This window comes from Eubacteriaceae bacterium ES3 (assembly GCA_030586155.1).
Classification (GTDB): domain Bacteria; phylum Bacillota; class Clostridia; order Eubacteriales; family Eubacteriaceae; genus Acetobacterium.
This window is the reverse complement of sequence record CP130741.1, coordinates 1,209,197-1,266,867: the sequence shown is the minus strand read 5'-3', so window position 1 is coordinate 1,266,867 and position 57,671 is coordinate 1,209,197. Positions and strand designations below refer to the sequence as shown.

Sequence of the window (57,671 nt, the reverse complement as noted above, 5' to 3'; positions counted from 1 at the left end):
GTAAAATCTGATCAATCAACCGCACCTTCGGCTTTTAGTTTCTGGCCAGTCTTTGATGGATGTGTTCTTCCTGAAAACCCTGTTGAGACTTTGCGTCAAGGAAATGTCAACAAAGTAAAACTACTGATTGGTTATAATACCGATGAATCCTCACTGTTTATAAAATCGCACACTAATGCCGGCATTTATAAGATGTTATGCTACCAGATCTTTGGACCGGAAAAAGCCAAAGCTGTTCTTGATTATTTTTCAATCGATGATAATAACACCCCGTTAGATCGCACAAAAGAAATTTATACCTATTCTGCTTTTTTGATCGGTATGACCATGCTTTCGAAAAAATATTCTGAACTTGGTCAATCTGTCTACTTTTATAACTTTGATTATGATCCCACTATACTTAAATTTTTAGGCCTCAACTCGGCTCACGGAATGGAACTGCCCTTTGTTTTCGGTAATGGTATCAGCCAACGCCGGACATCCAGAATCAGCAATCTTTCTTGGATTATGCAGAATTCATGGGTAAACTTCATCAAAAACGGCAACCCTAATTTTTCAAATGATTACAAAGGAAAAGTCACCTGGCCGGCATTTAATTTTAAGAACCCCGAAATTATGATTTTTGACAAAAAAACTAAAATAGCTGAACTTCCAAATCAAAAAGATCTTGAATTCCTTGAAAATATTATGTTTTAGTTGATTAAAATTTATTCCCATTGACCATTGCAATTCAATTCTGATGATGTTATATTTAATCTCGATACATTTTTTTACTTTAAGTATACAGAATACTGAAAACATTTCATATAAAGAACAGGAGATTGTAATGATTATCTATAAGAATAGAGACTTTATTCCCCATATGCAGGATGTCATGGATTGCGACAAGGGCATTTCTGAACTAAATGATCAATGGGATAATATTAAACTGCTTTGTGAAATCAACTGTCCGATCCAATCCAAAAACGTGCTCCCCAATATGGCTAATATTCAAAGTAGCTTTTATAGCCTGCAACAGGAACTAATTGATGCGCTGGTTTCTGAAAAACTAAAAAAAATGGAACAAAAAATTGTTTTTAAAGCCCAGGTGGCCATCGATATCCTAATTAGAAATCTTTATGAGCGAACCGCTGATATCGGATTTTTAGCAACTGATGATGATATAAGAAATTTTGTTAAAAATGACAATCGCGATGAGTACAGCCTGAATCATATCCGTAATCGTTTAAGGGAATATGTGAAAAATTATTCGGTATATGAAGAGATCATCATCCTCGATCAAAACAATCAAGTCATCGCCAACTTAGATGATTCAAACCCTATTCTTAATCAGACCATCAGTGACCCAATTATCGAAGAAACACTTTCTACCTCTGAACTTTATGTAGAATCCTTCGCAAAATCAGCCTTGCAACCTCTTCGAAATAAATCTCATGTTTTTAGCAGCCGAATTTATGATACTAACTCACAGCATACTATCGGTGTGATTTGTCTTTGCTTCCGTTTCGAAGATGAAATGAATACAATTTTTGAAAAGCTGACCGCTGATTCGGATGGATCTGCACTGTTAATAATCGATGATCATAATCGAGTTATTGCCAGCAGCGATCAATCTCATGTCCCAATTGGCTTTAAAGTTGAAGCTGTTGACCCTGGTATTCAGGGGATTCAGATTCACCATGGTATTTCTTATATCACAAAGACCGTTAAATCTAACGGTTATCAGGACTATTTCGGTTTAGGATGGCGAGGACATGTTATGCTCCCCCTCAATGTTGCCTGCCGTGAAAAAACTGATCTAGGCCAAATTGATGACAATACGGCCCAAAACCTTATTTCTATGGCTGAATCATTCTCAGAACAGCTTAATGAAATTATTGAAAAAACAGTCACAATTAACAGCTCCCTACGGCGAATTGTCTACAACGGTCAAATCATTGCCCGAGATGAAAGTCTGCATGAAGAATATACCAGACTCAAACCCCTTTTGAGAGCAATCGGTAGAATAGGCACCAAAACCAGCAATCTGTTTCAAACTTCTGTCACAGATCTTTTTTCAACAGTCGTCTCCAGCAGTCTGAGTGAATCGGGTTTTCTCGCTTCGCTTTGTATCGACATTATGGACCGAAATCTTTACGAACGGGCAAATGATTGTCGCTGGTGGGCGCTCGATTCCACTTTTCGACGAATTATGTCAAAAGAATCAGTTTCAGAATCCGATAAAAATACCTTGACCGATATCCTGTCCTACATCAACAGCCTTTATACCGTTTATACTAATCTGTTTTTATTCGATAAGTCAGGCACAATAATCGCCGTTTCTAACCCTAAGCGAGTCGGTGACATTGGTAAAACTCTGAATGATTCCTATATAAAGAACATCCTGTCGAACAATCATTCTGAACGATATTTTGTTTCCCCATTTGAGCGAACCGACCTTTATGATAATCTGCCTACTTATATTTACGGGGCCTCGATTACCGATATTGACCATCCTTCCCAGACTGTTGGTGGAATTGGCATCGTTTTTGACAGCGAATTTCAATTTAAACAAATCTTACTGGAATCTGTTGATAGTGAAAAAACTTTTGCTGTTTTCACTGATCGTCACAAAACAATCATCGCTTCGACCCACCCAAACTATCAGACTGGCACCACCTTGCAATTAAAAGAGAATTTTTTCAATGTCGATAACGGGGAAACCGTTTCTGAACTAGTTTCTCTCGACAGCTGTTACGCTGCTATAGGATGTGCCTGTTCTTCAGGTTACAGGGAATATAAAACAAGCGATGGCTATCAAAATGATGTACTGGCGATTGTTATTGATCGACTTGCTGATTGTCATTCTGGTATTCAATCAAATCATAAGGAAATTGAAATCGAGCAGGCCGATATTAATTATGTTATGAACAATGAAACCATTAAACTGGCAACATTCGTTATTAACGATCAAATGTTTGGTCTGGATCAGTCTGTAGTCCTTGAAGCCCTTGATACTAATCGTATCGTTTCAATGCCAGGGGTATCAGGACCGATAAAGGGCGCTGTCGAGTATGAAGGTAATTTTATTGCCGTAGTTAATTTGGATATTCTATTTAATAACTCAGAGCGTAACCTCGATACCTCCAGTCTGTTAGTCCTGCAGTTATCAGAAACCGAAACTGTCGCCCTGCAAGTAGATAAACTTAATAATGTTCTGGAAATCAACCTGGATCAGATTAAACCGGTTGGAGTCTCTTCTTCAATTACAGGTGTTTTCCCACTTGGAGACGGTTCTTTCAAAACCATCCTTGTCATGGACCACCAGGTTTTACTTGAAAAACTGACCGGTCATGAATTGGCTGAAGATTTTTTAACTAATCTTCCCCTCCTTCAAAAAACTGATGCCTAAAAAAACGGATTTGTTATTTTTCATAACAAATCCGTTTTTTAATTTATAGTATATTAAATAAGTTACTGTTTTGCTTTAATATTAACTTAATATACCATTAAAAAAATTACTGATATTTGAAAAGAATCCCTGGACTTTATCAAAAAAGCCTTCTGTCTGCTGACCTGCTTCTACCAGTTTTAAAAAGGTGTCCGGATCCATATTCAGCGCATTAAACTTGTTGACTAAATCAAGAATATCTTCGACCTGTTGATCAGTCAATTCTGTATCATACTTATCAGCTGTTTCAACAATCAATTGACGAATTTCATCATCATTCATGTTTTTTGTCTGTGCAATCTCTGATTTTAATGAATTAATAATATTTACAGCGTCATCACCAATCATATCCTGTAGTTCACCTGTAACAATTACCTCTTCAACTGCTGTCGATTTTGCATCTTCATCAAGCTCAATACCTGTTGCCACTTCATAAGCTTTATATATCCCTGTCAAGGCACCTGTTCCCGAAACAGGTGTATAAGCAGCCACCACTACATCTGCATTAGTGATTCCCGCTGTTGTCAAAGCTGCTTCATACATTTCATCTGTTACCCAATCAATATTATGAGATTCAATTTCAATCCCACCAGATTGAGTTTCCTGAACATAAACACTTGATAAGGCTAAAGTACCAATTTTATCCAATGAAACCAGTCCTTCAAGAACTTCTCGTTCATCTGCGTTTGTAACAACTGTCTCCTCAACATCACCCTGGTCAATACCAAAATAATCATAGACTGTTTCCAGTTGTGATTCTGTATTATCTGCACCAATTGCGACACACGCACTTTTCGCATCAGCAAAAATCGGCATTGCAAACATTGCGCTTAATACTAAAGCTAATCCTGACATTAAAATGTTTCTTTTCATTCTTCACCTCTTTTATTAATTATATTTGAGCATGGCGAATTATATCAGGATACTCTAATGAAAGTCTTAAATTCTAGGTATGTCTGGAAACACTCATGTGCTCTTTCACATTATCAGCCTTTAAATAATTGAGCAAATCATCTAACTGCAGCTCCAGAGAACGTATTAATTGCTCCTTATCAATTCCCGCAATAACATCAACTACCATCTTGATGTCGGTTTGACCATACGCATTATTAAGATTTTTATTGAGATAGGTGTTCATTAAGGTGTCCATAATAGTTTTAATAGTTTCTACATTTGTATTTATTTTACTGAGAAGCCCACAAATTTTTCCTTGTTTAAAGAAAAATGAGATCTGTGTAAAGACTATTAAATAGTTTGAACTGTACAAAGAATGCCATTCTCTAACCTGCAAATTAAATTCATACTTTTCTGCCATCTCAATTAGATTTTGTTCTGAAAGTACATCTGAATTAAAATGATCAAGAAGAAGCAACTTAAATGTCAGAGTTAGTTTCCTGGCGCTATTCCAAAACTCAGAAATCAATCGCCTTCTTTCAGTCGCGTAACTGACAATTGCAATAATCAAACTGACCAAGGCAGCCGTAAACATACCAACTAAAAAGGCGTTGTAATTATCCAGATTTTCGAGGATATGATTTTTTAAAACACTGCTTCCATCCAGATCTAACACATCATCAATTACAAAAATTGCTATTGCTGATAATACTGCTAACCAAAATGTAACAACAGAACTGTATTTAAATGCTTTCACAAAAACCTCCTAGAGCTTCGTATAAGAGTTACTTCATTATATCGTTTCGGCTATTTTTTTCTATAAACATAAGCAAAGGGCAATCATTAATAATTGAACATCCAGATCATTGTTTGTGATCTTTTACGAATGGAAAACAATTTTGTTAAATTAATTAATACTATTTTCTAAAAATAATTCAATCATGTTCTTATTATATATTTCCTCAATTTTTTCAGGTTCAAGTGGGCGACTGAAAAGATAACCCTGTATATAGTCGCAATTGCTTGCTCTTAACTTAGCATACTTATCCCAGGTTTCAATTCCTTCTGCAGTAATCTCAAGCTTTAGACTGTGTACTAAGTTGATCAGACTTTCAATCACGGCACTGTTTTCATGTTTTAAGAATTTATCATTAATTGATTTATCCAATTTCACCTTATCAACTGGGATATAAGTCAGATAATTAAATGAAGCGTAACCAGTCCCAAAATCATCTAATGCAATCCGAAAGCCGGAATTTTTTAATTCATTTAGAAAGTCAAAAGTATCACTATTATTTTCAAGCAGTATGTTTTCAGTTATTTCTATTTCTATCAGTGAAGGATCAAGGCTCCTCTCAGACAGCATTTGATTAAGATAATCAATATAACCGCTATCCCTTAATTGTTTGATCGAGAAATTAATGGCTACTGCCTTACTTGAAAATCCCTTTTCTTGCCATATTTTCATCTGATTGACAGTTTCCTTTGCAACCCACCTACCAATTTCAACAATTAAACCCGTTTCTTCTGCCACGCCAATAAAAATATCTGGTCTAATTTGATAGTTTTTTAAACGAATCAACGCTTCAAAACTGATAATCTCTCCGCTTTCAGAAGATATCTGAGGTTGATAAAGAAGTTTAAATCCATCATTTTTAATCGCTTCCCGCAAAATAATTTCAGTATCATGCTTATCTTTCATTTCCTGATTCATATTTTCATGGAAAAAAATCAAATCATTTTTACCATTTCTCTTTATTTTATACATAGCAGTATCGGCATTCATAATTAGCTGATTAATATTTCTGCTGTCCCTGGGAAAACAGGTGATTCCCATACTAATACTAAAATAGCTCTCTACGCCATCAATTACTACACCTTCCTTAAAAACACTACGTATTGTCTCTGCAAATTTACTGATTTCAGAGCAGTTTTCAGAACCCAAATACAGGACCAAAAACTCATCACCACCAAAACGTGCAACCATAACGCTTTCATTTTGGAAATAACGTAAGCGTTCAGCTATCGACTTTAAAAGAAGATCGCCATATACATGACCTAAGGAGTCATTAATGCTCTTAAAATTATCCACATCAAAAAGAATAACTGCACCTGAAACGTTATCTTTAAGCGCCTGATTGAGACGGTTAAGAAACTGATGACGATTTGGCAAATTTGTCAGATAATCATGGGCTGCAAGGTATTCAATATAAGCTTCTTGCTCTTTTATCTTTGTACTGTCGATCAACAGACCATGGATATCTGTATAATGATCATCTTGATCATAAACACCTTTTCCTTTGACCAACATCCAGTTTTTATTATTCATACACACTTGAAGATTGATTTCCTTAGATCCACCACTTAAATAACGGCAAATTTCTTCATCAAGCTTAATCTTATCCGATTTACAAAGCACCTGCCCAAAAAACTGATCATAGCCGCAATGTGTTTTAACCCTTTGATCAAATATCAAACCGAAACTTTCTGAAATCATCACCTGTTTTGATTCAATATTCATTTCCCAGACTGCACTATTTGTACTTTCAGTCGCAATTTTAAATTTCTGATTAAGAATATACATTTTGTTTGCATGTTCTTGAACAATTTCATACTGAAATCTAAGTTCCTCTTCAGTCTTTGACAGATTTTTATAAAACTTTTTTAGTTCCAGATTTTTTTCTTTTAAGTCTCTTTCCGCTTTTCTCCTTTTCAAGTTATCAATAATTAAAATCACAGAAACTAAACTTAAAAAAACCAGGATAATTCCAATTGTTATAAACAAATCTCGGTATTTTTCTATCAAACGCTCTTCTTTATTAACCAGTACAGCATCAGCTGGTATAAGCTCTTCGTTAATTCCATATTTTTTTACCAATTCATAGTCAAAAGTATAATAATATGGGGTTTCTCTAATTAAATCAATGGAATCAATGGACTTCCCATTTAAAACCTCAATCACTAGTTTTGCTCCTAGTTCACCGAATCCATAGTAATCTATGAGTTTTCCGCCAAATAAACCTTGACCAACTCCCCCTAGTGATGCCCGATACACAGGAATATTAGTATGTTCTTTTAAAAATTCTATTTGGTCATCAAGGGCTATATAAACGCCATCTTTCGTCTGATTCATACTCAAAAAAAGTAGGATCGTATCATCTTCAAGTTTATCAAGCATCTCAGCTACTTCATTAATATCATAATTGGATACATTCAATAACTCCGCTTGTAAATCAGGAAATTCAAGCATTGCCTCTTCAAACTGTTTTTGATCTCCTTGACCAGTTAAAGTAGAATCTACAATAGCCATTACTTTTGTCGCATCGGGATTAAATTTTCTTGCCAAGTCAATATTTTCGGTTAATGAGGTTTCTTCCCAAACGCCTGCAATATTTTCTCTGGCAGCAGCCTCCTCTGCTCGTTGTTTATCATTAATTGCAATAAATATAATTGGAATATTGATAAAAAGTTCATCCTGATAATCCATAACAAACTGAAGAGCGTAATCATCAGAAACAATAACAGCATCATATGTTGGTACATTGGATAATTTATATTTAAGTAATTGATAAAAAAGTTCTCTATTTTCCAGGGTTTCAAAACGCTTGGAGTCCATAAACTCAAAATCCATATCATATTTATCCTGAAAAATAAAACGAGCCCCTTCTACTTTGGGTGGATCACTTTCAAATGATTCTGAGTACGATGATAAGAATAGAATTCTCGGATTATCCTCCTCGGCATAAACACATTTAGTGAAATTGAGAAAACAGATCGCAAGTATTATTTGTATAGAAAATAATTTCAATACTGTCTGAAGATTAAAATTTTTCAACACATTTCTCATAAACATCTCCCTAAGACCAGCAACTTTCTTACTAAATATACATTTTTATTATAATGTTAGTACCCTAAAAAAATAGCCCAAATCAAAAATGAAGAAAGTCAACATTTTAAAATTTGAGCTATAAAATACGTATTCAAATATCTTAATTTTTTTTAAATTCAAATCAGTTTACTGATTATTATCTGATGTCTCATCTTCCTCAGGTTTTAAAGATTCTTCTATTTCAAACTCCTTATTTGATTCCTCTTTTTCAATTGCCATTGTCGTTGACGCTTCATTGACCTCTTCTACGAACAGGTTTTTTTCTTCTTTTAACTGACGATGTCCAAAAAGAATATTATATCCCAGGAAGCCTGTTCCGAAGAGGGTAAGGAAAAATCCGGTCAATCCTCCAATAAATGGAATATATCCAATCACGATTACTCCAGCAGCAATTATTAACACCGATACAAAAGATGCCAAAAGTGGTTTCATCTGATTATCAAAAAATTTAATCAAAAGCTTTGAAAATACTACAGCAGCAATTGGCATAGCTAAAATAAAACTTGCTATTATCAAAAACAACACCGCTAATCCAAATGGAACATAAATAATGAAAGAAATAAGTAACATAATCGGCGACAAAAACATATAACCAGCACCAATTCCAAGAGATGGCCACAAATGTTTTTTTACAATCAAACTTGTATTATCACTGAATTCTTTAGACATAAATGTAATTAGAAGCCATATTACCAGAATAAAAGCAAGTTTTGTAATAATTTGAAGAATAACCGACCCCACGGAATTACCGCTGTTGGTTTCTGTTCGATTTTCTTCTTCAGTGACCTTTTCCCAGTTTACTTCTGGCACATTGGCCCCAGCTGCCACAATGGCTTCATTTTCACTTCTATTATCAATTGTTCCTAAAACTTCAGCCGTTTCATTAATCGTCAACTGCCCTACTGACGCATCTACAAATCCCTCTATTTTACTATTTAGCTTTAAATTACCAGCCTCTGATCTCAGGTTACGACCTACTATACCGTCAAAACGACCATTAGCACCACTGAACCAGACATCTCGGTTAAGAGACGCATTAGTTCCCAAAGTAAACTCTGAACAAGCTACAAATACGTCATCTGTTACCTCTCCGTTAATTGTAATCACATTACCTGCTGTATAAAGACTACCATTAATTTTCCCGTTGATAGTAATTGTATTTCCAAAAACAAATACATCACCATTATACTCCCCATCAAGGCTAACAATATTGCCCATAAAAACAGTCGTTGTATCAAACACAGCATCAGTGGTGATATTTGAACCGGCAAAAACAAAGTCTCTGTTTGAAACTGTTTCTCCCTGAATCGTAATATTTCCCGAGCTATCATAGTAGTCTCCATATTCTGCAACCTGGGCGCATACCGCTGACATACTAATAAATATAACCATAATAAATAACAGGACCGTCTTTTTCGATTTTTTAAACATTTTTCCTCTCCTTAATAAGCATTTTCATTTTTATATTGAAATATTCCAACCAGTACCCAGAAAATAATACAAATTGAAATACCAAATGATAAAATTCTACCTATCGACTGAATGATATCTGCATAACCGATCATTCCAATGATCAAAGACCTTAAGATTCCTTTAACGGAGTCGCTCATAAATAAAAATCGACTTACACAAGCTCCAAAAGCAATCAGAATAATATAGCCCAGAACCAGCCACTGTTCAAATGGATTTACTGTCGGTTTTTGCAGTTTCTTCATGATCCCTTTTACATTCGATTTATATGGAATCCCGTCGACAAAATCACTGATTCGCGTTTCATTAAATCCCATACATTCCATTAAATTATCGAGTTCATCCATTTTGTTCCTCCATATAAGATTTTAATTTTTTACAGGCCCGATTTAATCTTGACGATAGAGTACCTATGGGAATATCTAAAAATTTACATATTTTCTGATAATCCCAATCATAGTAATAGCGCAATAAAATGACTGCCCTTAAATCAGGTGAAAGTTTGAAAAGTATCTTTTTCATTTCATTAAAATCCAAACTATCAATATTGTTGTAAGAAAGCGACTCATCACTTTTTATTGCCTCCCCCAATTCTTCATCATCCAGGTAAATATAATTTTTTTGCTTCCGCATTAAGTCATAACAGGTATTATGAACAATTTTTAAAAACCAGTTTTTAAAACTGCTGCCAAAGCGATATTGATGAATTTTTGTAAAGGCTTTTAAAAAGCTTTCCGCAACTGCATCCTGGGCATCAAATTCATTTTCCAGTAGAGAATAGGCATATACAGTTGCAAATTTTTCGTAGCGCCTAACTAATGGTTCAAATTTAGCAGAATTTCCGCTTTTCAAAAATTCCTGTATTAAAGCATCATCGCTGATTTCTTGTACTTGCGACACCCCTGTTCACCCCTTCTACTATCCTATACCTATATAACGGTCATCAGATAGTTTTTCTTCCCTAAAAAATAAATTTTTTAAAATATTTTATTTTTTAGAAATCAAGCAATTAAGAAAATTAATTCACAAAAAAAGACAGAAATAAAAATCTCTGCCCTAAGCTCTTAAATCATCACTCATTGTAAAAATTCACACTAAGTACAAGTCCCTTTTCACCAAGAAATGTAACATACAAGCCACTATTGTCATCATTAAACCAAATCATCATATGAATTGGTTTATCAATATCCGAAGGATTAACCATCTGAATTATTTCCACCCCTTCGGTTCCCAATAGCTCAACTACTTTATCATAACTCATACCTTCTGTAATACTGCTACCCTGATCTTCGGTGACACTGGCATCACTTAATTCCATAATTTTCGTTTCGTCAGCATTGTAAAGAGTTTTCATTTCAACAGTATCACCGCTATCATAGACGACCATTACCCCAAAACCAGTCTCTTCGTCAACATATTGATATGTACCGTCACTTAATACACCCGTCACACCCAACGATGATTCAACCTGTTCTTTTGATTCCCCCAACTCAACCATATTATAGAAATTAAACGGGTCACTTAAAATACTTCCTCCTGTTGATTGATTACAACCACTCAATAACAGCAATGACAGCATCAGCAATAAAAATATAGTCCCGTCTAAAAAACTTTTGTTTTTCATCTAATCCCTCCTTTTATAAAATTATTCCACACTGCTTAGAAATTCAGCACTATTGACAATTCCTTTATAACCTTCAAAATAAACGAGAGCCAGGCTTCCATCCTGATTCATCCAGGCCATCGCATAAAATGGATTATCCGGATCTGCCGGATTGTGTGAGCAGACAATTTCAACTGCTCCACTACCTAAAATGCCGACTGCCTCTTCAAAAGAAATTCCCCCGGTAACTTGAGATACCATTTCCTGATTAACACTGGCATTACTCAAATTTACAAGTGCTTTTCCTCCTTCAGGAATATAAAGACCCTTTAAGACCACAGCATCTCCACTATCAAAACTGACAAAAACACCATATCCGGTTTCATTATCAATATAGTTATACATTCCTGCTTCATCAATCTGCGGAACAACTCCCAGACGCTCATCAAGTTCAACCTTCATCTGGTTAAGTTCAGTAAGATTATAAAACTGATATATCGGATCATCATTCAAATATTGATTTACTGAATCGCTTTCAGCAGTCTGATTTACTGTCGACTGAGCATTTTGGTCACCATCTGTACAACCTGTTAAAAAAATTGCCATCACAAAAAAGATCATAAATGGAAGGATGTTTTTACATTTCATAATACCTATACTCCTCATTAAGATTCAGGCGATTTCATTTCCATCGCTGAAAACGATAATTCTTATTTAATACTTACCCAAAATATCATCATGCCATCATTAAACAACTATATCTCATCTATTTTTTATGACCTCAATTACAGAACTTTTCTAAACATCATGACTTTGGATGACCATTGATAAATTCTCCTTTAAATATTAGTTTTCCTTGAGAGTTATAATATTTTCCATTTCCATGCCAAACTCCATTTGTGAATTCTCCATCATATTTCATTTTTCCATTACTATAAAATTCGCGACAGTGACCATAAGGTAAAGAAGGATCTTTTGAGAACTGATCAAACCCGGAAACCCTTTTAAAGTGACCTTCAATTTTTAAATGACCTTTATCATCAAAAACTTTTCCAAATCCGTTTGCATATCCATTTTTAAAATTGCCAATATATTTTAAACGACCATCTTCTTCATAGAGCTTTCCCTCACCAGAAGGTTCTCCATTTTCAAAGTGTCCATCATAACGAACTTTTCCATTTTTATAATAAGATTTTCCCTGACCCGTTAGATTGCCCTTTAAAAAAATACCCTCTGCAGTTAATTGATCTGCTACATATTTTTTTCCTTTAATCAGATCCTGTTCCAATTGATGACCTTTTATATACCCATCGTATGTCTTGAAAATAATTTGTTCTGTGTTTTTTTTTCGGGGTGAAGAGAATATCAATAAAAACACCGCGATTAGAGCTATTATGATCATCAGGCTAATAAATGACCCCATTACAAAGCACCATCTAAAAACTTTTTCCATTTGAACAAATCTCTTTTTCCTTGTTCATATCCAGCCTGATATGATCGTTCTAACTTTAAAAAGTTAGTCTCACGATTTGAAACAGCCATTTTATCCGGATAAACCAGAAAAGCCCTTCCCTCTTTTTCCAGCTTTTCCAATTTATCAAGCGTACGATTGTACATGGAAAAACGTGCAATCATCGCTTCAGCAATATGTGGATATTTTCTATAATATAGACGAATACTGTGTTTGAACTTTGCTGGCTTTTTTCGATAGCCTTTTTCCTGAGTTAAAATCACAAAATACTTTTTATATCCATCCTTTTTTGCAATTTCTAAAGGGATTCCACCGCCCAATCCGCCATCAACAAAAAGTTGATTCTGATAAACTGTTGGTGGCATGAATAATGGCATCGATGATGAAGATCTGACAATCTTCACAATATCCTCAAGGGATTTCATATGTTCTTTACGAAAATATATCATCTGACCTGATACTCCAGAAAATGCACCAATTCTAATCTGAGCTGGGTTTGACATAAAGGTCTCAATATCAAACTCAAGTGGACCGCCCACATGAGAAGTCTCCTCATACAAATATTTTGCATTAAAAAAACCGTCTCCCTTTAAGAACGAAGACCATCCTCCAAATTTGGGATCATTTACCAGCTCAACAAATGATTTTCTGGCGCGTTCAGGATCTCTTGACAAATAATTTATTGTATGACTTGAACCAGCAGATATTCCAGCTACATAGTTAAAATACAACTCATTCTCTAATAAAATATTGAGAATTCCTGCTGTATAACTTGCACGCATACCGCCACCTTCAAAAATTAATGCCGTATCATTTATATTATTTAATATTTCCATTTTTTCCTCCATTTTCTTCTCTAGTATTTTATCACGGCTTAATTTTAACGTCTATATCACAATTTAATCCTTACATAAGAACAGACAATCATCAATACTTCAAAAGTTGATGATTGTCTGTTTCAGTTAAGTTATTTAAACCTGTAAATAGCTTATAGAATATTTACCTAAACTCAAATTTTCTTCTTTATAAAAGCTAAGTTCCTAAAAAAATATTTCTATAAACCTATTATAGTCTATATTTATTTTCGAAACTTCCTAATTCCTTTTCAATCACTTTTTTCAACTGATCCGGTTCCAGATTAAAAACAATGGCAACTGCATCAATTACACACTTATTAGTTAGACCGCGTTTTTTATTAACTTCTTCGTCAGTAATGGATAACATACAATTGTCGCCATTATACTGAATAAAACCCTTGATGTGACCAATAATGCCGTTCATTTGATTTACAGAATCAGCAATGTTTTTTAAACAAGTTTCCATTTTCTCTTCTGCAATAGCAATCGACTCACTCAATTCAATTTGAAATGAACCAATTATACTGGTATCATGAGTATGAATCTTAACCAGACTGTTTTGATCTTCAGTATGATGATGTTCGTGTTCGTTATGATTGTGTTCGTTATGATCATGGTGCTGATGGCATTTACATGATGATTCACTATGCTCTTTCAACATAATTCAACCTTTCTACCTGGCTATATTTTCAATAATTTCAGGATGTATGGTCTCCAAAGCATTTATCTTGTAGAGCACTGCAGCATTGTTAAAGGTTCTGATTGACTCCACAACTTGCAACACCTTGGCCTGATCCACCAGGTTGACTTTATTCAGTAAAATCGCGTCAGCTGCCTTAAGTTGATCATTTAGCAGCATTTCCATTGGCTTTAAAAGTCTCATCCACCGCTTAGCATCAGTCACACAAATGACTCGACAATCAATGTCTGGCATTGATTTAAGGATTGTCTCTCTGATATTATCAGGAAATGCAACGCCGGTTGCCTCTAAAATTATCGTATCAGGATTAAAATCATTTTTAATTTTATGAATACCCAAGACAAGCTCTCCCGATAGGGTGCAGCAAACACATCCTGAAAACAGATTCTCAACTTCATAACCACTGCTTTTTAATAATTTATCGTCAATCCCTACATCACCAATTTCGTTTTCCAGGATTACTACCTTTGTAAGGTTTTCAGGATTATCACCTATTAAGTGTTTCGCCAGCTGAACAACTACACTGGTCTTACCTGACCCTAAAAACCCACCAAAAATTATTATTTTCATTAGTTTTTCCTTAATCCAACCTATTGATAGACACTTTTACTTAATTTTTGAGCTTCATCAAATATCCAGCCATTGACTTCCATAACCTTCGGATCGCCAAAATCCAATGAGGTAACCATTCCGCTAAAGATAAAGCCGCCACCTGGTGCCATTTTATCATAAGTATCTCTAACTGTTTGTCGTACCTCTTCTTCATCCACATTCGGCCAGGTAGTTGGCATCCTATATTCATAGGCACCGTTAATTGCTAATTTGGGACCATAATTATTTTTAATCGCTACGAGGTCATTTTCAATCTGAGCTGGATCCCAAACATTCACACCTATATCTACCATATCTGGAATTAGATCCTCACAACGCCCACAATTATGATAAAATATCGGAATGCCTTCTTCTCTAACTAAATCCAGGCACTGTTTATATCGTGGTACCAAAAGTTCTTTAAACATTTTAGGAGAGATAAATGGTTGTAATTTAGAGGCTGTATCATCAAGTAAGTAATATCCATCTGGTTTATAATAGTGCAGCATATTTTTTGTAATATACAAAGAGTGCTCCAACATATAATCAAATAATTCTTCGACCTCTTCAGTCTCCTCGTAAATAGCACACAATCCTTCTGTGAATCCCATAAAACCAACAAACTGCTGAAATAGATCAGCGTAGCCACTGAGCACAAAGGCTGTCTGTTCAGGATCCTTTACGAATTTCTTTCGATCTGCTCTAGCAGCGGCTTCCCAGTCGAAACCAGAATAATCTGGTGCTTTAATTACATCACGCCATTTAGAGACATCTGTTAAAATGAAGTCATTCGGTTTAGGAAGGGCAGCAAAGTCGATTTCATCGCTTGTCACAAATGTTACACCCCAAGGATCTACTCCACCACCAGGACCTCTAAAGTCTCCTAGTATGCTAGGATCTGCCATAGTCATCAAAGGTTCAACACCCGGCATTCCAAATGTAGAAATAGGTACATATTCTGGCATTTCTCCACGTGCCACTCTTAAAAAATTCTCTTTCTGTGTAAGATGTGCAGTCATAAACTACCTCCTGAATATTAGTTATGCATAATTTTATCTTTGCTTAAACAATTTGTCAAGATATTTCGTAAATATTTTCTATTTACCATTGTATTCGTTTAATACGCAGTATATATACCTATTTTTCAGTGTTATTTCAATATTTATTTTTAATGAATTTTATGTTGCATTAATATCGATTTGTATTTTAATTGCAAATAATACTATTATGGCTTTAAATAATAAATAAAAAGACTTCACCCTTTAAACAAGGCGAAGTCTTTTTATTTATTTTTTAGTTATTATAATCTGTAAAAATTAATAATTTGTGAACTAAAGTATCTTTAGATTATGCACCAATCAGTTCTTTAGCTTTAGCAGCAGAGCTACCAGCATCTGGAGCGTATCCATCTGCACCAATTTCAGCAGCATACTCAGGTGTTACAGGAGCACCACCAACGATTACTTTCATATCAGGATATGCAGCTTTTACAGTCTGTACTGCTTCTTTTAAAGCTGGCATTGTAGTTGTTAACAGGCCTGAGCATGCAACTAAAACTACGTTGTCGTTTTCTTTAACCGCTTCAACGAATTTTTCAGCTGGAACATCAACACCCAAATCTACCATATCAAATCCAGAACTTTCAAGCATCATAACAACCAGGTTTTTACCGATATCATGAAGGTCTCCGGCAACAGTTCCCATAATACAGGTTCCTAAAGAAGTTGAGTTTTCACCAGCCATAACCGGTTTTAAAATATCAACACCTTTTGACATTGCTTTAGCAGCAATCAGCATTTCAGGAACAAAAATTTCTCCAGCTGAGAATTTTTCTCCAACAACGCCCATTGACCCGATCATGCCGTCTAAAATTTCCTGAGCAGCGATCCCAGCATCTAAAGCAGCCTGAACAGCAGCTCCTACTTTTTTTGATTTCCCAGTTTCTACCAGTGTTTTTACTTCTGCAATTGTTGACATATTCTTTCTCCTTAAAATTTATTATTTTTCTCTTTGTGTGTGCAAAGATTATTATTTAACAAAAATACCTTCTCTGAAAGCCCCAATATATTCCATACAGTATTCATCTTCACCCATCATTGCTTCAGTGGCAAAAAGCATTCCCATCATGTCCTTGTTTAAAGGATCCAGGATGAAGGAGTCCATTCCGGCATTCATTGCCAGAACCGCAAACGCCTGATTGGCAATTCGTCGGGCAGGAAGATTGAATGAAATATTGCTAACCGCTCCGGTGACATGAATAGTTGGATATTCTTTTTTGATTTCGCGGATAACTTCAGTAACCATATTAATGCCATCTTCAGAAGTGCAAAGCATTTCAATCAATGGGTCAATATGCATCCGTGAAGGATCAATGTTGTATTCCTTGCATTTGGCCATGATGTCATGAAAAACATCCAAACGGTCTTTAGCTGTTTTAGGAATACCCTTGTCACTATTCAATAAAGCGACACATTCCCATTTGGTATCAGCCAGTGCTTTAAAAGCCGCATCAATTTTATCGCCTTCCATGGAAACAGAATTGAATAATCCCGGTTTTTTGCAAAGCTTCATGGATTCAATACAGGTTACAACATTGGGACTGTCTACGGCAATTGGCACATCTGTTGCATCCTGAACAATGTCAATGAGCCATTTCATCGTTTCCATTTCAATATCATCATCCACCGATGCACATACATCGATAAAATCCGCTCCTGCTTCCGTCTGCTTAATGGCAAGGTTTTTGATAAATTCCGCATCTTTTTCAGCAATGGCTTTTCCTGTCGATGGAATGGCACCATTGATTTTTTCGCCAATAATGATCATGTTAGCCTCCAGATAATCAATTTTACAAATTTGTTTCATGCATACTAAAATTTTTACTGTTGTGCACAGGTTTAGTTTAGCATCAATGTAAAGGAACGTCAATAATTATTTTAAATATATTTAATATTTTACTAATCTCTAAATGTCCTAACTATTTTCAAATTCTATCAATTTAGTTATTCATATTTAATATTATCTATAACTGGTATTTTAAAGGGAATTCAGCTGATTACAACACTTTTTTAAAATGACATTTTTAAAATAATAAACTGGTAAAAACCAATTTCCATCACTAATGTTTGTAATATCAGCATATTTATTATTTATATTAAGTCTCTAAACCCATTATTTATTTCGCCATTTTACAAATCTCGCTCCCACAAAAATTCCAAACAAAGCTAATAATCCGTAAATAACGGCTAAAATTACAGAAGGTATTCCAATAACTAAATACAAAATCGGCAGAAACACTAAAAATACCGTTGTTGGATAAAGCCAGTGAAATCCGTTTTTTAGACCATATATCAAAGATCCGCAAATACAATATAGTGGAATATAAATTGTAATCAGCTTCCCAAATGCTTCAGTTCCTGGTTCCCATGACTGAAGCAGAAAAAAAACCAGTGCTGTTAGTACTATATTGGGCAGCATTGGTAATAACTGTCTGAATCCTCTCATCTTCTTACTCATTTCCTAAAATTATTTTGTACACCCTTAAACTTCAAATATTTCATCCAATATTCGGCCATCAGTATTTTTTAGTTCCAGTCCTAAAATTCTTGCCATCGTCGGCGCCAGATCCACCATCATTGTTTCTTCAATATTTAGATTTTTCTTAATTCCGTTACCAGACACAATAAAATTGCAACGATAGTCTGGTTTTTCTGGCGAATAGCCATGTGTTGCATAACTTATGCCGGACTCCTCAAGATCGGTTATAATATCTCCCTCCAGACTGTCATCGAATGAATATCCTATTTTTGCTTCAATTATAAATTCGGCTGGCGACAGAATGTTTAATCTTCTCATTTCCTGACGGTCGAAATATTTTTCTATACCATATTCCCCTTTATAGATCGCCTGATCTAAAATTTTTCTTACCTGATTTATGATAAGCTGGTTATTATCTTTCAAATAAAGATAGGCTGACCCTCCTGCACTTTGAAAGTAGGCTTTCCATTCCATTTTTTCATTTTCTTTATAAATCAAGCCCTGTTCTTCAAGTATTGCATTTAATTTAATTTTGTACTTAACATCCTTTTGTCCATGATCACCAACAATTATAAACACCGTCTGTTCTTTAATTCCTGCCAATTCAACCGCTTTCATCAGGCCGCCGATGCGTTGGTCCATACGTTCAATTGCCCTTTCAACTTCAGAACTGTTAACACCATACTGATGTTTGGCATCATCCAAATCGATTAAATGTGTCAACAAAAGATTAGGCCGTTTTTTAATAATTGTGTCTATAGCACATTTTGTTGTATAATCATCCAGAAAAGGTTCCTCTATTCCTTTTCTAATATGCCCGAATTTTTTCTCCATACTTATACAGTAAAGAGGACTGCCATTTCTCAAAATTTTAAGCACCTGATTTTCCCTATTAATCGCTCTGATTTCAGGAATATTATAATCAATTGCGGCTTTTCCGGTTACCGGCCATAAGAGTCCTCCTGATTTAAGTCCCGAACTTCTAACCAGATCATAAATTGTTTCAGACTTTATCTGATTTCGATACCAGAACCACTCCTGGTTTTTTTCTTTTATAAAAGGTTGAACCGGGTTATTATGATATATGCCATGTTTTTCAGGATAAACACCCGTTACCATCGTCGTGTGCACAACATAGGTCAGAGTTGGATAGACACTTTTCAGTTGCCTGGTCCAGCTTCCATTTTCAATCAGTTTTTTGAGATTTGGCAGTTTAGTGGCCGACTCCCAATTATCTTCTGAAAAAGCATCATATGACACTACAATTAAATGCTTTACTAATTCTCTATTCATTTTCCCCTCTTCACTTCGTTAATTGTAAACTATCTCTTTCTTTAGAAAAAGAAATATAAAAATCAGCAAGCCAACAATAAATAATGGAATAATTCCAAGAATACTTAAACGTGCATTTCCAGTTAAAGTCGTCGTCATTGCCATAACAGCTGGACCAATAATTGCTGAGAATTTTCCAAAAATATTATAAAAGCCAAAAAATTCATTCGATTTTTCTTTGGGGATAATTTTCGCATAATAAGAACGACTTAAGGATTGAATCCCCCCTTGAGCTGAACCGATCATTGCACCAAGAATAAAAACCTGCCAAACTGATGTTATAAAAATTGCCGCAATACATGTAATTATATAGGTTATGATCCCAATAATTATCATTATTCCAGTTGAGTAGCGACTGGCCAGTCGACCATAAAGAATTGCACAAGGAAAAGCGATAATTTGAATTACCAGCAATATCCCAAGCAAGGTAAATGTATTAAGTGAATCTCCACCTAAAATTTCCGTTGCATAGGGAACAACCATTTTAATAATTGTTGAAACCCCATCAATGTAGAAAAAATAAGACATCAGAAAAATAAACACTATTTTGTGATTTCGAATATTTTTAAATGTTTCTGACAATCGTCTAAAACTATTAATCACTGGTCGGGGTTCCGGCTCAATAAAATGGCGTTGTTTAACATGACGGATCATCGGGAGGGTAAAAAGACCCCACCAAAGAGCGGTAATCAGAAAACCAATTTGATATCCAATCACCTGATCCATTCCTAACAGAAAAATTAGCAATAGACTAATTCCAAAGGGAATAACACTGGCAATATAGCCATATGCAAAACCCATTGACGAAACCCTATCCATCCGGTCATTTTCCGATACATCAACCAAAAAAGCATCATAAAAAATATTGGAGCCGGCAAAACCAATCGCCGATAAAACAAAAAAAAGAATCAGTAGTTGCCATTGTCCACTCATGGGCGAAACAAAAGCAAGTGAAGCTGTTGTCAATACCCCAAGAATAGTAAAAAACAAGAAAAAGCGCATCTTTCGATCTTTATAATCTGCTATCGTTCCAAGTACCGGACTAAGAACCGCCACAATAATACTGGCGATAGAATTGAAATAACCCAAATCCATTGAACTGCTTACATTTTCAAACATTCCAAAAACAATCGGTAAAAGTGCAGTCGTAACTGCCATGGAATAAGCCGAATTCCCACAATCTACCATAATCCATGACTTTTCTTCTTTACTCAGTTTAACCACTGAACCGCCTCCACTACTTAATAAATTTGCAGATTAATAAGAGCACCTTCTGTAATCAGAAACTTTTTCACGCATAATCCGCCCTTTTTATTATAAATAGGCACTTTATAAGCAACAAGCAGACAGATGTTAAAATCATTTAAAAACATTTTAATTTTATAACAGCTTCCAATTAACTTGTCACAAACGCTACTTTCTTGTTATACTATCCTAACAGATGTACTTATTCCCCATACTTACCGTCAATATGAAATCGAAAGGATACACAATGAAAAAAAATGAACTATTCGAATTCCTGCAAAGAGATTTTCAGTCCATTATAAGGACCTATCATTTCAGTGATGAAACGATTGCGATTACAACAAAATCGTTAACTCCGGAAGAAGCCATAGGCATCACAAAACGAAAAGATTTCCCCATTTTAAACGGATCCGAGGTAATGATTCAGGCAAAATTCAGAAATTCATATGGTCAGGCTTTTTCCGATGCAACTAGCTGTTATAACGGAAATCTAAAAGAAATTTCAGAATTACCTATTACCGACAACAATGCCTATAATCGCTCAATATTTATTGCTAGCTATAATGCCTTAAAAAATGAACTGAGGCTCTGTAATAATGTGATTCACTGTCGAAATGAAGGACCAGAATTATGTTCTAAACGCATCTTTGATTATCTAAAAGCACACTATGACAAAAATAGAATTCTTCTGGTCGGCTACCAGCCCGCCATGATTGAAAAGCTGAGTACTTATTTTCCCTTGCGCGTTTTAGATCTAAATCCGGTTAATGTAGGAGCTGAGCGCTACGGACTAACGATTGAAGATGGAATATTGCATATGGACGATGCAATAACCTGGGCTGACTTAATTCTATGCACCGGCAGCAGTTTATGTAATGGCTCAATCATCAACTATCTTGATCTTGATAAAGAAGTTTTCTTTTTCGGTACCACTATCTCTGGGGCGGCTGATATCCTGAATGCAAAGCGTTTATGTTTTTCTGATCAAGTGCAGGTAAATCAATCCTTTTAATGAATGGACTCTATCTTAAGAAACTCATCATACAGCTTATAATCTCAGGCAATTAGAAAAAGGTGATTTCACTTATAGCCGTATCATATTCGCCATCGTTTGGCCCCTCAGAAACACTCTCTATCATAAATGTAATAACATCACCACTAGCAACAACAAAGTAAAAATCATAATACTGTGCTGTTGGCGTTGAAGAAAGATAAAGTGTTTGGACATATGTCCCATTAACATACATTCCAAGCTGTGTCACACAACCATTCTCATAAAAAGATTTATCCGACTTTGCATAACCGTTAACGATCTCAACGCCAACAATCTGTGACATTTCTGTACCCATGTAAGTAAATGATACACTTTCTCCAATTCCATTACCGGAAACGCCCTCAACCCAAGCAGTTGACCAATCATAGTCAAGTAAATTCCACGGAGTGTAGTAATAGCCACTCATAGGACTGAGTGAAGAAGTGGCCGTTACATCAAATAGGGTATTCACATCTACACCAAGATTTTCTATCATTACTGTTTGGTCACTTTCAGATGAGGTTTCATTTTGCATTGCATTCATATTTGTACTATTTTCTAAACTACTGGTATTTTGAGTTATGGTAAACTGCTGAGTCGTAATCGCTGACATTTTATTTTCTAAAATTACCCTTGTTTTTAAAGTCGTTGTCTGCTTAATCATAAAAGGCCCCTCGTAAACTTTGGAGTTTGTCAGTGGCTCTACGCCATCCAATGTATAATAAATCGTGCCTTCCTGATTAGGGTTTACAATCGTCACTTCTGAAGATCCATCTTCGTTGGTTACAGTTGTAATCTCCGGTTGCAACAACTGACTATTTCGATTAACTATCATTTTGAATAAATCAGAACATCCTGTCCCTGTTACTACGAGCACAACCAAAAAACTTGCCAGTAAAACCTGCCGAATCATTTTTAACCGATTAAACTTTAATACGCTTATTTTATTCAATCCATTTCTCCCTTATATATATTAGTTCTTTTGAAATCTCACATATTCCAATTCATCTGTTACATCACTTGTAACCGTTAATATAAATGATTATTTAACCTTTTGAAAGGCTACTCTCTCACCAGCTTCTCTAAGATAAACTATACCACATTGTTTAAAACCATTTTTGACCAAAACGTGCTGCATAATTTTATTATCTCTATGCGTATCAATTTTAAGATTAGGACACTGACTAAAACACCATTCAAAAATCTCTTTAGTCATACCTTTACCCGTTTCAGCACTAGCTACTCGATGTATAGCGGCATAAGGCTCAGAATTCAACCATTCACCATGGTTAATTCTCAAATAATCAGGATCACCCTCCCGCAAAAAAACAAATACAGCTTCAACAGAGCCATTCGACTCGCAAACATAATTTGTTTTCTTGTCTATATCTTCTCTTACACGCCATTCCTCAGGGTAACCATTAGTCCATTGATTTGGATTACCGGAAGTTTTCATTAAATCCCTGGCACTCTCATAAATTTCCATAATTCTATTCAAATCATTAAGTGTTCCATTTCTTATCATTTTCTTTTCCTGTCATATATATTTTAATTTCTCTGCAATAAACTTTATTCTTGTTATCTAAAACTTATCAGTTTTAATTATAACAAAATTCTTTGCTGATTTCTTCACCTATGGCAAAATTTATAGCAATGAGGAAATAAAATTTTCTATTAAAGTTCAAACTTAGCGTCAAGTATTTAAAGCAGCTCCCCAGATATTTAAACATTAAATTTTTATATTTATCTACACTTTATTTTTAATTGTACTTGAGCGCTATAACTTTTTTATATAACTAATTTTTCAATAAATAAAATCTCTTGTAGTTCTGAAAAACAGCTTATATATAGCATTTAAAAGAATTATTTAAAATATTTTATATTTTCTTTCTTATAATTTTATATATTTTTTTGCTTGCAAATAACTTTAATCATGTTATACTGATTTCGTAATTTAAATATGTTTAACGAAAGGATTATTGTCATGAATCTATACTCTCATGTTTTTAAACCCATTCGAATTCGCGGTATCGATTTTAAAAATCGTATTGAAATGGCTCCTCCTTCGCCCAATCGTGCTGATCGAGACGGAAGAGTTTCGCAGGAATTTATTGATTGGTTCAAGCCTATTGCTGCTGGCGGTACAGCCATCATACATGTCGGCAACTCAGTCATCGACCGTGTCGAATCCAGTGATGAGGAACGTCAACTGGACTTAGGGACAGACGGCTGTATTCTGCCGCTTTCGCAATTTGTTGAGATGTGTGAAAATTTTGGCTGTCACGCCTCCCTTGAAATCAATCATTGCGGAAAAGATTCAGACCCAAGCAAAATTGGTCGTCCTGCTCTCTCTGCATCATCTTTTATCACACCAGCTGAAATGGGCCGAGCTATGGCCGCTGGTCGAGAGCCTATTGCCACTCAAGAGATGAGTCAGGAAAAAATAAAGGAAACAATCGAAAAATATGCCATGGCAGCCTATCGATGCCAAAAGGCAGGAATGAAAATCTGTATGATCCATGGTGGCCACGGAAATCTGATTTCCCAGTTCGCCAGCAAATTATACAATAAACGCTCAGACGAATATGGCGGTTCTCTGGAAAATCGTGCCCGCTTTTGTATTGAAGTACTAGATGCAGTTCGTGAAAAAGTTGGCGAAAACTTTGTGATTGAATTTAGGATATCAGCTGACGAAATTCATCCCGATGGAATGCATTTTGAAGAGACAATCGAATTTATTGAATTGATTAAAGATAAAATTGATATTCTCCACGTTTCAGCCGGTCTTCACGGTGAGTTTGAATACATGAGAAATTGGTGGCAAAATTCGATGATGGATCGGATGTATAATGTCCATTATGCCGAAGACATCAAAAAAAGATTTCCTGATCTGTTGGTCGCAACTGTTGGTTCAATCATGAACATCAAAGATGCTGAACAAATTATTGCTGACGGAAAAGCCGACTTTGTTGCAATGTGCAGACCTTTAATCGCTGATCCAGAAATGCCTAAAAAATTTGCCCAAGGCCGAGAAGAAGATCACCGTCCATGTATACGTTGTCAACATTGCGGTAAGCGACTGATCATGCCACGAGTCATCGGTTGTGCTGTAAACCCACTTTGCGCCAATATTGATGAATTCCCCTATGGTAAAATCCCTGCAGCACCTTTTAAGAAAAAAGTTGGTGTTATCGGAAGCGGACCGGCTGGCATGCAAGCTGTTCTGACTCTTTGTGAAAGAGGGCATGATGTCACTCTTTATGAAAAGGAAAATGAACTAGGCGGAAATCTCATTACGGCCGCATCCCCAGCCTTTAAGATAGATATGCGCGACTATCAGGCTTATTTGCTTAAACAAATAGAAAAATCAAATGCCACAGTTTTACTCAACACACCTGCAACCAGCGAATTACTGGATAAACAAAATTATGATGCATTAATCATTGCAGTTGGCGCTGATCCATTAATGCCAGACATTCCAGGCATAGATAAAAAACATGTCTATTGGGCACCTAGAGGCGAAATGGGCGAAGTCGAAATTGGCGAAAAAACGGTAATTGTCGGTGGCGGTGCCATTGGGATCGAAACAGCAATTGAACTGGCACAAAAAGGGAAAGATGTTACTGTAATTGAAATGGCTAAAGATTTATCTGATCTATTTATGACTTCCAGTGGTACCATGCAAGATCTTCTTGAAAAAGTTGCTGATTTAAAAATTCCAATTCTCAATTCAGCTAAACTCATCAGTATTGATGATGCAAGTATTGAATATGAAGATTTAATAGCGGGAGAAACAAAGGTACTTCCTGCCCAAACTGTTTTAATGGCAGTCGGCATGACACCTCGAATTAACGAAGTCGATACACTGCGTTACAGCGCCCCGGCTACTGAAGTATTTGTTGTAGGAGATGCAGTTGAAGTTGGAACCATTGCCGAAGCAGTCAATGGAGCATTTAAAATTGCAGCACACCTTTAAAACTGCAACTCTACTAAATTATTCACTTTTAATTGTGAACTGCCTGCTTAAAGCGGGCAGTTTTGTATCTTTATCTATTTTCTATAAAATCACCAGCTCGAAATCCTTTTTGACTGCGATTTTTGGTAAATTTTCTTCAAATTCTTTTGAAAATTTAATTATTTCGTCAATTCGATCCACTTGTCGGAGTAATAGGAGCAGTATCTCAATCGATGCCTCTGTAAATTCTTTGTAAGAGCAATCGATTTTCCCAACTTCATGCGCACTGCATACTCCCTGGCGAAAACCAAATTCGCCAAAGTTTAAAAAATTCAACTTATATTCGGGAATTTCGAGATTACAACATTCAGCCATCTCTTTAAAATAAACATTATTAACAGCATCCTCTTTAACTAAAATATTCTCATTCATAATTTCCGCATAAAATCTGCTTAAATCGCGATTTTCACGCATCAAATTACCATGAACTCTAATCTCCAATGCAGTTGCTTTTAAGACATCATACTCAAGTTTATTTGCTTCAAAACAGTCTTTTACAAGCTGTTTAACTCCATTCATATATTCGTTGTAAACAAGTACTGCCAGACGCCCCTTTGTTCCAAAATAATAGGCAATCAGTGCACTGTTACCATTTACTGTTTCGCCTATCATTTTATAAGTTGTTTTCTTGTAACCTATATCGTAAAATAATTGTTTGGCTGCCTTATAGATTCGTGCTTTCATCTCATTATCATGTTTTTCCATACTTACTCCTGTTCACTTTTAAATTCTAAAACACTACAATTCTTTGTTATTTATTATACAATAAATTGTTAATTACAGATAGCAATTTATCTGTATAATTTGGATTTTTTAGCAAAACACCCTACAATAAACATCTTATTACCTCCAAACAAAAGATCTTTTCTTTAAAAATTATAAACTTTCATTTTAATTAGTTACCTTTCTTATTTATTTAATTAAAGTTAATAAATTTGTTTTTTGCTCAAGAATGATCAATATCATAATTTATGGTTACAAAAAATAGTCTACACGGTAACAAAAAAATATCTTTCTAACTTTAATATCACAGTAAGTAAGCTTTAAATTAAACAAGAGGCTGATATGAAAAATTCATATCAGCCTCTTGTTATCTGTTATTATGTACTTTCTAAAAGTCTTCTCAAAGTAACGTGTTGTTTACATTGACACCTTGCTAATTTATTGATTTAATATTTCCTCGGCAAGTTTTTTACCAGTAGGCGTGTCTGCCAGCCCACCTTCGGCCGTTTCTTTTAAGCTTGGAGGCAGTACATCGCCAACCGCTTTCATGGCTCCAATCACCTCATCCACAGGAATTTTACTTTCAATTCCTGCCAAAGCCATTTCAGCGGCGACTAGCGCATTTGCAGCACCACTAGCATTTCGTTTCACACAAGGTACTTCGACCAATCCAGCAACCGGATCACATACAAGTCCAAGAACACTTTTCAAGGCAAAAGCTACCGCATTTCCACACATATGTGGTGTACCACCATAGAGTTCTACCGCTGCTGCAGCTGCCATCGCTGATGCGCTGCCGCACTCCGCCTGACAACCACCTTCGGCACCTGAAATTCCGGCATTTTTCGCAATCACCATGCCAAAACCGGCTGAAGTTAAAAGACTCATTACAAGTTTCTCATCACTCAAATCACCAGCTTCTTTTAATGTCAATAACAGTCCGGGAATAATTCCACATGAACCAGCCGTTGGAGATGCTACGATTCGTCCCATACAGGCATTGACTTCCGAAACCGCCAGTGCTTTTGCGATCACTTCCCCCAACAAATCTCCGCTGATTGAACGACCCGACTGGATCGCCTTTTTCATTTTATTAGCATCTCCACCACTAAGTCCGCTGACTGACTGATTAGTGGATGTCAGCCCGGTTTTAACTGCTTCCTTCATAACCTCAAGGTTACAATACATTTTTTTAAGCAGTTCAGCTTCCGAAATTTCCATTTGCTCTGCCTGATCTTTCAGGACTATTTCAGAAATTGTTCGTCCTTCTTTTGCTGCTGTATCGATCAGACTTTGGATTGAATCGTAACTAATCATTTTTTCTCCTAATAAATCGGCTCAATTAAAACAGCTTTTCTGACATTTTCCATTTTTTCGATTTCTGATGCCATTTCCTGCCCTGCAGGCTGATCTGTTTCAATTACCATCATCGCTTCACCGCCGCGATGGGATCGAAACATATTCATCTTCCCAATATTTAAACCGTGTTCCGCTAATAGTTTTGTTACAGTGGCTATAACCCCTGGCGAATCATAATGGGGGATCAGGAAGGTATAAAAGTCACCATCAAACTCTACATTGATATCATTAATCCTATTGACAACAATTCTCCCACCGCCAACTGATGAACCTTGTACAACTGATTCTTTACCCTCTTCATCAATCATCGTTATTAATGCAGTGTTTGGGTGTATATCTTTTTTATTGGATTGAATGAATTCATACTTCATTTTAACTTCTTCAGAAATATTGAGGCTCTCTCTGATCCGCTCATCATCTGGCAACATTCCCATAAGTCCGGCAATAATAGCTTTGTCCGTACCATGCCCCCGATAGGTTTTGGCAAAAGATCCAAAAAGCTCTATTCTTACACTGACCGGTTGTCTGCCGCAAACTGCTCCGGCAATCCGGCCAATTCTAACCGCTCCGGCTGTATGAGAACTGGAGGGTCCGACCATAATCGGACCTATTATATCAAATACGTTCATATTACCTCCATCAGGCACCTGATTTTGTCATAATTCTATTCAATATCAGGTATCAGTTAGCCTCTTTGTTCTTGTTTAAGCTTCTTTTGTAAATCTTAAAATCGGCTGTTTAACCGCCTTTACTTCATCTAAACGCAAAACAATCGTATCATGTGGCGCATCATGAAGTGCTTCGGGATCACTATTCGCTTCTTTAGCAATCTGTTTCATTGCAGCGATAAATTCATCTAAGGTCTCCACACTTTCTGTTTCAGTTGGTTCAATCATCATCGCTTCTTTAACAATTAATGGGAAATAAATTGTTGGTGGATGGTAACCAAAATCGATGAGTCTTTTTGCAATATCAAGGGCTGCAACACCTTGTTTATGCTGACGTGATGCCGAGAAGACAACTTCATGCATACAAGTTTTCCCAAATGGTAAATCATAATCGTCCTGTAGTTTAACTCGGATATAGTTTGCATTTAAAACAGCCGTTTCAGAAGCATCCCTTAGACCTTCGGCACCCAAAGAACGGATGTAGGCGTAAGCTTTAACCACAACTGAGAAATTACCATAAAATGATTTAATTCGTCCAATTGAATCCGGTCTGTCGTAATCAAAATAATATTTATCACCATCACAGGCAATAACCGGTTTTGGTAAAAACTTAACCAGATCTTTTTTAACACCTACCGGACCAGCGCCAGGACCACCACCACCATGAGGAGTACTAAAGGTTTTATGCAGGTTAAGATGAACTACGTCAAAGCCCATATCACCTGGTCTGGTAATACCCATGATCGCATTCATATTAGCTCCATCGTAGTATAATAGTCCACCTGCTTCATGAACAATTTCAGCAATTTCAACAATATTATCTTCAAAGAGGCCTAAAGTACTGGGGTTAGTTAACATCAAACCGGCAATTTCGTCGCTCATAACAGCCTTCAATGCTTCTATATCAACACCGCCAAATTCGTTTGATTTAACTTCTATGACATCAAAGCCAACTACTGCTGCTGAAGCCGGATTAGTACCGTGAGAAGAGTCAGGAACAACGATTTTATTACGTTTGGATTCGCCACGACTTTCATGATATGCTTTAATAATCATCAGACCGGTCATCTCACCATGAGCACCTGCCGCAGGCTGCATTGTAACCTGTTCCATTCCTGTAATTTCAGATAGCATTTTATCAGTCTGATATAAAATTTCAAGACATCCTTGAGCTGTTTTTTCACACTGATAAGGATGCATTCTTGAAAAACCAGAATATTTGGAAACATCTTCATTTACTTTTGGGTTATACTTCATGGTGCAGGATCCCAATGGATAGAATCCAGAATCAACACCGTGATTCATCATCGATAAAGCTGTAAAATGGCGCACCGCATCAATTTCACTAACTTCTGGTAGTGCAGGTTCAGATGATCTTAAAAATTCATCTGGAATAACAGCACTGTTTTCAATTTCCGGAACATCACATTTCGGGAACAATGTTGTTCTTTTTCCCGGAATACTTTTTTCAAATATTAAAGATTCCTGCTTAATCACAATAGCTCACCGCCTTACTTACCAGACTATCTATTTCCTGTCGGGTTCTTTTTTCTGTGACTGCTAAAAGCCAGCCATTCTCAACTTCTGAAAAATCCGCACTTAAGTTATAACCACCAATAATCCCATCATCCAAGAGTTTTTCATTTAATTTTTCGATTGAACTACAACCGCTGACGGCAAATTCGCAAAAGAATGGTGCAGTGAAAACTGGTTTGAATTTTTCGGTTTTAATCAGTTGTTCATAGAGATAATGGGCCTTCTTAAGGCTCAGAGTTGCCACTTCTTTAAGTCCCTCTTTACCAAGCATCGTCATATAAATTGTTGCCGTTAAAGCATTCAGTGCCTGATTTGAACAAATATTTGAAGTTGCTTTTTCTCTCCTAATGTGTTGTTCACGCGTCTGCAGGGTTAATACAAATGCTCTTTTTCCTTCTTTATCGGTCGTCTGTCCTACAATTCGACCAGGTAATTTTCTCATTAATGATTTTGATGTAGCCATGAAACCAAAACCTGGTCCGCCAAAACTAATGGGGTTACCCAGCGATTGACCTTCACCAACAGCAATATCAACGTTTTGTTCGCCTGGTGATTTTAAAACTGTTAGCGAAATTGGATCTACACTTGCGACTGTCAGAGCCTTTTTATCATGGGCAATCTCAGCGATTTTCTCAAGATTTTCGATGACTCCAAAAAAGTTTGGACTTTGTACTAGTACTGCTGCAGTCTGATCACTGATTAATTCCGACAAGGCTGCTTCATCTACCTGACCGTTTAGATATCCAACTTCTTTCACCGTAATACCTTTATACTTTGCATATGTTCTAACAACTTCTTTACTTTCTGGATGGATTGAAGTAGCCATAATAATTTCTTTTTTTCTTTTTTGTTCACACGCCATAGATACCGCTTCTGCCAGCGCTGTAGCTCCGTCATACATTGATGCATTGGCAATATCCATCCCCGTTAGTTCGCAAATCATAGTCTGAAATTCAAAAATCGCCTGCAGGGTTCCCTGGCTGATTTCTGGCTGATACGGTGTGTAAGCTGTATAAAACTCCTGACGTGAAGTCAAATTACCCACAGCACTGGGAATATAGTGATCATAAGCACCAGCCCCTAAAAAACAGGTCAGCTCATCAAGGTCAACACTTTTTGCCGAAATTTTTTGCATATGTGAGACCAGATCCATTTCAGACAAAGCGTCTGGCAACAACAAATCGCGGCCCAATCTGACTTTCTCAGGAATATTCTCAAAAAGTTCCTGGACAGAATCAACGCCAATCACCTGACACATCTTTTTCTTTTGTTCATTGGTATTTGGTATATAAGATGCCATTGTTGCTCCTCCTTATAGTGTAGCCTTCAGTTTATCTAACTGTTTCATGATATCTTCATCTGTGAAACAGTATTTCAGATCTTTGAAGTTCTGCTTCAGCTCGACAACGTCATCTTTAACATCTTTATTTCGTAAAATAACATCTGCCATTAATTTTGCTGTTTGTTTAAATTCGTCAAAACCAAATCCAAAGCGTGTCATCTCATTAACTCCAATTCGAATCGCTCCTGAAGCGGTAAAGCCTTCTTCTTCTGGAGTTGCTTGGTAATTAATGATCAGGTTGTTTTCTTCAAGACGTTTTGCAACATCTGGTCCAATTCCATAACCGACTCGTACAACAACCTGATGTGTTTCTGTGTAAGAAATTGCAGGATCGCCCGCAACGTCAAGACCTTCGTCAGCCAGACATTTGGCAAAGTATTTTGCATTATCAATAACATTTTTCTGGTATTCGTCTCTGAAATTATTCATTTCATAAGTTGCCATTAACAAACCTAACATGGTTCCCAGGTGATGGTTACTTACGCTACCAGGAAAAGCACGAGTTTCAATCGTTTCCCATAATGCATAATCGTAATCTTCTTTTTTGTAGTTTCCGGCGATAACCCCTCTTTGAGTTCCAAAGAAAGTTTTATGTGTAGAACCGGTAACCAGATCAGCACCTTCTGCAAATGGATCCTGGAAGTTTTTACCAATCAAACCCAGAACGTGTGCCATATCATACATGATGGTTGTTTTAATATTCTGTTCATCAACAAACTTTCGAATTGCTTCTACAGGTTCTTTATGAAGCACCATACTTTTACCAAAGATAATTAGCTCCGGTTTGTATTGTTCAATCAGTTTTTTCGTTTCAGGAACATCAATCTTGTACTGATTGTCTCTTTCAACCGGGAAATTAACAACCGCCTTTTTCTCAGTCTTAGGATCAACAGCAATATAGTCATGTAAAGCACCCATTGGCTGTGCACTTAAATGTCCGCCTTTTATAATGTGGTTGTTCATAACATAGCCTAATCGCAATGGGTCCACTTTTCGATTAACGCGATTTTTGTAATCCATCAGTGCGCTAAACACAGCCATGTTTGCCATCTGTCCGCTGACAACTCGGGTTTCTACTTCAGCACAACCGAAATATTTTTTCAGTTCTTCCATCAGTAAGTGTTCAATTTCATCAATAAACGCAGTTCCCTGATAATAGAATACATCAAAATCATAGAAAGATTTTGTTTTCTTGTGTTCAGCATATCGCATTGCAGGATCCATTATTGATAATATTCGGCTTGCTGCAGAAATTGACATCTCTGAAGGAATCAGGTTAATAGTTTCGTGTTGTCTGTGAATGGTATTTTCATAACTTCTTTCGAGGAGATTGAGTGCTTTTGTATGATAATCATCACTGCTGCTGTAATCAAGTTCAATTTCAACGCCATAAATAATCGGTCGCGCATATGGTGGCGCATCACCTTTCATGTGGTAAGGAGCAATAACAGCATCTACCATCTTGTTACGGATTTCTACTTTTACTTCATCGTCAAACTCAACATCGCCGTCAACCAGTGCCAGACCAATTGAACGTCTTGCTTTTTCGTCAGTAATTTTGCTGTCCAGACCGTATCCTTTGGCTACCAGATAAGGTACCATAGTTGCACTGGTAATATATCCAACTTCTTTACCATCTTTAAATACTTTACAGCCGGCTCGGGCAACGCCTTTGCCTGTTAAAGCGATTGGACGGACAATTCTTTCAAGATTTGAGAAATCAGAGAAATCCCGTTCCATGATCTTTTTAAAGCCAATATATTGTTTTTCCAGAGCTGCTTTACCAATATAGTCACCTTTTACATCAGAAAAGCTGACTGCGAATTTTGCCAACGGACAAGAAAAAATCGGAATTTCCTTACCATCAATATCAAGGCCCAATTCATGACCATATAAAGGAAGACCTGCTTCTAATCGAAGCGTATCTCGAGCCCCAAGACCTGTTTCTTTTGCTCCCAGCTCAAGTAATTTTTCCCAGATTTCAACTGCCTGAGATTTTACGGTAAACAGTTCCAGTCCTAATGGTTCACCTGTATAACCAGTTCGCGCCAATTTTAATTCTTCACCTTTATATGTAAGAATTCCTAAAGCATTTTTTAATGGTTCTGTTAAAAAACGCTCTCCAGTCAGTGCCTGAATGATATTTTTTGATTCCGGTCCCTGAACAGAAATCATTCCAATTTCACTGGAACGATCAACCATTTTTGCATCAAAAGCCTTGATTTCTTCCTGTAGGTGATTCCAGTCTTTTTCGATGTTAGCAGCGTTAACTACAAGCAAATATTCATCTTCATAAAAACGGTAAAGGTAAGCATCGTCATAAGCTCCGCCGTTTTCATTTTGAATCATTGTATATTGAGATTGTAAAAGATCCAAAGCCAGAACATTATTAGTTAATACATGTTGTAAAAACTCGGTGGCCTGTTTTCCGGAAACAATAAATCTACCCATATGTGAAACGTCAAAAATCCCACATTTTGTTCGAGTATAAATATGTTCATCAACAATTCCGGCTGGATAGTTGATAGGCATTTCCCAACCACCAAAATCAACTAATGTAGCTCCAGCTTTGACATGACAATCATAAAATATGGTACGTTTTAATTCCTGCATCCAATCTTCCTCCTATTATAAAGACTTATTCGACACAGATTTTTTCGTAATCTGCAGCGTCCATTAATTCATCAAGTTCTTCAGGATTTGTCAGCTCAACGCAAACCATCCAATTTTCAAATGCATCTGCATTTACAAGTTCTGGCTCATCAACCAAAGCTTCATTAACTTCTACTACTTTACCAGAAACAGGTAGAAACACATCAGATGCTGCTTTAACAGATTCTACTGTTCCAAAAACGCCTTCTTTTTCAATTTCATCGCCAACTTCCGGAAGTTCAACAAATACGATATCACCTAGAGAATGTTGTGCAAAATCTGTAATACCAATATAGGCTTTTTCACCTTCTACTTTTACCCACTCATGATCACTTGAATATTTTAAACCTTCAACAATTTTCATTTTTAATTCCTCCTGAATTTAATATTTTAAAATTAGTTTCGCCACAAACGTACCTTATCAATCTTACTATACATCTCTGCTCTTTAGTTACAATAAAGACCGTTCGTTAAGTGCAATTAAATTTTGCAACAAAAAAAGCAGAAAGCTAAAGCCTTCTGCTCTGTTATTAACCTGAGAGATTCTCCCTATATAGAGGTTGCCCCTTCGGTGCTACGCTTTCCAGAGTTATGTCCGGTTACGGTCCCCTTTACCTGAGATCATCACGATTACTATGGCTTAGTTAACCGCTTATTCCTTCGGTGTTGTAAAAACAATCTCTCCCGTATCCTTCATCCATACCAGCTATTTAATTGTAAAGTTTCGTTTAAGAACATTTGATGTACAAAGTATACACTGTACTTAACTAAATGTCAATAACCTCAAAAGCATTTTTCCGGCATTATCACAGATATGAATTCATTTCAAGAAACCGGATACAACTAAAAATATTGCCATTAAAAATCAACTCTATGCTGTATGTTTTTCGTTAAACGAAATATTTCTCCATTAAATACGCTAAAATATTAAAAAATATTTTTCTTTTAAATCCTCCCCTGTTTCTTTCTTACCTTATCAAGATACATATTTTTATCTGCTCTGTCCATTAACAGCTGTCGGGTAGATTCTTCATAAGCATCTGACAATTCATACCTACCGCATAGCTGAGCACAAACTCTTCCTTATAGTATAATCAAAATACTCAGTTAAATTAAATTTCTATTCTGTTTCAGTATAACCATTCTACTTTCATTATAGTATCCATTATACTGATAAATACCATAAGGCAAAAGTAAATTTTGCCGAAAGATATACAATCTAATTAAAAAAGCTAGTAGGAAGGCTCATAAGAGCCCTATACTACCAGCTTTAGGGTTAATTATCACTACATTTCAGAATTAATTTTTTCTAACTCAGCAGTTATCGCTTCGTAAACTCCTGGATAAACACTACCTGGTCCACCTTGAGTAATGCATGGAATATAATAATGTTTTCCACAACGTTCAACAGATTTTCGAACTTCAGCGCCTACGCTTTCCTGGGTCCAGTCCTCACGGTCAATTAGTGAATTGTCGATATCTCCCATGAAAGAAATTTTACCGCCATATTCTTTAATCAGTTCAGGAACGTTATTATTAGAAATACATCCCTGCCAGATATCAATTCCCATCTCAATCATTGATGGAACCAGATTAGCTCCATAGGAATCACTATGATGAACAATTAATTCAACGCCATTTTCTTTATAGAATCCGTAGATTTTTTTGTATGCAGGAACGATAAACTCGTTAAACATGTCTGGTGACAGGAAGGAACTAATTGAAGAACCCCAATCATCATGATGGAAAATACAATCCGGTTTATAATATTTAATCAGTTCAGCAGCATATTTCAGTTCATATTCAGTAATATAATCAATCAGTGCATGCATTTCTTCAGGTTCTTCATAGAAATTCAAAAGACAATCATCCATACCCATTAAATGATGGCATTGTTCAAATACACCTGGTGCTACAAAACAGGTTGTAAATACTTCATTTCTGTCAATCGCATCAATCATTGGCATAAACGGTTCCCATGCTTCTGGTGGAAAATCTGTCTTTGGCATTTTAACTACTTCACGCCATTTAGTGATATCTTTAAGTACTTTGTGTTCTTCATCGTGAAGTGGAAAGGCACCCGGTGTTCCTGCTGGCCACGCAAATGTAATACCCCAGGCATTTTTTACCGGTTCTCCTCCTGGCATCGGAAATCCCCCCTGGATAGAAATGGGATCAGCCATGATCATTCCATAAATCGCGTCTGTACAGACAAAAGCTTCATACTGGTTGACAAACCGATCAGGGTTTCCACCTTTAATCGTTTCCATAAGATTTTGACGTTTTGTTAGCATTAACATTCCTCCTAAATAAAAATGAATCATTACCCTTCAAACACTCTAATTATAAGATAGCTGAACGTGTTCAGAAAACACTTATTATCAACATCTTACAATTATAGCCATTCTGCCTGGTTAAAGAAATTCCATTCAGAACACCAACTTACAATAATTACACGCAACTAATTATTGTAAAACAGATTATATCACTAGTTTTGAAATCGCACAAGAGTAATTTATTGATTTTTTGAACACGTTTAACTGACTCCTATAGCACCTGATTTACACTGCTATCGCTGTTTGAATAGGATGCAAGTAAATTTCATATAATTGTTAATATTTATTTTTTACATTTATTTAATGTTTTACTTATTCTTTGATTATTAGCTGATCTTTTCTGTTGAATTCTAATTTTATGTGATATCAGTATTTTACTAATTAAGAATAAAACAAGACCTTTTAGGTGAACATACGATGTTCTCCTAAAAGGTCTTGTTAATCCTCTTTATGCTAATATATTTAAAATCGAACCCGCATTAGATGATTCTTCTGTTGTTGAATCACTGTATAGACTCTGATACAGTTCTTTTAAAGACTGAATGCGAGAGAGATTATACTCTGATAAAAGGCTCATTAGGCCGGTTTCATCGTCGCTGTAATCATAAAAAGAAGAAATTAGATTAGACTGCATTGAAGCAAAAATTTCTGCTAAAGAGGGTAAATCAGTCAAAATAGAGTCTAACTCCTCCTCATCACTAAAATCCGTAAACGCTAAATCATATTCTTCATTGATCACGTTATAAATCGATTCGTACTCATTCGAGCTGACTCCACTTGAATCAAATAATTCCGAATAATCGGTAGAAGTTGTACTACTAAGTTCAGCAATCAGTGAATTGTTATAATAAGAGCTGGCTATACTTGAAATGTTCATAGGGACACCTCCTCAAACTAATTTGAAAATCTTAGTATAAAATGTATCCCAACAGACTTGAATCAAAATTGAATCTTTTAGCTTGCAGTAAAACTTTCCTTGCATTTAGGACACCTAACAGATATTTTCCCCCTATTTGTAGGCACTCGAAGTTTTGTCCCGCAATTTGGACAGGTTTTAACCCGATGATCTACAAGCTGCATAATCCTTTGAGTATCCAAGCCTACTACCGCTTCATCACCAATCAAAATAGTTGGCACGCCTTTAATATTTCTCTTTATTAATTCATTTCTTGCCTGAGCATCAGCATTTATATCTTTCTGAGTGAACTGGATATTATTTTGTTTTAAGAATTCTTTAGCCGTTTTACAATGAGGACAGGTCTGTGTTGTCAATAAAATTACATCTTTCATCTTCTATCTCCAATCTTTTTTCTAAATTCTACACGTTCTCGGTCTCTTTATCTGTGATAATATCACACGATTCTGAACTAACTATAAATAGAAGGTTTTAAGCTTGAAAAAAACTTGAAATATTTCACACAAAATTCACATAAGAGACAAATTGATTTCATTTAAAATGTCTATACTGTTACCAGAAAATTAAGTTCAGGAGGTTATCAGATGAATCAAACTGATAAAACTAAGTTTACAGACTACGAGGAAGAATATCTGAACACACTCAAAAAACTGATGCAAAACAGCCCTTCATCAAAAGAGCTCCATTACTTTTTTAATATCATATATTCTTATTTTAAGCCACAGCAAATGCTAAATCACAAGCCGGACATCATCGTCATGGGGTCAGGAATTCCCGAAGAACTGATATACGCTGCCGGATCCAAACCTTTCTATATTCTTGGTGGAAGTCAAGGAGCCGTTAACTGGTCAGATGATTCTGTTCCCAGAGATACCGACCCGGTGAGTCGTTCAATGCTTGGATTCCTTTTAAATGATACTTTCAACCTTACCGAAAATGCGCTGATTATTTGTCCAGTCACCTGTGATTCTAACCGTAAAATGGCTTGGCTTCTTAAAAATTCTGGAAAAAAAGTAATCACTGTCGATGTTCCTCCAGATAAGACCGATCCCCTGGCCGGCATCAAATGGACACAAGAGATGAAAAAGCTTTCGGAAAAAATTTCTGATCACACCAGAACGAAAATTACAAAAAAAAGTCTGCAATCTGCAACGAAGCGGGTTAATCAGGCTAGAGGACTGATGGCAGAGTTTATCAGCATTTGTGAACAAGCTGGGCAATATATAAATGGTTCAACTCGGATGGCAGTCCTAAACGCCTATTATTACACCAGTGATTTAAGAAGTTATTGCCAACATCTTAAAAACTTAAATCTCGAGCTGATAGAAATATTAAATTGTACCCCTTATAAGAATACCAATAAACCCTCAGTTCTTTTAATGGGATCACCTGTGTTTATGCCAAATTATAAGATACCTTTCCTCGTTGAAGATATTGGCATGAATATTGAAGCTACCCTCGATTCAACGACACAAAAAATTTATTCCGGCTCTAAAAAGGAACATCAGGAAGTAGATCTTTTTACAGCGGTAGTTTTTTCTCAACTGCGCTACGACTGTTCTTCAGCATATTCAAAAAATGAAATGCTATATCAAAGTGCTTCCTGGCATCTGCGAAAGGGGAGAATTGATGGGGTCATTTTTCATGTTTTAAAAGGGCAAATCGAATACGATTTTGAATTGGAGCGTTTTGAAAAACTTTTTTCTGATGTAGGAATCCCGGTATTTAGACTTGAGACTGATTATCAGTATCAGGACGTTGAACAGCTCAGAATAAGAATGGAAGCATTTATGGAAGTGCTTACACAAAATCAATATAAGGACAAACGGAAAGCTGTATGAGATTAAAAAAACTATTTACCCCTCCCATTTTAATAATATCTGTAGTACTGTGTGTATTGGCTTTTTTCGCGTATGTATTTGAGTTTTACAACTTTAGTACAGATGCCAGTGGTTATACTGTTTCTGAAAATACTGAGAGTGATCTTCTTTCCTTCTCTTATAGCAATAACGAAATAATTCTTAATTCCCCGTCTGATGAAATAAGTCTTTACGCTCTAAGCGTCGAAGGTATTGCGGAAATGACAGAAGACAATATGAATTCTTTGAATTCCGATTATTTAGGAAGTTTTATTGCAACCATACCTGAACAGACAACAGATCTTAATCAAGACGGTCAAGATGAAACCTTATATTCTACCGCCAAGACCGATATGGAATTCACCCAGGGTTACCGACCAGTTGCGCCCTCATTTGACAGTGAACTCTTCCCATTTGAAGTCATTTTTACAGATCGGACTACAATTTCATTAAACTTCAATGGTGAGCCACTGGCTAATCAAACAGTGTCCGTTTACTCTGAAAGAAGTGGCGAGGCAGAATACACTAGCAATGAGAATGGTGAAATCAGCGATTTATCTATTCTCGATATTCGCAGCGGTATTCTTGTGACCTATTTTGAAAATGATGAAACTGTATATCAAATGCACTATCAGGTTGAGGATAACACCCTCTTTTCAATGCGCTATTTATCGGCGCTCACACCATTATTCATAATTATTGGTTTGACAGTTCTGGGGATTGTAATTTGTCTTGCTCTTCGACGTCGACTTCTTTTAAAGGACCCGGTTATGGGGCGTTTTCTATCAGATGATCGAAACATCGGTTCAAGTGGAATAGTAGAGGGCCAAAAGCGGTTTGGTTTAATGAATTTTCGCTGGATTATTATGCTTTTAAGCTTTTTTCTTTTGATTTTTGGTGGCAAAATTCTGGGCACCTGGTATCAAAACCTGGAGATTCCAATCTTTTCCTGCCCCATTAATCAGGATCAGCTGATCGGCTCCTCCTGCTACACTTTGTCCCATTTAAACACCCTGTTTGACATGACCTGGCAGGAAATTCTGATCTTTGTCGGATCATTCCTGGCTTCACTGGTTATTTTGGGACGAATTATTTGTGGCTTTCTTTGTCCGATGGGACTGATTCAGGATATTTTTGACTGGATTCGCCGGAAGCTTAAAATCCAAGGTGTTTACTTTGATGAGAAAATCTATCAGAATACCACTCCAATCAAATGGGTTATGCTTCTGATCTTTTTAGTCCTATGTTTTGTCGGTGGTAATTTCTGTGACATCTGTCCTGCCATTACCGTTTCACCTGCTTTTGCCGGATTTAAATTAAGCCTCTACTTAAGCGGTTTTATGATGGTCTTTGTACTGATTTCCGGTTTCTTCAAACGCCGTTTCTTTTGTACTATCTGTCCCCTTGGCTATCTGATGGGGCTGTTCCATAAGATTTCGCTGTTTAAACTCAAAAAAGACTGTCAGGCCTGCACTGAATGCGGTGCCTGCTATGAAGCCTGTCCCATGGGCATTAAGAGTATCTATACTGAAAGAACGAAAAAAGACGTGACCACCAGTGATTGTATTATGTGTGGTGCCTGTGTTGATAAATGTCCGGAAAATAATGCCCTTTATATGAGCTTTTGTGGAATCCCTTTTTACCGGGCATCACGTAAAACCTTTATGTCGGGTTACAGGAAAAACGAGCGCATACTTAAACGTCAGATTAAAAAAAGGAAAAAAAGTGATGAATAAAAACCTTACACCATCAGAAGAACGACAAAGACAGCGATTTATAGAAAAAGCAACCCGTGTCTCAGGCAAATATCTAAGGCGACTCAGTGAACTCAAAGGAGCTCCGGATGCTTTAAAACCATTTCTCGATGTACTTGAAAATATTTATGTCAATATGGATGGTCCAAGCTTTTCTATTGAAAAACCGCTGATCGGTACTTACTGTGTCATGGTTCCTCAGGAGCTGATCTATGCTGCTGGAGCCCAACCTGTCAAACTCTGCAGCGGCAGTTATACAGCTTTTTACATCGGCGATGACCTGGTTCCCAGAGATGCCTGCCCACTGGTTAAAGCTGTCATGGGCTACCAGACTATGGGCGTGATGCCAATATATGATGACTGCTCGATGATGGTTTTTCCCATCACCTGCGATTGTAAGAAGAAAATGGCTGGTATGTTAAAAGACCTGGTTCCTGTCCACTCCTTTCATATCCCCACATCTAAAGAAGATGACACCGACCTGGAACAGGTCCTTAATGAACTCTACGAGCTGATCCCGGCATTGGAAGCAGCAACCGGTAAGAACGTTACTCATAAAAGCCTCTCTGAAAGTATGGACCAAGTTGGCTTTGCTCAATATCAGCTGTCACAATTTAACGAATACAAAAAAAATGTCCCCGCTTTAATAAAGGGGACCCATGCTATGGCTATTATGAATGCATCTTCCTATATGCCTATTGATGAATGGAGTGAAAAACTGTATCTGCTTAATCAGGAACTGGCAAAACGAAAAAAAGCCAAAGCATTTGTGAGTCAGAAAAAAGAGCCTCGACTAATGGTAACCGGGTCTCCTATCATCTTTCCCAATATTAAAATTCCCCTGCTAATTGAAGAAATGGGCGGTAGTTTAGTGGCCGATGAAACCTGTATGGGAGAACGTGCCATGTATGATCCGTCGGTAGTTGTAGACCAGAGCTTTGATGGAATGATGAGGGCCCTGGCCAACCGCTATACCCGTCCCTGTACCTGTCCAACTTTTGTCGACAACAATCAGCGAATTTACAGGATTAAACAGATGATCAAAGACCATCAGGTCGAAGGGGTTGTCTATCATGTATTGCGCGGATGCCTGGTTTATGATTTTGAATATCAGACCCTTGAAGAGGAACTGGGTAAAATGAATATCCCCATAATCAGGGTCGAAAGTGACTACAATGAAGAAGATATTGAACAGCTGAGAATTCGTATTGAAGCTTTTATCGAACTCATTAAACTGAAAGATTTACAGAAAAAATAAGGAGCTAACAATGAAAAATTACTATGCCGGCCTTGACGGCGGGTCCACTTATACGAAAGCTGCACTTTTACATGGCAATCAGGTTGTTGATGCCATGGTTACCAACACTGGAATAGACAATAACACATCAGCGATTGAACTGATTGGAAAAATGTGTCAACGACGGGGGATTGGTCGTGCAGATATCAAATACATTATGGCCACCGGCTACAGCCGCAAAGTTTTTGATGTAGCTGATGACGATATTTCTGAAATTACTGCCCACGCCTATGGTGTTCGTGTGACAGCTCCCAAAGAATACAAACCGGGGATGATTATTGATATTGGTGGCCAGGACTCAAAGATTATTTATCTTGACCCTAATTATGCCGTTAAGAATTTTACCATGAACGACAAATGTGCTGCTGGAACCGGTAAATTTATGGAAGTAATCGCCCAGATTCTGGAAACAACCATTGACCAGGTTGGTCCACTATCACTGGAAAGTAAAACCCCTTGCGATATTAACAGCACTTGTGTGGTCTTTGCCCAGTCTGAGGTCATCTCCCTGGTTGCCCGAAAATATGATCGCCGGGATATTCTGGCTGGAATGCATCTATCGATGGCCAAACGAATCATCAAGATGATGAAAAAGTCTGAAAAAGGCGGCGATATCCTTATGACTGGCGGTGGCGCCCTAAACATCGGAGTCCATAAGGCTTTTGAAGAAGAAATGATGCGCGACGTCTATGTGGCTAGACACCCGCAATTTAACGGGGCTATCGGAGCCGCTTTAATTGCCAGCGAAAGGGGCTGATATGGAACTCCTTCTTCCCATTTTAACTACAGCAGTATCTGTTGGCTTGAGCTGCGGCACCTGCTGCAGTCCCACAGTGAGTATTTTTCTTTCCACCTATATTATTTCTCATTCCGGTGGGATGAAAAAATCAATTCTCTCATTTATAAGTTTTGTATCTGGAAAAATTACTTCCGTGATATTGATCTGTGCTGTTGCCGCCGCTTTAGGCAATCAGTTTATTGATGATTCCGGTTATCTAGGAAATATTAACTTGCAACTTGTAATGCAGATTTCGATGATTGGCTTGGGCATTATTTTAATCGGCAAATGGATCATTGATGCCAAAAATCCCAACAAAAACTGCAGTTCCTGTTCCGGTGAAAAAAAGATAGACGCTAAAGGGATCGTTCCGCTATTTATGGCTGGCTTTACCTATGGTGCCACCCCCTGCAGTCCACTGATTCTGATGATTGGTCTTTGTGCCACCCTATCTGTTTCATCAGCAATACTGGTTGGTTTTGTTTTTACTCTGGCCAGCACTTTAACACCGGTTCTTTTAATGGTATTAATTTCCGGAGTCCTATCCGGTCGGATGAAAAAAGAAATCCCACAATATATAAGGTGGTTTCAACTTGCTTCTTATATACTAATTACCGTTTTAAGCTTTAATGCACTTTCAAATCTTTAAATTTCGGAGGAATTATGAAATTAAAAATATTTAAGCAGTTTGGCGCAGCGATCGCATCGATTCTGATTGTATATGGAATTATTTCAACAACTTATCGCTCTTATCAGAGTGTTCTAGCGGCACAGGTTGAATCCCCTGATATTGTTTTAGTCGGTGAAACTGTAGATGATGTCGATACTGAAATTACCACGCCTTCAGTAGTTGTTGAGACAACTCCGGCTGAAGTGGTAGAAACTACCGAAACGACGGAGGCAGTTACAGAAACTACTGAAACTGCGACAACAGAAGCTGCTGCCCCTGTTCAATCGGTCACCGAGGAGTCAAGTGTTTCTGAAGAATCCATAGCATCGGCAGCTCCTGTTCAGGAAGACGAAATTATAGTTCCTGATGAAACCGCATCTGACAGTCAGACAGTTGTCACTGAACCGGATCCCGTTGTCCCAACCTTAAACGAATACCTTTCCCAACTGCGTTGTGGTGGTTGCGGCAAAAACTGTTCTCTGATTAATCCCCGTTGCGGAAGAGGTCAGCAAAAAGCTTCAAATGCTCAACAAGAATACTACGCCACATATAGTTAAGAAAAAGTCGCAGAGATCTGCGACTTTTAAATTTAGTGGGTAAATCCATATGTTTTTCCATCATCTTCAGGTGAACTGAAAAGAATTCGGGCATGATTCAAATCATCAATGGCACGATTAAAATCTTCAATAAATAGTGATGCCAACTGCCGGTTTAGATCCTGACGCACCACTACTCGCTGAATCAGAGTCTCTTCCATATTTTCCGGCAGCGGATAGGCCGGCACCTGCCAGCCATTCATCCGTAAACGATCGGCCAAATCATAAAGGTTCCATTGCTTCTCAACTTTCATTTTCCAGCAAACGATTGGAATATTGTCTCCGTCGTTGATAATCTCAAACAACCCGGTTTTCTCAATTTCGGAAGCAATATACATGGCAACATTACGCGTTCGCATTTGAATGTGCTGGTAACCGGAAAAGCCAAGAGAAAGGAAATTAAAATATTGCCCAATAATCTGACTGGCCGACCGGGAAAAATTAATCGCCATTGTGGGAATGTCCCCGCCAAGATAAGAAACATCAAAAATCAGTTCTTCCGGAACATACTCCCGATCCTTCCAGATGATCCAGCCGATTCCCGGGTAAACCAGTCCATATTTGTGGCCTGAAGTATTAATGGAGATGACATTTGACAATCTAAAATCCCATTCCAGGTCTGGAAAAGCAAATGGCGTAAACATCCCGCCCGACGCTCCATCCACATGGATAGGCACTTTATAACTGGCTGTCTGATTATATTCTTCCACCAGCTCATTAAGGCGCTTCACATCATCGTATTTTCCGGTATAGGTAATCCCCATGATCGCCACAATTCCAATAGTATAATCATCCACATAATCCATCACCGTATCAAGATTCAGAGACAAATGTTTTTCCTCAACAGGCACAGTCCTTAATTCAATGTCCCAGTAGACACAGAACTTTTCCCAGCATACCTGAAAGCCTGAAGAGATTATCAGGTTTGGTTTTTTTCTGTAAATATCGAGTCCATTTTTTTCAGCTTCTTTTCGCCAACGAAATTTCATCGCCATTCCACCAAGCATACATGCTTCTGATGAACCAACTGTTGATGTCCCAATGAAGGAGCTTTTCTTGGGGGCATTCCATAAATCAGCTAATATGTTTACACACCTTTTTTCCAAGTCAGCCGTCTGCGGATACTCAGACTTATCGATAGCATTTTTCTCCAGAGTTTCTGACATCAGGCGAGTTGCCCACGGTTCCATATCAGTCTGGCAAAAAGTTGCCAGATTCTGTCTTGCGTTGCCTTCATCCATTAAATCATTTTTAATAATTCGATAGGCCAGCTCCGGGTCAACCGATTCATCATTTAAATGATATTTGGGAAAGCTTAGAACTTCTTCACTGAATACGGATGCATGGTAACAATCCTTGTCAAACTCTTTTTCATCTGGTCTTGAATGTAGCATTTGTTCCTCCTCAATGATAAACTTTTTATTTCAAACAGACAATATCGTCGATTTTAAACAGAATTCCAGGTATCAAAAGGTCGCCCAAATTAGACATGGGTTTTACTTTACAACTAACAACCAATTTCTTCGTCGCTACTGCAATAGCCTTTCAAATATTCTTTAAAAACCTAGAAGATCAAGAATTTTTTCTTCAACATGCCTGTTTTTACCCTTAAAGGGATAATTATGAATATGTAATGCAGGGTTGAAATTCAGCTCAATAATGCTGTAATTGCTTTTAGTCGCATTTTCTGTAATATCATTAATCATCATATCAACACCGCAAATTTTTGCACCGACTGCCTGAGCTGAAGCAATAGCAATATTTTTATAATCATCCCCAATTATTTCTGTATAATCAATGCTGTCACCTCCGGTGCTAATATTGGAGTTCTCCCGCAGATAAACAATTTCTTCCTGAGCAGGTATTGTCTCGATCGTTTTGTTATCAGCCTTTAAAAATCCGATCTCAGTTTCCCCAATATTAATTTTTTCAAGAGGGGTGACATACCCTTTTCCCCTCAAAGGATCTTTGTTTTTTTCAATAACAAGCTCACTAATCGTTCTAACTCCATCACCTTTTACATTAGCTGGTACCCGATGCAAAATCCCTGCAACTTCATCACCGATGACAAGAAAACGATATTCTTTTCCCGGAATAAAGGTTTCAATCAGAACGGTTTTGTCATAGGAAAAGGCAAATTGCAGGGCTTCTTGAAAATCATCCCGTGCTTTCAATTCTTTAATAATAGTTATGCCAATTCCAAAATTAGTATTCTTAGGCTTGATCACCAGAGCTTTATTTTCCCAGTCAGGAAATAATTTTAGCCCCTCTTCCAAGGAATTAACGCTAACTCCTGCAGGAACATTGATATTTTTTTCCTTCAATATCAGTTTGGTAATTTCCTTGTTTTCCATTATTAAGGGTACAATGTATGGGTCCAAAGCAGTTTTGGTTGCCTGCTTAATATATTCAACTTTTTCATTCTTCTTTATTCTAATAAAATTATCTGCGCGATCTAAAACCTCAACAGTGAGATTACGTTTTATAGCTGCATCAATAAGACTTTGTGTAGATAATTCCAATCCACTTTTGTCATTCAAAATGATTTGCTCCTCTCATCATGTTTCTCTGATAGGCTTCATAGCTTAAAAACTCATGTAAATATTGTTATCAAAATTTTGAAACCATTCTGATTATATTATGCCATATTATTAGCAGCTTGTCGTCAACTCTTTTGAAAGCATAAAAAACTTCCGATTTCTCGGAAGCTTTTTATGAAACTTGACAGTAATAATTGATTCACTAGAGCCTGATTCTTATATTCTTTGAGCTTGTCATTATATTCAAGCTTACTCACATATTGATATTAAAGCTTTTCTTTTTTATTTATTTTATCGCTGGTTAAACGACTAACAACTGCACTAATAAGCCGATGATCTTTTATTTTAGCAACCATAATCTTATATCCTTTATAGCTAAATTCAGGCGTACTTCCGTCCTCAGGAATAATCTCCAATCTGTCAAAAACCCACCCACCGAATGTATTAAAATGCTCATCGAAGAAAGCTGTTCCTAATTGATTAACTACTTCCTCCAAATCACATGCGCCATGAATACGCCAGGTATTTTCATCAATCTGTTCAATCATCGGTAATTCTTCCGAAAAAACACGACGATCATCAAGACTTCCGACCAGCTGTTCCAACAAATCATTCATTGTGATCACTCCACTCATTCCACCATATTCATCAACAACAATCGCAAAGTGATTCCTGCTTTTTTGCATATTTCTAAAAACAACATCTGCATGGGTCGACTCTGGTACAAATCTCGCAGTTCTCACGGCATCTTTTAAGACATTCTCTCTAGTTCGTTTTTTTATTCTAAAATAGTCCTTGGTAAAAAGAACCCCTTCAACCTGATCATGAGATTCTCGACAAATCGGAAAATTCGTATGCCTCGAATTCATAATTTTTTCCTGCCACTTTTCTTCTGATTCATCCATCCAAAGGATACAAACCTGCGTCCGATGGGTCATAATCTCATCAATACGAATATCGTCAAATTCAAATACCCTCTGAATCATTCTTTCTTCATCGGGTTCAACAATACCCTTTTGTTTGCCCGCATCGAGAATCATTCGGATTTCTTCTTCTACGTTTTCCTCTTCTTCCTGATTGATATTAACTCTAAAAAGTTTTAGCAGACCATCAGTAGATACTGTAAACAACCAGACAACTGGTTTAAAAATCTTTGAAATTACTGATATTACTCCTGACATTGCTAATGCTATTGACTCTGCCTTTTTCATTGCCAACCTTTTAGGGACCAATTCCCCCAACAGTACTGTGAAGTATGTTAGAATGATTGTTATAATTATCATTGATAAAGCATTTAAAACAGTGTCCGATATGTTTAGGCCTATACTGATAAACCATTCCTGCAGCCGATATGAAAAATTATCGGTAGCAACCGCACTGCTTAACAAATTTACCAATGTAATACCAACTTGTATTGTTGCCAAAAAACCGGCTGGCTCTTCTATTAATGATAATAATCTTATCGCTCTTTTATCTCCTCCAAGTGCTAATTTTTTTAATTTTTTGTCATTAAACGTAATTATCGCAATCTCAGCCCCGGCAAAAACAGCGTTTAATAAAATAAATATTAGTTGCAACAACAATAGCAGCAATAATGACTCTTCCATCTTTTAACACCTCCAGAATCGTCCGAACCACATCTTTTCATTTTTTAAAACAAATAATTTTCAAATCTGACTGCTGTAACAGCAATGAAATCGAGATCTTAAATCAATTAAAATAATTCAAAAGCCAAAAAACTTGCGAAGTCCCACCTCACAAGTTTAATAATTTATCTCGACTTAAAAATTTAATCAATGCTTCTGCCATCAAATTGCTTCCTTTTGCATTGGGATGAATACCATCCAGATATAAATCATCATTAATCCAGTCAATTTCATATCCGAAATCAATACAAGGAAGTTTTTCTTCTTCTAAATACTTTCGTAACCAATCCAAATATTCATCAATCAAATCGGAATTGAACTTTAATTTAGGCTCGTTTTCAAAAAATCTAATCGGTAATTTTATTGGCGGAGGAACAGCTACGATAACTATAATACCTTTTTTTTGAGCTTTATAAATCATAGTCTTCAGGTTATCCTTAACTTTTTCATATGTATTTTCAAAAAAAACATCATTATATCCGCCCATGATAATTACTTCTTCCGGTTGCATCAGGAGAACTTGACGGTTAAAGCGTGCCAACATTTCAGTTGTAGTATTACCACTAACACCACGATTAATCATTTGAATACCAGTTTTCTTTTCGACTATTACATGCCATTTTTCATCAAAAGACAATCCATGTCCAAATGTGAGGCTGTCCCCAAAACAAATAATTCTCATTTTATTTCCTTTTCTTTATTTAATTCATCATATGATTCCATCAATACTTTTCCCACCATTACATCGATTATTTCCGGATCAAATTGAATGCCGGAAAACGCTTTTAATTCAGCAATAATCTCTTCTTTATTCAGTGCATTTTTATATGGCCGACCGGCAGACATCGCCTCAAAAGCATCTGCTACATGAATAATTCTTGAAAATAACGGGATTTCCTTACCCTTTAAATTTTGAGGATAACCGCAGCCATTCCACCATTCATGATGATATAATACAACCTCAGCCAGACCAACATACTCCTCAACAGACTTCAAAATCTGATAACCAGTCTCAGTGTGAGTTTTCATCAGCTTAAATTCATCATTCGTCATTAACTCATTTTTATTTAAAACTTCTTCCGGAACAATTATTTTCCCCAGATCGTGGAGGAACCCCAGTGTTTCAAGTGTTTTGACATCCTCTTCTGGTAAATCCATTGCGAGTCCAATATATTGGACAATTCGGGATACTCGCTGGGAATGAATCCGTTCTCGATCACTTTTATTGTTTAAGGTTTCCTGGATCAGATTTATTGTCTGATTTCTCATTAACCGGCTCGACTTAACCTTATTTTTGTACATCTGATTTTCAGCCGTTTTAATGATTTCTTCCATGCTTTCATTCATCGTCGTTTTGCATGCAAAACCAATCCCCATAGAAATTATCACAGAATCTACAGTTTCCTGTTTAGAAGATTTTTTTAGGCGTTTGCTGATTATTGATGCTTCGAATTCATCAGTGTTAGGCAAAATCATGACGAATTCATCACCGCCAATTCTCGCAATAAGATCTGTCTCTCGAGAACTTTTTCTGATGATTTCAGCCACTTTTTGAAGCAATAAATCTCCTTTTTTATGGCCAAATGCATCATTTGTTAATTTTAGTCCGTTAACATCGAGCATAATTACTGAAATTGGCAGATTTTCTGATTTATTAAGCTGAATAATTGCTTCTTCAAAATATCTGCGATTATGTAGACCTGTTAAAAAATCATGATAACTTAGATATAGTATCTCATTCTGTATTTTTCTTTTTTGGGTAACATCGTGAAAAACAAGGACCGCTCCTCGAATGTTTTTATTAAGGTCATGAATTGGTGCCGCACTATTTTCGATCGAAATTTCGGTCTGATCTTTTTTAATTAGAATGGTGTGATTATTTACTTTTGAAATCTCTCCAGAGATTAATGCTTTTTTTATCGGATTTACGGTTATTTGTCTGTTTTTTTCATTAATAAGATGCATCACTTCAGAAAAGGGTTTATTAATTACCTCGCACTGTTTCCATCCAGACAGCTCCTCTGCTACCTTATTCATCAAGGTAATTTCCTGCTTATTGTTAACCGCAATCACACCATCCGCGATTGATAAAAGCGTTGAATAATACCTTTCCTTTTCCAGAAATAATTGCTCTTCCATTTCTATTTTTTCCGTTACGTCTCGTGCTGCTGCGTAAATCACCTCTCCGAATGCACGACTTTTCCATTCTATATATTTGTACGATCCATCTTTCACCCTGTAACGGTTCACGAAATTATCAACCTCATTAAGATTTTCAAGCTGCTTGGTCACTTCAATCGTCTCCTCAAGATCATCCGGATGAACAAAATCATAATAAGACCTGCCTTCCAGCTCTGGACTTGAATACCCGAGGATATCTTCCCATGATTTATTAACTTTTATAAATTCTCCCTTCGTGTTAGCTATGCAAAGTAAATCCAAGTTAACTGAGAAAAATCGTTCCAATTCATTAGTTTTTTCTGTAAGCGCATGAACTGTTTTTATGTTCTCTGTTATATCCACCAAACTAATCACAAATTTTTCCTGTTGATTAAACTTTAGAAAGCGAATGTTCATTCTAAACCAGGCATCCTTACCATGAATCATCAGAGGGTACTCGATATTCTGTAATTTCCTCGTTTTTTTCGCTTTCTTAAGAACACTAAGGAATGAGTCAAGAATTTCGCCTGTAAATAAGTCACTAACAGATTTACCAATGATTATTTCTTTAGGATAAAGTAGAATTGTTTCGTCAGGGGCAAGAACCTTTTCGAAAACCAATTGATCATTTAATTCAAAGACTGCATCATTTAACGAATTCAGCAGCACTCTATAATCATTGAGTTGCTCACGTAAAAGTGTAATATCTGTAAAATATGTTGCAAAATATAATCTTTCGTCTGAAATAACATGAATTTGGTACCATTTATCAAAAGCACTTGAATATTGTTCAATTTCGTAGGCCCCGCCTTCGAGAGCAATTTTTCCATATTCTCTGATCCAGTCAAAATCATCTTTTTCAATCCCGTCAATTACCTCTGTCGCCTTACGACCAATAATTTCCTTTGCACAAAGACCGGTAAACTCTTCAAAGGCCCTATTTATTTCGAGAAATTCATAATCAATTGGCGAACCATTATTATCAAGCAGAATTTTATGATAGGCGTAGCCAACAGGTAATTGATTCATCATTGTTTTATTTAGCGAGTCACTCATCTCAATTAACCACCTTTAATCAATTGCTTTTAACTGTAAATTTTATACGAATCAATTATAACCAAGCAAAGATACCATTCATTGTTAAAATTTTTACCGATTAATTTATTACTTTTACGTTAAATTCATCATTTGCTTTGCCGGTAAGTAGTAGTATCGAACCGGCCTCTACATCAACTGATTCCTGTGTCTCATATAAACTATCGTAATCAATTGAATAATCAGGAGAATAAATAACCACACGCCCGCTTTCTGGCATTGTTATCTGAAGAACACAGTTATTATTTATTCGTCTGCTCATGCTAGTATCATCATCAGCTATTGTTATATCTTCTGAATTTGCCAGTACATCAATAGCAGCTGCATTTATATACTGATATCCATAGGCAGAAAGCATAGCTGCCCCATTCTTCAGGCTGATACTAAGATCCGTCAGATCTCTGGCATATTCAAGAATCATCTGACTGTTCATATTATCTCTAAGAGCATAAATAGTTCCCCCGTCCACCACTATCAAACCAGGGATTTGATCAAATGAATCTGTATAAGTTGCTTCAGCATTTAAATCAGTCGCACTTAAATTCGCGGGTATCCACCAGGAGTCTGAAAAATTACCAACATCTGATATTGACCCACTTGATAGTGTTTCAGCAACAACCAAATGTCTTTCAACATCAGGTAATGTCATAACAATCAAAGTTTGATCAGGCCCATCGTAAAAGCTATATCTCATCCCGGCATCGTTATGAAAATATCCATCATCATAATAACTCATCGCCTGGGTCTCAACAAAGTCGCCTTCCAGGTATTCATCGATAATCAACTGATTGTTTGTCAGATCAAATCTGACTCTCCAGATGATTCCATTACCACCATATATTCCAGTGTTTTGGAGTACATCAGCCGGAATGACGCTTAAACCTGTTCCAACATTCGTTAGTTCTGTGTCCGTCGAAATCACATTTGTATCTCTTAAAAATGCTTCTGTTATCGAATTGGTTACCGGTGTGACATCTTTATTTCCTGAATATGTTAAAGCTATTACTAGATTTTGTTCTGGAATCAGATAAAACTGAGACGAATATTGAAAAGTTGAGCCATTTTTACTATGAACTGTTAAACCCTGATTGACAAAATCAGCAACTTCGACCATATCCCACCCTAAACCGTAATCAGTTATCGGGATGCCCTGTGGTACAGTCGCACTTCCATATTGCGCTTCCGACATCATTAAAAATGATTCTTCGCTAATTAATGTATTATTTAAAAGTGCCTGACCAAACCTGCATAAATCTGATGCTGTTGAGGTCAGTCCCCCTGTCCCCATTAAATTGACGATTTCTACCGGATTTGCTAAACCGTCTTCACTATAATTCAAGGCAATATTATCATTATCTGGCATGAATGAACAACTGGTTTTGCCCATATCAGCTACATCAAAAACATGCGCCTGCAGATAATCGGCATAAGGCTGACCGGAAACACGTTCAATTAAAACCTCAGCTAACATAAATCCGTCATTGCAATAAACTGACACACTGCCAGGATCACTTTTTAAAGTACTTTGTTTTAGATAGTTCATAAATTTCGTCAAAAAGTCAGGATCATCTGCACTGGCAAATCCATTATACAGGAATGTTCCAGGAAGCCCCGAAGCATGATTCATAAGCATTCGCACAGTAATTTGCTGATATCGGTCATCTAACATGGTAAAATCATTAATATAAGTGGTTACCGGTTCATCCAAATTTACTAAACCCTCTTCAACGAGTTGAAGGACAGCAACAGTTGTAAACACTTTACTCACAGAACCGATATTATATTGGGTTTCTGAATCCACCTGTTGAGATGTTAATCGATTTGCCATCCCAAAACTTTCCTGATAAACAATCTCGCTATCCTTCATGATAGCAACCGAAGCACTTGAAACATTTCCTGAAGTAATTGAACGCCATATTTCAGTCCTAGCGGTTTCAATGGTTCCCTCATATTGACTGTTTTCAGATGAACTGGTCTGGGTTACACCACAACCACTCAAAGAAAGCAAACAACTTATCAAAACGAGTAATCCCAAAATTCTCTTTTTCATTTTCAATCCTCCTAAAATATATTATTAAAACTCTTGATGCGAAACATCCATAGCTAAATTCAATTTGCATTCGTCTTCGCTTCAATTATTTTTTTTTGCAGTATGAATTCAAATCATCCGGCATCAATGGTTGGCTAAAATAGAAGCCCTGAATATAATCACAATTCATATTCTTTAAGATCTCAAACTGCTGACGCGTTTCAATGCCTTCTGCTACCACCAGAATATTCAAACTATGAATAATGGTAATCAATGCTCTGGCAATTTGCTCCTCTCGTTTATCCTGTTCAATATTACTAATCAAAGAGCGATCCAGTTTGATCATATCAAAAGGAAAATCCTTCAAACTGCCAAAGGAAGAATAGCCGGTTCCAAAATCATCTAACGCCAGCTGAACGCCAATTTTCTTGATCTGGTTAAAAGTTTTGATTAACTCTTTTGTATCTCTAATCAGACAGCTCTCAGTAATCTCCAATTTTATCGAAGTCGGTTTAATATCTGCTTCCTGAATTCCATTTTCAACTGCATCCATCAATTCTGTTCCGCGATTCTCAAACGATAACAATGAGATATTAATCCCAATTACCATATCATGAAGTCCGACATTTTGCCAGATTTTACTTTGAAAGCATACTTTTTTAATGATCCAGTTTGTAATCGGGATAATAAGACGTATTTTTTCAGCAACTGGAATGAAATCAACTGGAGAAATCAGGCCATACTCAGGATGATTCCAACGCAGCAAAGCTTCAGCATGATTAAATTTATCTTCCTTCAAATCATAAATTGGCTGATAGACGATTTCAAACTCATTATTTTCAAGGGCTGTTTTTAGCTCCTTTTCAATAATTGCTTCCCAGCTTCTCCTTTTCTCCATCGAAGGTTGGTATAAAAGAATTCTATTTTTTTCTTTTTTAGCGACATATAACGCTGCATCTGCTTCTCTAACTGTCTCAGATAAAACCGCATTTTTCTTACCCAGGCTGATTCCCAGTGAAGCAGTCAAAAACAAGAGCCTTTTTCCTGACATAAATTGCGTGGAAATAGCTTTATTAATTTCTTCAGCTACTTTAAAAACGCCTTTTTCATCAGTCAGTTTAATAACTGCAACAAACTCATCGCCACCAGCACGATAAACAGTGCCGCGATTATTAACCGCAGTTTCAATTTTAATGGCTATATCCCTTAAAATCCGATCCCCTTCTTTATGTCCCAATTCTTCGTTTATTACTCGAAAGTTATCAATATTTATACTAATTACTGACGAAAATGGTTCTTCATTCAACATCCGTTTCATCAAAATTTTTCGATTATACAAATCGGTTAACGGGTCATGAACATCCAGATACTCAATTTCAGCTTCCTTTTGTTTACGCTCCATAATATTTCGACTGGAACTAACAATTTCAATTTCTCCCTTTTTATTGTAGCGGTATCTTGAAGCTGTTTCAATCCAGATCGTACCACCATCTTTATTAGGCTGCTGAACCTCGTTGATATAGCATTTTGGATCGGTTGGATTTTGTTTAAACTCCTTTAGCGTTTTAGCAATTTCTTCTCGAATTGGTTCTCTAAACTCCGGAAGAATGGTTTCTTCAAGTGTTTCTTCCAACGCTTCTTCAACACTTATACCCCTAAACGTTGTAATTGACGGACTAATATAGACAAAACGTTCTAAATCAATATTATACACCCAGATAACGTCCACTGTCGTATCAGCCAGAACCCGAAAATTTTCTTCGCTTGCTGCCAATTCTTCTTTTGACTTGATAATTTCTTTTGTCTGTTTTTCCAACCCTTCATAAATCATATGATGAAAAATTGTAAGGCCCAACAAAACTAGTTGTAATGTCAGTATATTGATCAACCAGTAACTGTCATAGTAGGCAATAGCAAAATCGTCTAACAAACCTGTATATAAAAAAACTGTTATAATTACAGAAATCAGAAAATTGACTATAAAAAATATAATGTTCTGTCTTTTATCAAGTAGTGTTGTAGATAAAACAAAAGCCATAATAATACTAATCATGCCAGCCCCCATTGGACCGGTGTTAAAAAGCAGAATAAGACTAAAAAAATATGTGCACATTACCAGAATTATTTTTTTTACAGAAACTCTGATAGCAGGTAAAAAAACGGACAAACTAATAACCAGATAAACTAAAATCTCCAAAAACGCAAATAAATGTTGACCATTCTGATAAAAAAGATAAGCTCCATAAAAAAGAACTGGTCCGCTAAAAATAACTATCAGCAATGACAAGATTGCATAAATCCTGTTTTTTAAAATCTTGAGGGTGATGATCGTTTCGTCATCCTCAAATTTTTTTAATATTTTTAGTTTGAAAAAATCGCTGATTCTGTGATTATTCATAACCTCATCCCAACTCTCTAAATGCTTAATATATAACATATTACTAATTTCATTATAAAAAATTAAATATATGCACAATTATATAATACACTTCAACTTTTTGCACTCTATTTAATCAATTTAATTTTTTGACACTAAATTGTCACGTCATAATTCTATAATACAAATGAAATATTAATTGGAGGTATTTATGAAAAAGAACTTTAATTACAGATTAATAACTCAAATCTTCTTCTTTATTCTGATTGCATTAATCTCTGTCAATAAAACACTATCGCAAATTGGTTTGGGTATCCCAATTCTAGCAACAGCATCGCTTCATGCTCTTTGTCCATTTGGTGGCGTAGAAACACTTTATTCTTTTATAATTTCTGGAATGCTTATCGAAAAGGTTGCTGGCTCTTCATTGATTCTAATGGGCCTTATTTTTTTATTGGCACTTTTTTTCGGACCTGTTTTTTGTGGTTGGGTCTGCCCGCTGGGTTCATTTCAGGAGTTGATAGGACTACTTGGAAAAAAACTGTTCAAAAAAAAGTATAATAAATTTATACCCCAGAATATTCATAATATTCTGCGATTCTTCCGCTATTTCGTCCTAGCCTGGGTATTATACATAACCGCCCAATCGGGAACTCTTCTCTTTATTAACCTAGACCCTTATCATGCTCTTTTCAAATTCTGGACTGGCACTGTTGCCACTCAGGCACTGATACTGCTTTTAACGATCATTATTTTATCGCTTTTTGTTGAACGGCCCTGGTGCAAATATGCCTGCCCTTATGGCGCCATTTTAGGACTTTTTAATAAGATCAGAATTTTTAAATTGAAAAGAAATACCGATACATGTATCGATTGCAAAAAATGTACTAGAATTTGTCCTATGCAAATAAATGTTTGTCAGAATGAAATTGTCTCTAATCTCAATTGCATCAGTTGTATGAAATGCACTTCTAGCGCCAACTGCCCTAAAACTGATACCCTTGATCTGCAAATTGCTGCAAAAAATAATGTTGTGAAAATAAAACCTGCCATTCTATCATTTATTGTATTCCTGATTATTTTTGGTGGGATCTTTGCTACAACTGCTTTGGGGTTTTGGGAAACCAGCTCAAAAGTTGACAACAATAGCGGAATCCAGAAAAAACAGCAGGCAATTGTTAGTATGACAGAGGCTCCAAATAAAAAGGTCGATTATTAATTCACTCTCGATAAAGTGGACTAGTTATTTATTTTAATCCTTATGAGATTGC

General features: G+C 36.5%; 48 protein-coding genes and 1 riboswitch (1 of these 49 cut by a window edge). Of the genes, 11 read left to right on the top strand and 37 right to left on the bottom strand.

From position 1 onward, the window contains the following. Together Q5O24_05745 and Q5O24_05740 are read left to right on the top strand one after the other, a co-directional pair. Positions 1-696: the 3' portion of a carboxylesterase family protein gene (locus tag Q5O24_05745; GenBank protein WKY48820.1), read on the top strand. It extends 786 nt beyond the left edge of the window; only the last 696 of its 1,482 coding nucleotides appear in the window; the start codon falls outside the window, past its left edge; it ends in the stop codon at positions 694-696. A 130-nt stretch (positions 697-826) separates the two neighbouring features. Beyond that, positions 827-3,391 (top strand): chemotaxis protein CheW, encoded by a 2,565-nt coding sequence (locus Q5O24_05740; GenBank protein WKY48819.1) that lies wholly within the window; start codon positions 827-829, stop codon positions 3,389-3,391. An 81-nt stretch (positions 3,392-3,472) separates the two neighbouring features. Here the strand turns inward: Q5O24_05740 and Q5O24_05735 are convergent, their stop codons facing one another. The 18 genes from Q5O24_05735 to Q5O24_05650 form a co-directional block, all read right to left on the bottom strand. Beyond that, positions 3,473-4,303, bottom strand: coding sequence for a DUF1002 domain-containing protein (locus Q5O24_05735; protein WKY48818.1), 831 nt, complete (start codon positions 4,301-4,303; stop codon positions 3,473-3,475). A 73-nt stretch (positions 4,304-4,376) separates the two neighbouring features. After that, entirely contained in the window at positions 4,377-5,081 is a 705-nt protein-coding gene (locus Q5O24_05730; protein WKY48817.1) for a hypothetical protein, read from the bottom strand. 150 nt (positions 5,082-5,231) lie between these two features. Next, positions 5,232-8,171 carry an ABC transporter substrate binding protein gene (locus Q5O24_05725; protein WKY48816.1) on the bottom strand — a complete coding sequence of 980 codons (2,940 nt, stop codon included), beginning with the start codon at positions 8,169-8,171 and terminating at the stop codon, positions 5,232-5,234. 168 nt (positions 8,172-8,339) lie between these two features. Next, positions 8,340-9,644 (bottom strand): hypothetical protein, encoded by a 1,305-nt coding sequence (locus tag Q5O24_05720; protein WKY48815.1) that lies wholly within the window; start codon positions 9,642-9,644, stop codon positions 8,340-8,342. An 11-nt stretch (positions 9,645-9,655) separates the two neighbouring features. Then, positions 9,656-10,030, bottom strand: a complete 375-nt coding sequence (locus Q5O24_05715; GenBank protein ID WKY48814.1) for a hypothetical protein — start codon at positions 10,028-10,030, stop codon at positions 9,656-9,658. Further along, on the bottom strand, positions 10,023-10,583 hold the full coding sequence (locus Q5O24_05710) for an RNA polymerase sigma factor (GenBank protein ID WKY48813.1): 561 nt from the start codon (positions 10,581-10,583) through the stop codon (positions 10,023-10,025). The genes Q5O24_05715 and Q5O24_05710 overlap by 8 nt, the downstream gene beginning before the upstream one ends. Positions 10,584-10,755: 172 nt before the next feature. Next, complete coding sequence (locus tag Q5O24_05705; GenBank protein ID WKY48812.1) at positions 10,756-11,307, bottom strand: hypothetical protein; 552 nt, start codon at positions 11,305-11,307, stop codon at positions 10,756-10,758. Between the two features lie 21 nt (positions 11,308-11,328). Then, entirely contained in the window at positions 11,329-11,934 is a 606-nt protein-coding gene (locus Q5O24_05700; protein ID WKY48811.1) for a hypothetical protein, read from the bottom strand. A gap of 157 nt (positions 11,935-12,091) precedes the next feature. Continuing rightward, the gene (locus tag Q5O24_05695) at positions 12,092-12,739 is read right to left on the bottom strand and encodes a hypothetical protein (protein ID WKY48810.1); all 648 of its coding nucleotides are present in this window, start codon (positions 12,737-12,739) and stop codon (positions 12,092-12,094) included. After that, a complete protein-coding gene (locus Q5O24_05690; protein WKY48809.1) occupies positions 12,709-13,593 on the bottom strand; it encodes a patatin family protein in 885 nt (294 codons plus the stop codon). Before Q5O24_05690 ends, Q5O24_05695 begins: the two co-directional genes overlap by 31 nt. Positions 13,594-13,822: 229 nt before the next feature. After that, positions 13,823-14,275: a hypothetical protein gene (locus Q5O24_05685; GenBank protein WKY48808.1), complete on the bottom strand. Its 453-nt coding sequence runs from the start codon at positions 14,273-14,275 to the stop codon at positions 13,823-13,825. A gap of 12 nt (positions 14,276-14,287) precedes the next feature. Further along, positions 14,288-14,884: a GTP-binding protein gene (locus Q5O24_05680; GenBank protein WKY48807.1), complete on the bottom strand. Its 597-nt coding sequence runs from the start codon at positions 14,882-14,884 to the stop codon at positions 14,288-14,290. A 20-nt stretch (positions 14,885-14,904) separates the two neighbouring features. Further along, entirely contained in the window at positions 14,905-15,924 is a 1,020-nt protein-coding gene (locus Q5O24_05675; GenBank protein ID WKY48806.1) for a uroporphyrinogen decarboxylase family protein, read from the bottom strand. Between the two features lie 328 nt (positions 15,925-16,252). Further along, positions 16,253-16,882 carry a corrinoid protein gene (locus Q5O24_05670; protein WKY48805.1) on the bottom strand — a complete coding sequence of 210 codons (630 nt, stop codon included), beginning with the start codon at positions 16,880-16,882 and terminating at the stop codon, positions 16,253-16,255. A 51-nt stretch (positions 16,883-16,933) separates the two neighbouring features. Next, on the bottom strand, positions 16,934-17,731 hold the full coding sequence (locus Q5O24_05665; protein WKY48804.1) for a methyltetrahydrofolate cobalamin methyltransferase: 798 nt from the start codon (positions 17,729-17,731) through the stop codon (positions 16,934-16,936). Between the two features lie 345 nt (positions 17,732-18,076). Continuing rightward, positions 18,077-18,421: a hypothetical protein gene (locus Q5O24_05660; protein ID WKY48803.1), complete on the bottom strand. Its 345-nt coding sequence runs from the start codon at positions 18,419-18,421 to the stop codon at positions 18,077-18,079. Positions 18,422-18,445: 24 nt separating this feature from the next. Further along, entirely contained in the window at positions 18,446-19,735 is a 1,290-nt protein-coding gene (locus tag Q5O24_05655) for an ectonucleotide pyrophosphatase/phosphodiesterase (protein WKY48802.1), read from the bottom strand. 18 nt (positions 19,736-19,753) lie between these two features. Further along, positions 19,754-20,962: an MFS transporter gene (locus Q5O24_05650; GenBank protein ID WKY49216.1), complete on the bottom strand. Its 1,209-nt coding sequence runs from the start codon at positions 20,960-20,962 to the stop codon at positions 19,754-19,756. Between the two features lie 304 nt (positions 20,963-21,266). On the opposite strand from Q5O24_05650, the gene Q5O24_05645 reads away from it, so the two are divergent. After that, entirely contained in the window at positions 21,267-22,031 is a 765-nt protein-coding gene (locus Q5O24_05645; protein WKY48801.1) for a DUF364 domain-containing protein, read from the top strand. Positions 22,032-22,083: 52 nt separating this feature from the next. On the opposite strand, the gene Q5O24_05640 is transcribed toward Q5O24_05645, so the two are convergent. Then, a complete protein-coding gene (locus tag Q5O24_05640) occupies positions 22,084-22,887 on the bottom strand; it encodes an FN3 associated domain-containing protein (protein WKY48800.1) in 804 nt (267 codons plus the stop codon). Between the two features lie 207 nt (positions 22,888-23,094). Then, positions 23,095-23,577 carry a GNAT family N-acetyltransferase gene (locus Q5O24_05635; GenBank protein WKY48799.1) on the bottom strand — a complete coding sequence of 161 codons (483 nt, stop codon included), beginning with the start codon at positions 23,575-23,577 and terminating at the stop codon, positions 23,095-23,097. A gap of 459 nt (positions 23,578-24,036) precedes the next feature. Between Q5O24_05635 and Q5O24_05630 the strand changes: the two genes are divergently transcribed. Next, entirely contained in the window at positions 24,037-26,028 is a 1,992-nt protein-coding gene (locus Q5O24_05630) for an NAD(P)/FAD-dependent oxidoreductase (protein ID WKY48798.1), read from the top strand. A gap of 81 nt (positions 26,029-26,109) precedes the next feature. Here Q5O24_05630 and Q5O24_05625 read toward each other — a convergent pair whose 3' ends face one another. The 10 genes from Q5O24_05625 to Q5O24_05580 form a co-directional block, all read right to left on the bottom strand. Beyond that, a complete protein-coding gene (locus Q5O24_05625; GenBank protein ID WKY48797.1) occupies positions 26,110-26,772 on the bottom strand; it encodes a TetR family transcriptional regulator in 663 nt (220 codons plus the stop codon). Positions 26,773-27,228: 456 nt separating this feature from the next. Then, complete coding sequence (gene sdaAA / locus Q5O24_05620) at positions 27,229-28,107, bottom strand: L-serine ammonia-lyase, iron-sulfur-dependent, subunit alpha (GenBank protein WKY48796.1); 879 nt, start codon at positions 28,105-28,107, stop codon at positions 27,229-27,231. Between the two features lie 8 nt (positions 28,108-28,115). Next, the gene (sdaAB, locus tag Q5O24_05615; GenBank protein ID WKY48795.1) at positions 28,116-28,778 is read right to left on the bottom strand and encodes an L-serine ammonia-lyase, iron-sulfur-dependent subunit beta; all 663 of its coding nucleotides are present in this window, start codon (positions 28,776-28,778) and stop codon (positions 28,116-28,118) included. A gap of 75 nt (positions 28,779-28,853) precedes the next feature. Continuing rightward, positions 28,854-30,311, bottom strand: a complete 1,458-nt coding sequence (gcvPB, locus tag Q5O24_05610; protein ID WKY49215.1) for an aminomethyl-transferring glycine dehydrogenase subunit GcvPB — start codon at positions 30,309-30,311, stop codon at positions 28,854-28,856. Further along, a complete protein-coding gene (gene gcvPA / locus Q5O24_05605; protein ID WKY48794.1) occupies positions 30,307-31,653 on the bottom strand; it encodes an aminomethyl-transferring glycine dehydrogenase subunit GcvPA in 1,347 nt (448 codons plus the stop codon). Before gcvPA ends, gcvPB begins: the two co-directional genes overlap by 5 nt. A 12-nt stretch (positions 31,654-31,665) precedes the next feature. Then, positions 31,666-34,308 (bottom strand): glycine cleavage system aminomethyltransferase GcvT, encoded by a 2,643-nt coding sequence (gene gcvT, locus Q5O24_05600; GenBank protein ID WKY48793.1) that lies wholly within the window; start codon positions 34,306-34,308, stop codon positions 31,666-31,668. Positions 34,309-34,333: 25 nt separating this feature from the next. Continuing rightward, the gene (gene gcvH / locus Q5O24_05595) at positions 34,334-34,711 is read right to left on the bottom strand and encodes a glycine cleavage system protein GcvH (GenBank protein WKY48792.1); all 378 of its coding nucleotides are present in this window, start codon (positions 34,709-34,711) and stop codon (positions 34,334-34,336) included. A gap of 228 nt (positions 34,712-34,939) precedes the next feature. Beyond that, positions 34,940-35,044: riboswitch (glycine riboswitch) on the bottom strand. Between the two features lie 589 nt (positions 35,045-35,633). After that, positions 35,634-36,641, bottom strand: coding sequence for a uroporphyrinogen decarboxylase family protein (locus tag Q5O24_05590; protein WKY48791.1), 1,008 nt, complete (start codon positions 36,639-36,641; stop codon positions 35,634-35,636). Positions 36,642-37,131: 490 nt separating this feature from the next. After that, positions 37,132-37,560, bottom strand: coding sequence for a hypothetical protein (locus tag Q5O24_05585; protein WKY48790.1), 429 nt, complete (start codon positions 37,558-37,560; stop codon positions 37,132-37,134). A 77-nt stretch (positions 37,561-37,637) separates the two neighbouring features. Continuing rightward, positions 37,638-37,973 (bottom strand): glutaredoxin domain-containing protein, encoded by a 336-nt coding sequence (locus Q5O24_05580; protein WKY48789.1) that lies wholly within the window; start codon positions 37,971-37,973, stop codon positions 37,638-37,640. A gap of 210 nt (positions 37,974-38,183) precedes the next feature. On the opposite strand from Q5O24_05580, the gene Q5O24_05575 reads away from it, so the two are divergent. The 6 genes from Q5O24_05575 to Q5O24_05550 are packed head-to-tail and all read left to right on the top strand — an operon-like array spanning position 38,184 to position 44,514. After that, the gene (locus tag Q5O24_05575; protein ID WKY48788.1) at positions 38,184-39,440 is read left to right on the top strand and encodes a 2-hydroxyacyl-CoA dehydratase family protein; all 1,257 of its coding nucleotides are present in this window, start codon (positions 38,184-38,186) and stop codon (positions 39,438-39,440) included. Further along, on the top strand, positions 39,437-41,194 hold the full coding sequence (locus Q5O24_05570) for a 4Fe-4S binding protein (protein WKY48787.1): 1,758 nt from the start codon (positions 39,437-39,439) through the stop codon (positions 41,192-41,194). The genes Q5O24_05575 and Q5O24_05570 overlap by 4 nt, the downstream gene beginning before the upstream one ends. Next, positions 41,187-42,470 (top strand): 2-hydroxyacyl-CoA dehydratase family protein, encoded by a 1,284-nt coding sequence (locus Q5O24_05565; GenBank protein ID WKY48786.1) that lies wholly within the window; start codon positions 41,187-41,189, stop codon positions 42,468-42,470. Before Q5O24_05570 ends, Q5O24_05565 begins: the two co-directional genes overlap by 8 nt. Positions 42,471-42,480: 10 nt before the next feature. Beyond that, the gene (locus Q5O24_05560) at positions 42,481-43,266 is read left to right on the top strand and encodes an acyl-CoA dehydratase activase (GenBank protein WKY48785.1); all 786 of its coding nucleotides are present in this window, start codon (positions 42,481-42,483) and stop codon (positions 43,264-43,266) included. A gap of 1 nt (position 43,267) precedes the next feature. Next, positions 43,268-43,936, top strand: a complete 669-nt coding sequence (locus Q5O24_05555; GenBank protein WKY48784.1) for a sulfite exporter TauE/SafE family protein — start codon at positions 43,268-43,270, stop codon at positions 43,934-43,936. Between the two features lie 14 nt (positions 43,937-43,950). Beyond that, positions 43,951-44,514 carry a hypothetical protein gene (locus tag Q5O24_05550; GenBank protein ID WKY48783.1) on the top strand — a complete coding sequence of 188 codons (564 nt, stop codon included), beginning with the start codon at positions 43,951-43,953 and terminating at the stop codon, positions 44,512-44,514. A 32-nt stretch (positions 44,515-44,546) separates the two neighbouring features. Here Q5O24_05550 and Q5O24_05545 read toward each other — a convergent pair whose 3' ends face one another. The 7 genes from Q5O24_05545 to Q5O24_05515 form a co-directional block, all read right to left on the bottom strand. Next, entirely contained in the window at positions 44,547-45,947 is a 1,401-nt protein-coding gene (locus Q5O24_05545) for a glutamate decarboxylase (GenBank protein WKY48782.1), read from the bottom strand. 162 nt (positions 45,948-46,109) lie between these two features. Then, positions 46,110-47,093, bottom strand: a complete 984-nt coding sequence (gene gshAB / locus Q5O24_05540) for a bifunctional glutamate--cysteine ligase GshA/glutathione synthetase GshB (protein ID WKY48781.1) — start codon at positions 47,091-47,093, stop codon at positions 46,110-46,112. A 266-nt stretch (positions 47,094-47,359) separates the two neighbouring features. Continuing rightward, positions 47,360-48,700: a hemolysin family protein gene (locus tag Q5O24_05535; protein WKY48780.1), complete on the bottom strand. Its 1,341-nt coding sequence runs from the start codon at positions 48,698-48,700 to the stop codon at positions 47,360-47,362. A 148-nt stretch (positions 48,701-48,848) separates the two neighbouring features. Then, on the bottom strand, positions 48,849-49,421 hold the full coding sequence (locus Q5O24_05530) for a GDSL-type esterase/lipase family protein (GenBank protein WKY48779.1): 573 nt from the start codon (positions 49,419-49,421) through the stop codon (positions 48,849-48,851). Continuing rightward, positions 49,418-51,955, bottom strand: a complete 2,538-nt coding sequence (locus Q5O24_05525) for a PAS domain S-box protein (protein WKY48778.1) — start codon at positions 51,953-51,955, stop codon at positions 49,418-49,420. The genes Q5O24_05530 and Q5O24_05525 overlap by 4 nt, the downstream gene beginning before the upstream one ends. A gap of 100 nt (positions 51,956-52,055) precedes the next feature. Continuing rightward, positions 52,056-54,044, bottom strand: coding sequence for a serine hydrolase domain-containing protein (locus tag Q5O24_05520; GenBank protein ID WKY48777.1), 1,989 nt, complete (start codon positions 54,042-54,044; stop codon positions 52,056-52,058). A gap of 85 nt (positions 54,045-54,129) precedes the next feature. Beyond that, positions 54,130-56,421: an EAL domain-containing protein gene (locus Q5O24_05515; protein WKY48776.1), complete on the bottom strand. Its 2,292-nt coding sequence runs from the start codon at positions 56,419-56,421 to the stop codon at positions 54,130-54,132. A 190-nt stretch (positions 56,422-56,611) separates the two neighbouring features. Between Q5O24_05515 and Q5O24_05510 the strand changes: the two genes are divergently transcribed. Then, entirely contained in the window at positions 56,612-57,619 is a 1,008-nt protein-coding gene (locus Q5O24_05510) for a 4Fe-4S binding protein (GenBank protein WKY48775.1), read from the top strand. Positions 57,620-57,671 lie beyond the last annotated feature (52 nt).

Coding starts and splice junctions, on each gene's coding strand:
- Q5O24_05580 (WKY48789.1), bottom strand. CDS start 37,973: ATGAAAGATGTAATTTTATTGACAACACAGACCTGTCCTCATTGTAAA.
- gcvPA (WKY48794.1), bottom strand. CDS start 31,653: ATGGCATCTTATATACCAAATACCAATGAACAAAAGAAAAAGATGTGT.
- Q5O24_05640 (WKY48800.1), bottom strand. CDS start 22,887: ATGATAGTTAATCGAAATAGTCAGTTGTTGCAACCGGAGATTACAACT.
- Q5O24_05665 (WKY48804.1), bottom strand. CDS start 17,731: ATGATCATTATTGGCGAAAAAATCAATGGTGCCATTCCATCGACAGGA.
- Q5O24_05560 (WKY48785.1), top strand. CDS start 42,481: ATGAAAAATTACTATGCCGGCCTTGACGGCGGGTCCACTTATACGAAA.
- Q5O24_05550 (WKY48783.1), top strand. CDS start 43,951: ATGAAATTAAAAATATTTAAGCAGTTTGGCGCAGCGATCGCATCGATT.
- Q5O24_05585 (WKY48790.1), bottom strand. CDS start 37,560: ATGAACATTTCAAGTATAGCCAGCTCTTATTATAACAATTCACTGATT.
- Q5O24_05565 (WKY48786.1), top strand. CDS start 41,187: ATGAATAAAAACCTTACACCATCAGAAGAACGACAAAGACAGCGATTT.
- Q5O24_05740 (WKY48819.1), top strand. CDS start 827: ATGATTATCTATAAGAATAGAGACTTTATTCCCCATATGCAGGATGTC.
- Q5O24_05555 (WKY48784.1), top strand. CDS start 43,268: ATGGAACTCCTTCTTCCCATTTTAACTACAGCAGTATCTGTTGGCTTG.
- gcvH (WKY48792.1), bottom strand. CDS start 34,711: ATGAAAATTGTTGAAGGTTTAAAATATTCAAGTGATCATGAGTGGGTA.
- sdaAB (WKY48795.1), bottom strand. CDS start 28,778: ATGAACGTATTTGATATAATAGGTCCGATTATGGTCGGACCCTCCAGT.
- Q5O24_05645 (WKY48801.1), top strand. CDS start 21,267: ATGAAAAAAAATGAACTATTCGAATTCCTGCAAAGAGATTTTCAGTCC.
- Q5O24_05510 (WKY48775.1), top strand. CDS start 56,612: ATGAAAAAGAACTTTAATTACAGATTAATAACTCAAATCTTCTTCTTT.
- Q5O24_05715 (WKY48814.1), bottom strand. CDS start 10,030: ATGGATGAACTCGATAATTTAATGGAATGTATGGGATTTAATGAAACG.
- Q5O24_05625 (WKY48797.1), bottom strand. CDS start 26,772: ATGGAAAAACATGATAATGAGATGAAAGCACGAATCTATAAGGCAGCC.
- Q5O24_05735 (WKY48818.1), bottom strand. CDS start 4,303: ATGAAAAGAAACATTTTAATGTCAGGATTAGCTTTAGTATTAAGCGCA.
- Q5O24_05680 (WKY48807.1), bottom strand. CDS start 14,884: ATGAAAATAATAATTTTTGGTGGGTTTTTAGGGTCAGGTAAGACCAGT.
- Q5O24_05650 (WKY49216.1), bottom strand. CDS start 20,962: ATGGTAGATTGTGGGAATTCGGCTTATTCCATGGCAGTTACGACTGCA.
- Q5O24_05675 (WKY48806.1), bottom strand. CDS start 15,924: ATGACTGCACATCTTACACAGAAAGAGAATTTTTTAAGAGTGGCACGT.
- sdaAA (WKY48796.1), bottom strand. CDS start 28,107: ATGATTAGTTACGATTCAATCCAAAGTCTGATCGATACAGCAGCAAAA.
- gcvT (WKY48793.1), bottom strand. CDS start 34,308: ATGCAGGAATTAAAACGTACCATATTTTATGATTGTCATGTCAAAGCT.
- Q5O24_05655 (WKY48802.1), bottom strand. CDS start 19,735: ATGAATAGAGAATTAGTAAAGCATTTAATTGTAGTGTCATATGATGCT.
- Q5O24_05575 (WKY48788.1), top strand. CDS start 38,184: ATGAATCAAACTGATAAAACTAAGTTTACAGACTACGAGGAAGAATAT.
- Q5O24_05725 (WKY48816.1), bottom strand. CDS start 8,171: ATGAGAAATGTGTTGAAAAATTTTAATCTTCAGACAGTATTGAAATTA.
- Q5O24_05520 (WKY48777.1), bottom strand. CDS start 54,044: ATGAAAAAGAGAATTTTGGGATTACTCGTTTTGATAAGTTGTTTGCTT.
- Q5O24_05525 (WKY48778.1), bottom strand. CDS start 51,955: ATGAGTGACTCGCTAAATAAAACAATGATGAATCAATTACCTGTTGGC.
- Q5O24_05530 (WKY48779.1), bottom strand. CDS start 49,421: ATGAGAATTATTTGTTTTGGGGACAGCCTCACATTTGGACATGGATTG.
- Q5O24_05630 (WKY48798.1), top strand. CDS start 24,037: ATGAATCTATACTCTCATGTTTTTAAACCCATTCGAATTCGCGGTATC.
- Q5O24_05700 (WKY48811.1), bottom strand. CDS start 11,934: ATGAAATGTAAAAACATCCTTCCATTTATGATCTTTTTTGTGATGGCA.
- Q5O24_05635 (WKY48799.1), bottom strand. CDS start 23,577: ATGATAAGAAATGGAACACTTAATGATTTGAATAGAATTATGGAAATT.
- Q5O24_05660 (WKY48803.1), bottom strand. CDS start 18,421: ATGAGTAAGAAGATGAGAGGATTCAGACAGTTATTACCAATGCTGCCC.
- Q5O24_05705 (WKY48812.1), bottom strand. CDS start 11,307: ATGAAAAACAAAAGTTTTTTAGACGGGACTATATTTTTATTGCTGATG.
- Q5O24_05590 (WKY48791.1), bottom strand. CDS start 36,641: ATGCTAACAAAACGTCAAAATCTTATGGAAACGATTAAAGGTGGAAAC.
- Q5O24_05685 (WKY48808.1), bottom strand. CDS start 14,275: ATGTTGAAAGAGCATAGTGAATCATCATGTAAATGCCATCAGCACCAT.
- Q5O24_05535 (WKY48780.1), bottom strand. CDS start 48,700: ATGGAAGAGTCATTATTGCTGCTATTGTTGTTGCAACTAATATTTATT.
- Q5O24_05695 (WKY48810.1), bottom strand. CDS start 12,739: ATGGAAAAAGTTTTTAGATGGTGCTTTGTAATGGGGTCATTTATTAGC.
- Q5O24_05670 (WKY48805.1), bottom strand. CDS start 16,882: ATGTCAACAATTGCAGAAGTAAAAACACTGGTAGAAACTGGGAAATCA.
- Q5O24_05690 (WKY48809.1), bottom strand. CDS start 13,593: ATGGAAATATTAAATAATATAAATGATACGGCATTAATTTTTGAAGGT.
- Q5O24_05570 (WKY48787.1), top strand. CDS start 39,437: ATGAGATTAAAAAAACTATTTACCCCTCCCATTTTAATAATATCTGTA.
- Q5O24_05545 (WKY48782.1), bottom strand. CDS start 45,947: ATGCTACATTCAAGACCAGATGAAAAAGAGTTTGACAAGGATTGTTAC.
- Q5O24_05515 (WKY48776.1), bottom strand. CDS start 56,421: ATGAATAATCACAGAATCAGCGATTTTTTCAAACTAAAAATATTAAAA.
- Q5O24_05720 (WKY48815.1), bottom strand. CDS start 9,644: ATGTTTAAAAAATCGAAAAAGACGGTCCTGTTATTTATTATGGTTATA.